Raw genomic sequence first — 55548 nt, 5'->3', positions numbered from 1 at the left:
GGGTCGTGTTCCCGATCCACGACTGCACGATCTCCGACGTCGCGTACCTCGTCTACTGGGGGCGCGTGGCCGAGATGGGCGGGGCCGAGCAGGCGCTGCTTCTCGGGCAGGACGGGACCACGAGCGCGTGAGATGAGCGCTGCGGCGCCCGAGTCGGGCCAGCAGGACCTCGGCGGGTGGCTGAACCAGCTGCGCGCCGGGGTCCTGGGTGCCAACGACGGCATCGTCTCGACCGCCGGGATTGTCATCGGGATGGCCGCCGCGACGAAGTCGGTCCCGGTCATCCTGGCCGCGGGGCTGGCCGGACTCGCCGCGGGAGCGCTGTCGATGGCGTCGGGCGAGTACGTGTCGGTGAGCACGCAGCGCGACACCGAGCGCGCACTCCTAGACGCCGAGCGCGAGCAACTCACGCGTGACCCCGAAGCCGCGCTCGCCGAGCTGACGCATGAGTACGTCGACAAGGGGCTGAGCGAGGATCTCGCCCGGCAGGTGGCGATCGAGCTGAGCGCGGGCGATGCGCTCGCCGCGCACGCCGATGCCGAGCTGCACCTCGACCCCGAGGCGCTGACCAACCCCTGGCATGCGGCGGTCGCCTCGATCGTCTCGTTCGCGATCGGTGGGATGCTCCCCCTGCTCGCGATCGTGCTGGTCCCGGTCACCGCGCGGATCCCGGTGACCTTCGGCGCCGTGATCGTCGCGCTCGTGCTGACCGGGTGGATCAGCGCGCGCATGGGTCACGCACCTCCCGCCCGCGCGACCCTCCGTACCGTGATCGGTGGGGCGCTGGCGATGGTGACGACGTACGCCCTCGGCTCGGTGTTCGACGTCTGACGGTCTGAGGCCCGACGTGCCACGACCAGGTCAGGACTCCAGCAGCAGCTCGGCGACGACGGCGTCGATCTCGTCGCGTATCCGCAGCTTGACGTCGCCTGCCGCGAACGAGGCATCGACCGCCGCACGCGCCAGATCGGCGAGGTCGGCGAGGCTCAGCCCGAACGCGTCGTGAGCGAGCTGGTACTCGTGCTCGAGCGTCGTGTCGAACATCCCGGGGTCGTCGCTGTTGAGCGTCACGAGGACGCCGGCGTCGCGCAGCGCCGGGAAGGGGTGCTCGTCGAGCGAGGCGACCGCGCCCGTGCACAGGTTCGAGGTCGGTGCGATCTCCAACGGGATCTGGCGCTCGACCAGCTCTGCGACCAGCGCCGGGTCGTCTGCGGCGCGGATGCCGTGCCCGATCCGTACGGCGCCGAGCGCGTCGAGAGCGTCCCGTACGGTCTGGGGTCCCGTGGTCTCCCCTGCGTGCGGGACGCTTTTGAGCCCAAGCGCCCGTGCACGCGCGAAGACCTCCGCGAACTGCGGCCGCTCGACACCGATCTCGGGACCGCCGAGCCCGAAGCCGACGGTGCCGTCGGGTGCGTGCCGCTCGACCCAGTCGATCGTCCGCTCCCCCGACGGCAGTCCGAGCTCTCCGGGGATGTCGAACACCCACGCGAGCTCGACGCCGCTCGTACGGGCCTGCGCACGGCCTCGCGTGAGGGCCTCGGCGAGCGCGTCGGGAGCGATCCCCATGAGGAGCTGGCTGTCAGGCGTCACCGTGAGCTCGGCGTAGCGGATGTTCTGCGCCGCCATGTCCGCACCGACGCCCGCGACGAGGTCCTCGACGTCCTGCGGCGTCGTGACGAGCTGGTTGGTCTGGATGTAGACCTCGATGAAGTGCGCGAAGTCACGAAACCGGTAGAACTCCTGAAGCGCCTCTTCGTCGACCGGCACCCCGACCTCGGGATGCCGACGTGCGAGCCCGAGGACGGTCTCCACGGACGCGGCGCCGAGGAGGTGGACATGCAGCTCCGCCTTCGGGAGCGCGTGGACGAAAGGATCGATGGGCCGTTCGCGTCCGGTCGCCGACACGACAGAGGGGTTGCTCATCGCGCCATTGAACCACCCCGTACGGTGGTGGCGGGTGTCTGTTCTCGGGTCAGGCACCTGCGTCACGTGACACGCGGAACACTCCGATATTCGACGATCTATCTCACATGTGAGATACGGTGGAGCACATGACTGACGACTACCTGACCCGGATCGGGAACCTCATTCGCGACGCGCGGAAGCATCGCGGCCTGACCCAGGCGGAGCTCGCTCAACTCTTGAAGACGAGCCAGAGTGCGGTCAACCGCATCGAGCAGGGCCAGCAGAACCTCACGCTGGAGATGCTGGCGCGCATCGGTGCCGCGCTCGACTCCGAGTTTGTGGCGCTAGGCACGTCAGGCCCTAGCCACCTGCGCGTCGTTGGCGAGACCAAGCTCTCCGGCTCCATCGATGTGAAGTCCTCCAAGAACGCCGGCGTCGCCCTCTTGTGTGCGGCGCTGCTCAACGAGGGCCGCACCACGCTGCGCAAGGTCGCCCGCATCGAGGAGGTCAACCGGCTCCTCGAGGTGCTGGAGTCGATCGGCTTCAAGACGACCTGGATCGGCGACGAGGGCGACCTCGAGCTGATCCCGCCGACGACCCTCGACTTGTCGTCGATCGATGCCGACGCTGCACGCCGTACGCGCAGCATCATCATGTTCCTCGGCCCGCTGATGCACCGCGAGCAGTCGTTCGATCTTCCCTATGCCGGTGGCTGCGACCTCGGCACGCGCACGGTTGAGCCGCACATGACCGCGCTGCGCCCGTTCGGGCTCGAGGTGAAGGCCACCGAGGGCAGCTATCACGCGACCGTCGACCCCTCGGTTTCCCCTGTACGACCGATCGTGCTCACCGAGCGCGGCGACACCGTCACCGAGAACGCGCTACTGGCCGCTGCGCGGCACGATGGCGAGACCGTCATCCGCAACGCCAGCCCCAACTACATGGTCCAGGACCTGTGCTTCTTCCTTGAGCGCCTCGGCGTCGAGATCGAGGGCATCGGGACGACCACGCTCCGTGTGAAGGGTCGCTCGCGCATCAACGTCGACGTCGAGTACGCGCCGAGCGAGGACCCGATCGAGGCCATGAGCCTGATCACCGCGGCGATCGTCACCGAGTCGAAGATCACCGTGCGTCGTGTGCCGATCGAGTTCATGGAGATCGAGCTCGCGCTGCTGGAGGAGATGGGCTTCACCTACGACCGTAGCGACGAGTATCTCGCCGAGAACGGCCACACCCGCCTCGTCGACATCACGACGTACCCGTCGGTGCTGCACGCGCCGATCGACAAGATCCACCCGATGCCGTTCCCCGGACTCAACATCGACAATCTGCCGTTCTTCGCGGTGATCGCGGCGACGGCCTCCGGGACGACGCTGCTGCACGACTGGGTCTATGAGAACCGCGCGATCTATCTGACCGAGCTCAACAAACTCGGTGCGAACGTCAAGCTCCTCGACCCGCACCGCGTCCTCATCGAGGGTCCGACGCGCTGGCGCGCCACCGAGCTCGTGTGCCCACCGGCACTGCGACCGGCCGTCGTGATCCTGATCGCGATGCTGGCGGCCAAGGGGACGTCGGTGCTGCGCAGCGTCTACGTGATCAACCGCGGGTACGAAGATCTCGCTGCGCGCCTCAACGCCCTGGGCGCCGAGATCGAGACCTTCCGCGACATCTGAGCGGCAGGGTCTCGGCCACCCCCTGCTGGTCGAGTGCCGGCGAGGAACGAGCCGGTGTATCGAGACCCCTATCCCCTACCGCGCCGAGGTGCTCGCCGAGCTCCTTGCGCGAGCGGATGCGCAGCTTCGCGTAGCTCGCCGACAGGTGCCACTCCACGGTCTTGATGCTGAGGAACAGCTGCTCGGCGATCTGGCGGTTGGTCGAGCCCGACGTGGCGAGCTCGCACACCGACAGTTCGGCAGTCGAGAGTCGGTCCACGCGTGACCCGCTCTCGCCGTCCGAGTCGGTCCGCGGCGCGAGGTCCTCGAGCTGTCGCGAGACACCGGCCGCGCCGATACGGTCCGCGATCCCTCGGGCCCGACCCGCGAGCGTCGCCGCCTCGGCCCGGCAGCGAGTGTCAGTGTTCCGAGAAGTGGCACTCCCCGTCGTACGGGGTGGGTGGCGGTACGTGCAGTCATGCTCATCCTCATCGGTCGGTGCTGATGCGTCGTCCAGCCTCACCCGATCTCGCCCCGTACGAGGTGTGCCAAGCACCCTGGTGCGTGAACCCTGGGGCGGCATACTGGCCCCGTGACCGACCCGGTGCCACCGTTCCGCGCTTCGCCGACCCCGCTGGCGTACGCGCACCGCGGGGGTGCGCACTACGCCCCTAACCGGGGCATCGAGAACTCCCTCGCCGCCTTCGAGAACGCGGTCCGGCTCGGCTATCGCTACCTCGAGACCGATGCGCGCACCTCGGCCGATGGCACCGTGTTCGCGTTCCACGACGCCTCGCTCGACCGGACGACCGACCGGGCTGGCGTCCTCGCCAGGCTTCCCGCCGACGAGGTGCTCAAGGCTCGCATCGGTGGGCGCGAGCCGGTCCCGCTGCTGAGCGACATGCTCGCGGCGTTCCCCAACGTGTACGTCAACATCGACGTCAAGGAGACCGCGGCGATCGCCCCGACCCTGCAGGCGATCACCGACGCCGGTGCTGAGGGGCGCGTCTGCCTCGCGTCGTTCTCCCACCGGCGCCTCGTGCGGATCCGGGCGCTGGCCCCTCACCTGACCACCTCGGCGTCGCCGCCGGAGATCGCGCGGGTGATGGCGCACCCGTGGCGGGTGCTCCCGCGGATTCGTGCGTCGGGTGTCGCCTGCGTGCAGGTCCCGACGCGGCGCGGCTGGCTGGAGATCGTGACGCCGCGGTTCGTCCGTGCCGCGCACGACCTCGGGCTGGCGGTCCACGTGTGGACCATCGACGACGCCGCAGAGATGGAGCGCCTCCTCGACCTCGGGGTGGACGGACTGATGAGCGACCGGATCGACGTCCTGCGCGACGTCCTGACCGCCCGCGGTCAGTGGACTGGAGGAGCCCCCGAATGACCGTCGCCAACTCCGCTGACGCTTCCGGCACCGCCCTGGGGCGCCGCCGAGAGCAGCGCGCCTGGTACTGGTACGACTGGGCCAACTCGGCCTACATCACGAGCGTCGGCACCGTGCTCATCGGTCCCTACCTCACCTCCGTCGCCGAGCGCGACGCGTGCGGACGGGTCGGGACGACCGACAACCCGTGCCACGCGAACATCGACCTGTTCGGGCTGGGACTGTCGGCGGGGTCGCTGGTCTTCTACGTCGTCACCTTCGCCACGCTGCTGTCCGCGCTGGTGCTGCCGATCGTCGGTGCCGTCGCCGACCGCGTCACGTCCAAGCGTCGACTGATGGCGAGGTTCGCTTGGACCGGCGCGGCGGCCGCGTGCGCGATGTTCTTCGTCGCGGGCAGCAATTGGGAGCTCGGGGCCGTGCTGCTCGTGGTGGCCAACCTCTGCATGGGCGCCTCGCTGACCGTCTACGACGCGATCCTCATCGACGTCGCCACACCCGACGAGCGAGACCGGGTGTCGTCGCGAGGGTGGGCCTTCGGCTACCTCGGCGGCGGCCTCCTGCTTCTCCTCAACCTTGGCCTCGTCCTCGGTGCGGGTGACGCGATCGGCACCGACACGGCGGTCCGGATCAGCCTGCTGTCGGCGGGCCTGTGGTGGGGCGGCTTCACCGTCGTCGCCTACCGAGGCTTGCGGGACCACCCGCCGACGGCGCTGCCGGACGGCGAGGAGCGCACGGAGGGTGCCCTCGTGCGCCGCAGCTTCGGCCAGCTGTGGAGCACGCTCAAGCACCTCAAGAACTACCCGCAGACGATGCTCTTCCTCGTCGCCTACCTCTTCTACAACGACGGCATCCAGACGGTCATCTACTCGGCGTCGATCTTCGGCCAGAAGGAGCTCGGCTTCTCCGCCGAGGTGCTCATCGCGACGATCCTCCTCGTCCAGTTCGTCGCGATCGCCGGTGCGCTGTCGTTCGGTGTGATCGCGCAGCGGGCGGGGGCGCGCCGGACGATCATGGGCGGCCTCGTCGTCTGGATGGTGATCGTCTCTTGCGGCTACGTGATGCCTGAGGGCGAGGTTGTGCCGTTCCTCGTTCTCGCGACCGGGATCGGTATCGTCATGGGCGGAACACAGGCGCTGTCGCGGTCGTTGTACTCCCAGATGATCCCGGCGGGACGAGAAGCCGAGTACTTCTCGCTCTACCAGGCCGCCGAGCGTGGGACGAGCTGGCTCGGTACCCTGGTCTTCGGTCTGGTGCACCAGCTCACCGGGTCGTATCGGCCGGCGATCTTCGCGCTGATCGCGTTCTTCGTCGTCGGATTCGTGCTTCTGGTGCGTCTGGACGCAAGACGTGCGATCACGGAGGCCGGGCGCGAGGTGCCCCAGTCCGTCTGAGAGCGGGCGTGTCGTACGACACGGTGGGCTCTCAGGGGAATCTCACGAGCCCCCGATACGTTGGACAGGGCGTACGGAAACGGACAGACGTGCCGTACGCATCAGACGTTTGATTGAGTCGGGAGGGCAGTGATGGCAGAACGCGCACTCCGGGGGGCGCGCCTCGGAACCCAGAGCTTCGAGGATGAGCGTGGCGTGGAGATGGCCCCGCGTCAAGAGGTTGAGTACGTCCTGCCCGACGGCCGTACGTTCACGGTCACGATGGCCGACGACGCCGAGCTGCCTGCTGAGTGGGAAGACCCGCGCAGCGGCAAGATGGGGCGTCTCGTCGACGGCAGCGAGCCGGAGCACAAGGAGGTCAAGGCCCCTCGTACGCACTGGGACATGCTGCTGGAGCGGCGTTCGATCCCCGAGCTCGAGGAGATCCTGACCGAGCGGCTCGAGCTGCTGCGGGCCGGCGAGATCGGTCCGGCTCACCTGCACCGCCCGGCCAAGGCCAAGACGAAGGCCAAGGCGCGCAAGCGCACCGCATGATCTAAGCGGTTCCACATTCTCGGGAACCTGTTCGAGATCCCCTGATCGCCTGGGTCGTACCGTCCCCCCGTGGTACGGCCCAGGCTTCTCTTTGCCCGCGAGTCACTCCGCGCGCACTCGCGAGAAGAACTCCCGGACGTCCTCGGCGAGCAGCTCGGGCACCTCCATCGCAGCGAAATGACCGCCGCTCTCGAATTCCGACCAGTGCCTGATGTCGTACAGCCGTTCGGCCAGCGGCCGCACCGACTGCGTGATGTCGTGGGCGAACACGGCCACGCCGAGCGGGACCGGGCACGGCGCGGCCTGTCGCGCGGTGTCTCGGTGCAGTCGTGCCGAGGAGGCCGCGGTGGCGGTCAGCCAGTACAGCGAGATGTTGGTGAGCATCCGCTCGTCGCTGACCGGCGAGCCGGGGTCCATCCACTGCGCGAAGCGCTCGGCGATCCAGGCCAGCTGAGCGACCGGCGAGTCCGTCAGCGCATAGCCGATCGTCTGCGGAGTGAGCGCCTGCAAGGCCTGGTACGGCGGGCGTGCCGCCATCAGCTGTCGAACCTTGTCCAGCCGGGCCTCGTCGGTTGCTGACAGTTCGACGTCCGGATCCGGCCGGGTCGGCAGGTAGTTCACGTGCACACCGACCACCTGCTCGGGGGCGACCGCGCTGAGCGCCATCGAGATGCCGGCCCCGAAGTCGCCCCCCTGCGCGCCGTAGCGGTCGTAGCCGAGACGGCACATCAGCTCGGCCCAGGCTCGCGCCACCCGGGCGGCGTCCCAGCCCCGCTCGTGGGTCGGACCGGAGAAGCCGTAGCCCGGGATGGAGGGGATCACCAGGTGGAAGTCGCGCGACAGCGGCTCGATCACGTCGAGAAACTCCAGGAACGAGCCGGGCCACCCGTGGGTGAGGATCAGCGCGAGCGCGTCCGGGTCGGCAGACCGTACGTGGACGAAGTGGATGTTCTGACTCTCGATCTCCGTGGTGAACTGCGGGAGCTCGTTGAGCGCGGCCTCGTGCGTACGCCAGTCGTAGCCGGTGCGCCAGAGCTCGGCCAGCTCCTTGAGCCGCGCCAGCGGGAACCCGTAGTCCCACCCGGCGTCGGCGACCTCGTTGGGCCAGCGCGTACGGGCGAGCCGGTCGTTCAGGTCGTCGAGGTCGGCCTGGGGGACGTCGATGCAGTACGGAGTGATCACGGATCCCAACCTACCCAATCGTTAGTCGCCCTAACGATCTGATTTAGACTCGCTCCATGGAGGATTCATCCCCGGAGAGGCCTGCGACGTGGAGGAGCCTGCCGAGCTGGCTGCTCTCCCAGACTGCGCACCATGCGCACCGGCTGCTGGCTGACGCGTTCTCGTCCGTCGGTGCCCGCGGCTACCACTACCGTGTGCTGGCGACGCTGGACGAGTTCGGCGCGGCCAGCCAGGCGACGCTGGGCCGCCGCACCGGCATCCACTTCAGCGACATGGTCGCCACCATCACCGAGCTCGCCGACGACGGGATGGTCGAGCGCGCGCCCGACCCCTCGGATCGACGGCGCAACGTCATCTCGCTGACCAGCTCTGGAGCACGACAGCTACGGCGCCTCGAGACGCAGCTGGCCGACACCCAGGAAGCGCTGCTCGCTCCGCTGTCACCGGATGAACGCGTGCGCTTCACGGCGCTTCTCGGCACGCTGCTGGACCACCACGACCGGCACGCACCGAGGGACTGAGCCGCGGGCGTCAGTCGTCGACGACCTCGCCCTGGACGACGGTGGGCGAGGTCGCATGCCCGCTCGTACGGCGCTGGAACTGCTCGCTCACGACCCACGTGCCCTGACGCTCGGCCCAGCGACGACTGCGCGTGCGCACCGCCTTGCGGACCGGCGGGAGCAGCAGCAGCGCGCCCGCGACCGCCGTGAGGTAACCAGGCACCGCGAACAGGAAGCCCACGAGCATCGTCAGACCGCGGCCGCTGCCTCCCTCGGGCGGAACGCCGTCGCGAGCGGCCAGACGCAGGTCCTGCCAGCCTCGGCGTCCGGTCTCGCGGATCACGACGATGCCCACGAGCGACAGCGCCATGAGCGAGATGATGGTGGCTCCGACGCCGATCCAGCTGCTCACCGCGACGGCGAGCGCGATCTCGATGACGGGCAGCAGCAAGAACGTCGCCGCGACTCCTCGACGTACCGTCATGTCCTCATCCCCTCCTCGCCCGCGACCTCGACCGCAGGTTCAGGCGTCCTGCTTCGAGCGTACGCGGCGCAGCCAATCTGTCCGGTCGCGCGCACCCCACGCCGTGATCCGCCAGAGCGCTTCGCGGACGATCGCGCCGTCCATCTTGGACTCACCGGCGACCCGCTCGACGAACGTGATCGGGACCTCGCGCACGTCGAACCCGCCGCGCACGGCCCGTCGCGCCAGATCCACCTGGAAGCAGTAGCCCTGTGAGGCGACTCCCCCGTCGAGGATCTCCTGCAGCGCGTCGGCCCGGAAGGCTCGATAGCCGCCCGTTGCGTCACGCAGGGGCAACCCCAAGGCCAGCCGCGTGTAGAGGTTGCCCCCGCGCGACAGCACCTCCCGGCGTACGGGCCAGTTGACGACGTCGCCGCCCGGCACCCACCGCGACCCGAGCACCAGATCGGCGCCGGCCTCGACGACGTCGAGCAGGCGGGAGAGCTCCTCGGGCTGGTGCGAGCCGTCCGCATCCATCTCCACCAGGATCTCGTACCCCCGCTCGAGACCCCAGGCGAAGCCGGCGAGGTACGCGGCGCCGAGGCCGTTCTTGGCCGTGCGGTGGAGGACCTGGACCTGCGGGTCGTCGGCGGCGATCTTGTCGGCGAGCTCGCCCGTACCGTCGGGCGACCCGTCGTCGACGACGAGCACGTCCACGTCGGGGGTGGCCTTGCGGACGCGTCCGACGAGCGGGACGACGTTGTCGGCCTCGTTGTACGTCGGGACGATCACGAGAGTCTTCACCGGCGTCGCACCTTCCGCCGCAGCATCCCCGCGGCCAGGACAGCGCCGATCACGAGGAGCGAGGCACGCTCGATCCACACGCCGAACCGTGTCCCCGTGGTGACTGAGGTCGCGACCTGGACCTCTTCGGAGAGGTACGCCGGCTCTTGCTCCGGCGCCGTCGCCTGCACGCTACCGTCCGGACCGATCACTCCGCTGATCCCGTTCGTCGACGGCACGGCCACGTATCGGCCGGACTCGATCGCCCGCAGGCGCGAGATCTGCCACTGCTGCTCCGGCTGCGGCGTGCCGGTGAACGTCGCGTTGTTGGTCTGCACGACGAGCATCTCCGCACCGTCGAGGACCGCGTCGCGGACGAGGCTGTCGAACACGACGTCGAAGCACGTCATCGTCCCGACCACGCCGTCGCCGATCCGCACCGCGCCCGACTCGTCGCCGGAGAGCATGTCGCGCGGGACCTCCTCCGCGAGCAGCGGCACGAGCCACTCCGAGAAGCCCCGCATCGGCACGTACTCGCCCCAGGGCACGAGGTGCTGCTTGACGTACTGGTCACCGGGCCCGGTCTCCGGGTCCCAGACGACGGAGGCGTTGTACGCGGTGCCGTCGCTGGGGCCGTCAAGGATGGCGCCGACGAGGATCGGCGCGCCGACATCGCGTGCGGCGCCGGCGATCATCTCGCCCGCGGCCACGTCCGTGATCGGGTCGATGTCAGAGGCGTTCTCGGGCCACAGCACCATGTCGGGCTGCGGCAGCTGGCCCGCGTGCACCCGCGCCGCATACTGCGAGGTCACGCGCACGTGGTTTTCGAGGACCTCGCGCTGCTCGCCGTACCACTGCGCGCCGGTGCCGGGGACGTCTCCCTGGATGACGGCGATCTGGAGCGAGCGCCCCTCCCCCGCGAGTCCGACGGGCAGCACCGCTCCCAGCGCGAACACCGCGGCGATCGAGACCGCACCGACGACGAGGCGGCGTACGCGGCCCGCGCCGGCGCTGCGGCGCGTGAAGGCCCACACGACGAGCGCGGCCGTGAGGAACACCGCGCCCGACAGCACAGAAACGCCGAGCCACCGCGCCAGCGGGGCGAGCGGGGTGTCGACGGCGGCGAAGGCCAGCCGCCCCCACGGGAACCCGCCGAACGGCAGGAGGCTGCGCAGCATCTCGGCGGCCATCCACGCGAGCGCGCCAAGCAGCGGCCACGCGCGGTGGCGTACGAGGACGGCGAACACCGCGCCGAACCCCGCGTAGAACAGTCCCTCGAACGCGGCCAGCGCGACATAGGCGCCCGGCACGTCGAAGACCAGGACCCAGTTGAGCAGCACGAGCAGGAAGGACGTACCGAAGACCCATCCGAGCCAGGCGCCGAGAGCCGGGGTCGCCCCGCGAAGGGCCACAACGAAGAGGACGAGACCGGGCCACACGAGCCAGGCCTGCTCGAGGGGCGCGAAGCCGCAGGAGACGATCAGCCCCGCGACCACGGCTGAACTGGTCCGTCGGAGCCAGGTCCGGTCGAGGGAAGAGAAGACGTGCGGCACGGCACCACGCTACCGAACGGCCGTCGCTGCCCGACCGGGAGAGCCCGAGAACGTGATCCGCCAGAGGCCTGACACCCTTCGGACCAGCTCGCGCTGTTGTCTAGTGGGCGCCAGGGCCTCTGGCGTTGGGCCTCTCCCCGTGATACTCGCCGGCATCCGAGAGGCGATCTCGTACGACAGTGCCGAACCTCGGCGCTGCTGTCAACCGTCAAGCCTACTGGAGGTGATCGCGTCATACGCGACACGGCCCGCGACGACTGTGCGTACGCACCGTGCTTCGCCTGCGAGCGCAGCCTCCAGCGGATCCGCCTCGGGCGGCACCTCCCAGAACGCAAGATGGGCAGGCGCCCCGACGTCGAGCGTGCCCGCTCCGTCGATGCGGGCGGCGTGCCAACCGCCGACAGTGTGCGCATGGAGCGCGGCGGGCACCGAGAGTCCGCGACCGCCCGAGCGTGGCTGCGTCGCCGCGCTGATCGCACTCCACGGCGCGAAGGGCGTGACTGGTGCATCGGACCCGAACGCCATCGGGACCCCGATCGCCGCCATCGCCGCGAACGGGTTCATCCGCCGAGCCCGGTCACGTCCGACTCGGGCTGCGTACATGCCGTCGTCACCGCCCCATGCGGCGTCGAACGCAGGCTGGACGCTGGCAGTGACCCCGAGCTGCGCGAGGAGCTCCAGATGGGCTCCTGAGGGCATCTCGAGGTGCTCTACGCGGTGCCGTGCCGAGCGGAGGCTGTCGGTGCCCAGGATGTCGCGCGCCTGCCGCAGCCCGGCGACCAGCGCCTCGCTCCCCCGGTCGCCGATCACGTGGAAGCCTGCCTGCAGGCCCCCGCGGGTGCAGGCGACGACGTGGGCGCAGACGGCGTCGGCGTCGAGGTAGAGGTGGCCGCTCGTTGTCGGGTCGTCGTCGTACGGCGCGTGCAGCGCCGCCGTATGAGAGCCGAGTGAGCCGTCGACGTTCAGGTCGCCGGCGAGGCCTGTCACGCCGTGCTCGCGCGCGGCTTCGAAGGCGCCGGCCTCACCCCAGTACGTGACCACGTGCGGGAGCACACGCTCGGCGCTGAGCGCGCGGATGCTCGCCAGGTCGTCCAGCGGGACGATGTGAGGCGCGGCCTGCTCATGGACCGAGACGATGCCGGCGGCCGCCGCGGCCCGAAGTGCCGTCGCGATCGACGCCTTGCGGTCCCCGAGATCGGGAACCGTCTCGAGGTAGCCGCGTACGAGGTGGTGGGCGTCGCGCTCGATCCTGCCGTCGCCCTGCCATCCGTCGAGGCCGCGGAGCGCAGGCACCCGAGTCACGAGCGCTGCTGACACGACGGCTGAGTGTGCGTCGACGCGCGCGAGATAGACCGCGCGCCCCTCCGCGGCGCGGTCGAGGTCCGCCCCGGTCAGCGACCCGTCGTGCCAGTCGCTGTCGTCCCAGCCGTGCCCGTGGACGACCAGGTCGTCGACGCGTGAGACGTGGGCGGCGAGCCGCTGCAGCGCCTCCACACGCGACCGCGAGCCGGCGAGGTCGAGGCCCCGCATCGCATGGCCGGTCATCTCCAGGTGCACGTGCGCGTCGACGAAGCCGGGAGTCACCAGGACCCCCGGCATCATCACGACCTCGTCGGCACCGTCGGCCCACGCCGCGGATTCCGCATCGGGCCCGCCCCAGGCGAGCGCGCCGTCCTCGACGGCGAGCGCAACCAGGTGCGGGAGACCTCCGACCCGCAGACCACGATGGAGCACCCGCCCGGGAGTCGCCGACATCACCGCACCTCGGAGGCACCGGGCCCGGTCGGAGTGTCGCCGTGCAGGGTCAGGTCGTGCTCGTCGGGGCGCAGGTCCAGCCAGAAGTAGACGTTGTCCCAGCGCTGGTCGCCGATCGCCACGAAGTCGGGGATGCGGCCGTACTCGCGAAAGCCCAGCCGCTCGTACAGCGCCATCGCCGCGTGGTTGTTGCCGCGTACGTCGAGCGTCAGGATCTCGATGCCGGCCTTGCGTGCGTAGTCGATCAGCTCGGTGACGAGCCGCTGGCCGAGCCCGCCCCCGCGCGCGTCGGACGAGACGGCGACGCGGCCGATGTCGGCGTGCGGCTGCTCGGTTTCGCCGATCCGGCGAGACCAGTAGGCGAAGCCGACGACCCGTCCCTCGGGGTCCTCGGCCACCGCCAGGCAGGCGTCGTCGAGGTCGCTCTCGTGGACGAGATCACCGAGAAGGTCGCCGACGTCGGACCGGCTCGGTGGCTCGAGCCAGCCGAGTGCTGCCCCCTCCTCCACCAGTCGCGTGATGAGTGCGTGCAGCGAGTCGAGCAGCTCTGGCTCGGGCTCGACGACACGTCGGACGGTGTAGGTGGCCACATCGGCCATGCAGGGTCAGCCTCCGATCGGGCGGTTCTCGTACGGGGTCGAGAGGACGATGGTCGTCCGTGTCGAGACGTTCGCGGCCGCCCGGATCTCCGCGAGCAACGTCTCTAGGTCACTTGTGGTGCCGACCCGCACCATGAGCACGTAGCTCTCCTCGCCAGCCACCGAGTAGCAGGACTCGATCGCGTCGAGGTGACGCAGTCGCTCTGGCGAGTCGTCAGGCTGGCTCGGATCGATCGGCCGGATCGAGATGAATGCCGTCAGCGCGAGGCCGACCGCGTCGTGGTCGAGCCGTGCCTGGTAGCCGGTGATGACACCCCGCGCCTCCAGGCGCTTGACACGCTGGTGGACCGCGCTCGTGGACAGTCCCGTGGCGCGGCCAAGGTCGGTGAAAGACATCCGGCCGTCGACAGACAGCAGCCGGACGATCTGCGCGTCGGTCTCCTCCACGCTGGACAGGATATACACGTCGCCCTCCGGCCGAGGGGCCCGCTCACCTCCAGAGATGGACGACACCGAGATGCTCAGTCGATCACGACGAGGTCGCGAGACGTCAGGTTGAGGCGCTCGAGACCGTCGTCGGTGGTGACCACGATGTCTTCGATGCGTGCGCCGTACTTGCCTTCGAGGTAGATGCCCGGCTCGATCGAGAACGCCATCCCCGGCTCGAGGACGAGGTCGTTGCCCGTCACGATGTAGGGCTCCTCGTGCGTCTCCAGACCGATCCCGTGCCCTGTCCGGTGGAGGAACGCCTTGCCGAACCCCGCGGCGTCGATGAGGTCGCGCCCGACCGTGTCGACGGACCCGGCGGTGACGCCCGGCCGTGCGTGCGCGCACTGCGCCTCCTGGGCGCGCTGGAGCACCTCGTAGAAGGCGACGAGCTCGGCCGGTGCCGTCCCGCCCGCGACGTACGTGCGGGTCGAGTCCGAGCAGTAGCCCGACGGCATCGTGCCGCCGATATCGATGACGACCGGGTCACCGGCCTCGATCACGCGGTCGCTGACCTCGGCGTGCGGCGACGCGCCGTTCGGGCCCGAACCGACGATGACGAAGTCGACCGACTCGTGACCCTCGGCGAGGATCGCCTCGGCGAGGTCGCGGCCGACCTCGCGCTCGGTACGCCCAGGACGCAGCCACTCCCCTACACGGCTGTGGACTCGGTCGATCGCCGCACCGGCCTCGCGCAGCGCGTCGACCTCGGTGGCCGTCTTGCGCAGCCGCAGCCCGCGCAGCACCGGGCTGGCCAGCACCTGCTCGGCACCGGGGAGGGCGGAGCGGAACGCGAACACCCGCTCGGCCCACATGTGATCGTCGACTGCGACACGGCGCGCCCCCTCGAGCGGCGCGGCCGCTGCCGCGAATGGGTCCTCGGTCTCGCCCCATCCGTGCAGGACGATGTCGTGGCTGTCCACGCCGGCCTCCAGCGCCATCGCCAGCTCCAGGCGGGGCAGCACGAGCACCGGATCGCCCTCGACCGGAAGGACGAGGCAGGTGAGCCGCTCGAGGGGCATCGCCGCGAATCCGGTGAGGTAGCGGAGGTCCGCTCCCGGGGTCACGAGGAGGGCGTCGACGCCGGCCGCAGCGGCGGCCGTACGGGCGGCATCGAGCCGGCGGGTGATGTCGGTGCTCATGACGTCGACACTACCCGCGCCGTCGCGGGCGCAGTCAGGGTGCTGTGAGGGCGGCGACCGCGCGTTCGGCAGGCCGGCCGAGGCCCCACGCCTCGGCGAGCTCGGCCATCTCACGGACCTGTTCGGTCGAGACCGGACGGAGGGTCAGGTCGACGTCGAGCGGGAGGTCGCGGGCGACCTCGACGACGCGGGGAGCGACCGCGAGGTAGTCGGCCGCGGCGAGCAGGTTGGTCCGGGCGCGGGGTGCGACCTTGGCATGACGATCGGCCGCGGCGGCAAGGATGCCGTCGAGATCCGCGTACGAGGTGAGCAGCGAGGCGGCGGTCTTCTCGCCGATCCCCGCCACCCCCGGCAGGCCGTCGGACGGGTCGCCGCGCAGCACCGCGAAGTCGGCGTACTGCGTCGGCTCGATGCCGTACCGGTCGTGGATCCACCCGGCGTCGACATACTCGAGCTTGCTCATGCCCTTCGCCGGATAGAGCACGCGGACGCCGCGGGCGTCGTCGACGAGCTGGAAGAGGTCACGGTCGCCGGTGACGATGTCGACCGGACCGTCCCACGTCGTGGCGAGCGTGCCGATCACGTCGTCGGCCTCGTAGCCGTCAGCACCCACGATCGGGATGCCGAGGATCTGCAGTGCACGGGCGATGACCGGGACCTGGACGTCGAGCAGGCCGGGCGTCTCCTCGACGTCGGGGCCGGTCTCGGTCACCTGCTCGACCCGGTGCTCCTTGTACGACGGGATCAGCTCGACCCGCCAGGCCGGACGCCAGTCGTTGTCCCAGCAGGCCGCCATCGCGGCCGGCCGGGTGGTGTCGACGAGGGTCGCCACGAAGTCGAGCATCCCGCGGACGGCGTTGACGGGCGTGCCGTCGGGCGCCTTGAGGCTGTCCGGCATCCCGAAGAACGCGCGGAAGTAGAGCGAGGCGGAGTCGAGCAGCAGCAGCTTCTGTCCGGGCATACCCGCACGGTAACGGCCGGAGGTGACACCCCGCTCACGCCGCGGGTCCCTCTCCGACGCTCCCGGGTCGGTCTCTGCGCGCCCCGGGTCCCTCTCCGACGCTCCCGGGTCGGTCTCTGCGCGCCCCGGGTCCCTCTCCGACGCTCCCGGGTCACCATCTGGCACGCCTCGTACGCTGAGACGATGATCGCAGCGTTCAGCATCAGCCCCTCGACCGCCGACGACACCGGCGGGGTCGCCGAGGCAGTCGCGCGCGCCGTCGAAGTGGTCCGCGAAAGCGGATTGCCGCACGAGACAAACGCCATGTTCACCAACGTCGAGGGTGATTGGGACGACGTCATGGACGTCGTGAAGCGTGCCGTCGAAGCGGTCGCCGCAGTCTCGCCCCGCGTGTCGCTCGTCCTCAAGGCGGATATCCGTCCGGGGCACACGGGTCAGCTCGCCGCGAAGGTGCAGCGGATCGAAGAGATCCTCGGAGACTGACCCGGCGCCGGCAGCCAGTGACCCGCGGGCTATTCGGAGACGGAGGTGTACGAGACGACGCCGCGGCGCAGGAGGTCGGCGGCGGCGCGTGCCTTCGACCGCAGCCCCTTGTCCGTCGCCGCGGCCGCGACCTGCTCGATCACGTCGAGCAGCTGCTTGACCGCCCGTACGAAGTCGCCTGCGGCGATGTCGTTGGACTCCAGCACCTCGTCGAGGTCATGGCCCGAGGCCCACTGCCACGCCGTCCACGCGAAGCCGAAGTCGGGCCGCCGCAGGAACGACAGCCGGTGCGAGCGCTCGACCTGCTCCAGCTCGGCCCACGTACGGCTCATCTCGTCGGCCACGATCGCCGACCGTCCACGCGGGAACTGCGGAGGACCGTCGCCCTCGGGATTGCGTGACTCGTACGTCAGTCCGCTCAGCACCGCGGCGAGCTCGGCGGGCTCCAGCTCGTCCCACATACCGCGGCGCAGGCACTCCCCCGCCAGCAGGTCGAGCTCGGAGTAGAGCCGCTGCAGCCTCTGACCGTCAGGTGTGACGGTGTCGCCGTCGAGGTAGCCGAGCTCGTCCAGCACCTCGCACACCCGGTCGAACTGGCGGGCGACGGTGTTGGTGCGCTGCTCGATGCGGCGCCGCTGGTTGCTCGTGTCGCGCTCCAGCCGGAACCAGCGCTCGGCCCAGCGTGCGTGCTCCTCGCGGTCGGGGCACTGGTGGCACGGGTGGTTCTTGAGCTCCGTGCGCAGCTCGTCGATCTGCGGGTCGTGGACCGGCGCGCCCTTGCTCCGGCGCGAGTTCGGGAGGTCGAGGTCACGGGTCTTGTATCGCAGCGTCGACGAGAGGTCGCGGCGCTGCTGGGGGTTGCGGGCGTTGAACGACTTCGGCACCCGGATCCGCGTCGTGGCCTCGATCGGCGTCGGGAAGTCGACCAGACCGAGGCGCCGCGCGTGCCGGTCGGCGGTGAGCACGAACGGGCGCGGTGCGCTGCGGTCCTGGCTGGTTCCCGGATCGAGGATGACCGCCCAGCCGGCCCAGCGACCTGCGGGCACGGCGATGACGTCGCCCGGCCGCAGACGTGAGAGCGAGGCCGCGACGTCGTCGGCGTGCGCAGAGCGACGCTTGCGGGACGCGGCCTGCTCGAGATCCTTCACGCGCCGGCGCAGCGACGCGTACTCCATGAAGTCGCCCTGCGAGCACGCCGCCGCCTCCGCGTACCCGGCGAGCGCCTCGTCGGCCTTGTGCACCTGCCGCGCGAGGCCGACGACCTGACGGTCGGCCTGGAACTGCGCGAACGACTGCTCCAGCATCTGGCGTGCCGTCGCGCGGCCGACCTGGTGGACGAGGTTGACGGCCATGTTGTACGAGGGGTGGAACGACGACCGGAGCGGATACGTACGGGTCGACGCGAGGCCCGCGACGTGCTTCGGGTCGAGGCCTGGCTGCCAGAGGACGACGCCGTGTCCTTCGACGTCGATGCCACGACGTCCGGCCCGGCCGGTGAGCTGGGTGTACTCCCCTGCGGTGACCTCGGCGTGCGTCTCGCCGTTCCACTTCGTGAGCTTCTCGATGACGACCGAGCGCGCCGGCATGTTGATCCCGAGGGCCAGCGTCTCGGTCGCGAACACCGCCTTGACGAGCCCCGCGCTGAACAGGTGCTCGACGATCTCCTTGAACGTCGGGAGCATCCCCGCGTGGTGCGCCGCGACGCCACGGGCCAGCCCCTCGACGAACGCCGGGTAGCCGAGGACGCCGAGGTCGGCGCTCGGCAGCGACGCCGTCGCCTCCTCCACGTACGCCCGGATCTCGCGCTCCTCTGCGGGAGTCGTCAGCCGCAGGTGGGACGCGAGGCACTGCTCGACCGCGGCCTGGCACCCCGCACGGCTGAAGATGAACGTGATCGCCGGCAGCAGCCCGGCCGCGTCGAGCCGGTCGAGGACCTCGACCCTGTTGGGCGTGAAGTGGCGCGAGCGATGGCGGTGGGCCCCGTACGACTGCCCGCGCTTGCCGCGCTTGCCTGGGCCGCCACCCGCGCGTCCGACCTGGCGCATGCGCCACTCGTCGCGAGCGATGCGCTCGAGCTCGCCGTTGACCCGCCCGCCGGCGGCGGGATCCTCCTCGAACAGGTCGTACAGGCGCCTGCCGACGAGGACGTGCTGATAGAGCGGCACCGGGCGGCGCTCGGAGACGACGGTGACGGTGTCGCCGCGGACCTCCGAGAGCCAGTCGCCGAACTCCTCGGCATTGGAGACGGTCGCCGAGAGCGAGACCACCTGCACCGACTCCGGCAGGTGGATGATGACCTCCTCCCAGACCGCGCCGCGGAACCGGTCGGCGAGGTAGTGGACCTCGTCCATCACCACGTAGCCCAGGCCCGCGAGCGTGCGGGACCCCGCGTACAGCATGTTGCGCAGCACCTCGGTCGTCATGATGACGATCGGCGCCTCGCCGTTGATCGTGTTGTCCCCGGTCAGGAGCCCGACGCGGTCGGCGCCGTAGCGCTCCGCGAGATCGTGGAACTTCTGGTTGGACAACGCCTTGATCGGCGTCGTGTAGAAGCACTTGCGCCCGGTCGCGAGCGCGAGGTGGACGGCGAACTCACCGACGAGGGTCTTGCCGGAGCCTGTCGGCGCGGCAACGAGCACGCCGTGCCCCGCCTCCAACGCCTCGCACGACTCGATCTGGAAGTCGTCGAGGCTGAAGTCGTACAGTCCGGCGAACTCGGCGAGGAGAGGATTGGCCTGCGCGGCCCGGAACTGGGAATAGCGCTCCGCCGGTGAGGTCATGCCTCCAGCCTACGGGGCCGGGTGCGAGCCACCCGTCTCGTCGTCGTCCAGGTCGCTCGGCCTGTCGTCGTCGAGGTTGCGTTCGACGACGATCTCCGACATCTCGTCGTCCGAGACTGCCAGGCCCTCGGCTGCGGCACGCTTGGCGCGTCGACGGTCGACGAGATGCGCGATCACCTCGGCGATGAGGAACAGCACGGTCATCGGGAGCGCAAGGAACAGCATCGTGATCGGATCGGTCGACGGCGTCGCCACCGCGGCGAAGACGAAGGTGCCGACGATGATCCATGCCCGAGCGCTCGCGAGCTGCTTTGCGCTCACCGCGCCCATCGCGTTGAGCAGGATCACGAACAGCGGGATCTCGAACGCCACTGCGAACACCAGCAGGATCCGCAGCACGAAGCTGAGGTAGTCCGACAGCGAGTTCAGGTTGGCGACGCCGTCCGGCGTGAACGAGATCAGGAGCTCGATGCCCTTTGGCAGCACGTAGTAGCCGGTGATGAAGCCGACGATGAACAACGGCCCCGCGATCGCGCAGAAGAGTGCCGTCCAGCGGCGCTCACTTCGGTGCAGCGCGGGAACGATGAAGCCCCAGATCTGGTAGAGCCAGACGGGGCTCGAGATGACCAGCCCGGCGACCAACGAGATCTTCATCGCGAAGGTGAATGGCTCGGCGATGCCGGGGAACGTCAGCTTGGCGTCGACTGGGTGGCCGCTGTCGCGGAGGTTCTCGATCGCCCGCTCCCACGGTCCCGTGAGCAGCTCGAGCAGCTGGTCGTAGAAGAACGCCGCGAGCACCGTGCCCGCGACGATCGCGAGGACGGCCTTGAGGAGACGGTCACGCAGCTCGCGCAGGTGTTCCGCTAAGGGCATCGTGCCATCAGGGGACGTGGCCGGCGCCGGCCGCTTCCCCCTCGAGATAAGGGCCACGGGTCAGGTCAGGGCGTGTCGGGGTGCTTGTCGTACGTGGTCGGCTGCACCACGTCGGACGGCAGCGTGGCGGGCTTCTCCTCGACGGCCTTCACCGTCGTGGCAGTCGTCTTGTCGTCCTCGTCGTCGTCGATGAGCCCCTTGGTCTCCGACTTGAAGATCCGCAGGGCACGGCCCGACCCCCGAGCGAGCTCGGGGAGCTTCTTCGCACCGAACAGCAGGACCAGGACAGCCAGGATGAGAACGATCTCCATCGGGCCGATCTGCTTGAACATAGTGACCTCAGTTTCTCAGTGCGGGCTGAGCCTTCATTCGGCATCGTACGCCGCAAGTGAAGCACGAGTCTCGCTGACTATCTGCTCGGCGAGACGTGTGGGCTCCACCACACGGATATTACCTCCGGCGCGAAGGACGAAGCGCTTGAGCCACGCCTCGTCACCCGTGACGACCTTGATCCGGACCCAACCGTCCTCGTCGGTGCCGAGCTCAGTGTGGTCGACATACTCCCGAACCCACAAGGCGTTGGGGTGCAACGCGACCACGGCCTCGTACGCGTCGTCGTGCGGCTGGAACAGTCGGGTGGCGTAGTCGCGGGGCTCGACCCCCTCGTGCTCCGCCACGGCGTCGTCAAGGATCTCGATGCGCTCGACGCGGTCCAGGCGGAAGAGCCGCACGTCGTGCGCGCGGTAGCACCAACCCTCGAGGTAGAGGCGTCCCTCCGCGGTGATCAGCCGCAATGGGTCGACGTCACGGTCGGTCAGCTCGTCGCGTGACTCGACGCGGTACTGGAGGTGGAGTCGGCGTCCCTGGCGCAGCGCCTCAGCGACCCGCTCGTGGACCTGCGACTCGGCGTCCTCGACGAGAACCTCGGCCGCGCCCGCGCCGAGGTCGGCGTCGCCGGTCGCCGCGGTCAGCTTGGCGAGCGCGGACTCCAGCGCCGCCAGATCGCGTCCGGCGACGGTCTCCTTGAGGGCGCGCAGCGCCGTGATCAGCGACGCGGCCTCGTAGCCGTTGAGGCGCAGCGGCCGCTTCAGAAAGTCGGCGTTGTCGATGTAGACGACACCGTCGGCGTTGAGCGCGTCCATGTCCACATCGATCATCTCGCCGGACACCGCCTCGGGCAGTCCGCAGAACCACAGCACGTTGAGGTCCTTGACGATCTGAGCCTTGGGGACCCCGAACAGCTCGGCGACCTCGGTGACGGGAACCCCGTCGTTCGTGCGCAGATAGGGGACGAGTGCGAGCATCCGCTCGATCTGCTTCGCGGACGGGCTCACCGGCTCGACACCTCCAGGACGCGGGCGAGGCGGTCACGGACCTCGGTGCGCAGCTCGGGAGGAGACACGGCGACGGCGTCGGGCCCGTACGAGGCGATGTCGGAGGCCAGCTCGCCGGCCGAGCCGTACGGCACCTCGATCACGTCCCAGCCCTCGTCGCCGGGCTCCTGGGTCGTGGCGCGGCGCCGCAGCCCGAGGCCACGGCCCTTGCGTACGCGTACGACCGCGTCGGACGTGGGCGGGGCGGGAAACAGCGAGGCGGCGATCTCGCGGACGTCCGCGTCGTCCGGCACGTCGAACTCCATCGACGCGCCGGCGGCCTCGACGTCTCCGACGACCCTGCTGAGACGGAAGAGGCGCTGGTCGGCGCGGTCGCGGTCGTAGCCGACGAGATACCAGCGGCCGTGCCACGACACGACGCGCCACGGCTCGACGACCCGCTGGGCGCGTGCGCCATCGGCGCGTTCGTACAGGAAGGTGACGGGGGTACGGGTGACGACCGCGTCCCAGACCGCCTCGAAGGCGGGCTCGCTCGCGGCGAGGCGGGGCTCGACACCGGAGAGCGCGTCGGGATCGACGGGGACGCCTGCGGCGACGAGCTTGCGGAGGGCGACGGCGGTCGCGTCACCGAGGCGCGCGCTCTGCCAGACCCGTGCGGCGACGCCGATCACGGCAGCCTCCGCGGGCTCGAGGTCGATCGGCGGGAGCTCGAAGTCCTCTCGACGGATCCGGTAGCCCGGCTCGACGCCGTGGTAGGACTCGGTCTCCCCCACCTCGATGCGGATGCCGATGGTCCGCAGTGCGTCTTTGTCCCGCTCGAACATCCGGTCGAACGCGGCGTCGGACTGGCCGCGGTAGGGCTCGATGACCTCACGGATGCGGGACTTGGGGAGAGAGGTCGGCGTCACCAGGAGCGCGATGAGGAGGTTCATCAGCCGCTCGGTCGTGCGTGGTGCCACCGGATACTCCTCGTCGGGTCGGACCAGCAGGTCAGCCAACAAACTACATCGTCGGAGAACTACCGTGCCGGACCCGACGAGGAGGACGGGCGCGCGCCGTTACGGCGTGGGCGTGGCCGCCGGTGCGGCCTTCTTCACGAGATCGACCACGAACACGAGCGTGTCGCCGCCGTTGATGCCGCCGTCCGGACGACCGGCTGCACCGTACGCATCGGTGTAAGGGATCGTGATGAGAACGCGGTCACCGATCTTCTTGCCGACGAGGCCGGTGATGAAGCCCGGGATCATCTGGCCCTCCTTGAGCTCGAAGTCGACGGTGCCGCCGGACTTGTACGAGCTGTCGAAGGTCTTGCCGTCACGGCCGTTGACGCCCACGTAGCGGACGGAGACCGAGTCGCCCGCCTTGACGGTCTCAGCCTTCTTGCCCTTGGCGGGCGTGAGGACCTTCGACTCGGTCTTGGCGACGACCAGCGGCGTCTTCTTCAGGGTGATCTTGGGCTCTGCGTCGCCCTTGCCCGAGACGCTGACGTCGGCGATCGTGCCCGTCACCTTGGGTGCCTCCCACTTGGAGAGGACGTCGGCGACGACCAGGAGCGTGTCGTCGGCGTTCTCGCCCTCGGTCTGCCCGAGGTCCTTGCCGGTGAGACCGATCAGGACGCGGGTGCCGTAGGGCTTGCCGACGAGCGCGGGGGCAAGGATGGTGTCCTGGGTGGAGTCGAGCGTGGTGGCGCTGTCGCCTTCGGTCTCGAACGTGCCGCCCATCTCCTTGCCGTCCTTGGCCTGGATGATGACGTACTTCATCGTGGCGTTGTCGCCCTCGGCAACCTTCGGGCCGTCGCCCTCGGTGATGACGCGGCTGGTCATCTCGTCGACCTCGACGCCCTTGGCGTCCTTCACCTCAGGCGCCTCACCGACCTTGCCGGTCACGGTGACGTCATCGAAGGTGCCCGCGTCGGATTCGTCGTCTCCGCCACCACAGGCGGCGGCAGTGAAGACGAGGAGCGGGGCGATCATCAGGGCTGCTAGGCGGCGCACGCGGCGGTACCAATCACTCGGAGTCAGGGCAACGACTGCAACGGTAGCCGACGAACCTCAGAAAACCATGAGGAGTCTGAACGGCTCTCTCACATGCCGTCGATGAGCTTCTGGACGCGCTCGTCGTGCGACCGGAACGGGTCCTTGCAAAGGACGGTGCGCTGGGCCTGGTCGTTGAGCTTGAGATGCACCCAGTCGACGGTGAAATCGCGCCGTCGCTCCTGTGCACGCTTGATGAATTCGCCGCGCAGGCGGGCCCGCGTGGTCTGCGGGGGCTTGGACTTCGCCTCGAAGATCGCCAGGTCGTCGGTCACCCGAGCCACCGCCCCTTGACGCTCGAGCAGGTAGTAGAGACCGCGGTCGCGCAGGATGTCGTGGTATGCGAGGTCCATCTGCGCGATGCGCGGGTGGCTCCACGTGAGGTTGTTCTTCTCGCGGTAGCGGTCGAGCAACCGATACTTGATGACCCAGTCGATCTCGCGCTCGACCAGCGACAGGTCCTCGGACTCGACGGCCTTGAGCGTGCGCTCCCACAGCTCCAGCGCCCGTACGGAGACCGCGTTGTCAGGGTCGAACCGGTCGACGAAGGCGCGCGCCTTGGTGAGGTACTCGGACTGGATCTCCAGCGCGGAGAGCTCGCGTCCATTGGCGAGCGCGACCTTGCGGCGCCCCGTCACGTCGTGGGAGATCTCACGGATGGCGCGGATCGGGTTGTCGAGGGTCATGTCGCGCATCGGGATGCCGGCCTCGATCATCTGCAGGACGAGGTGCGTCGTCGCGACCTTGAGCAGCATCGTCGTCTCGCTCATGTTCGAGTCGCCGACGATGACGTGCAGACGGCGGTAGCGCTCGGCGTCCGCGTGCGGCTCGTCGCGGGTGTTGATGATCGGGCGCGAGCGCGTCGTCGCTGACGAGACGCCCTCCCAGATGTGCTCGGCGCGCTGCGAGACGGAGAACATCGCCCCCCGCGGAGTCTGCTGGACCTTGCCTGCGCCGCAGATGATCTGGCGCGACACCAGGAACGGGATCAGGATGTCGGCGATCCGGCTGAACTCGCCGTCGCGAGAGACGAGGTAGTTCTCGTGGCACCCGTACGAGTTGCCGGCGGAGTCGGTGTTGTTCTTGAAGAGATAGATGTCGCCGAGGATGCCGTCCTCGCGCAGCCGCGTCTGGGCGTCAAGCAGAAGCCCTTCGAGGACCCGCTCCCCCGCCTTGTCGTGGGTCACGAGCTCGACGATGTCGTCGCACTCCGGGGTGGCGTACTCCGGGTGGCTGCCGACGTCCAGATAGAGCCGGGCGCCGTTACGCAGGAAGACGTTGCTGCTGCGCCCCCAGGACACGACCCGGCGGAACAGATAGCGCGCCACCTCGTCCGGCGACAGGCGTCGCTGTCCCCGGAACGTGCACGTCACGCCGTACTCGTTCTCGATCCCGAAGATCCGTCGGTCCACGTCACCACCCTATGCCTGAAGTGCGCGGGCCACTGGGACCTGCGCAGCGCCGCATCGATGAGTTATTCGTTCGAGAAGTGTCGTACCCCTGTGCGAGGGTGTTGGTATTCCTAACAGGAATAGTTCGATGAGGCAACGACCGGGTGAGGGACATGGACAGCGGGATCGCGATCGAGACGCAAGAGCTCGTCAAGACGTTCGGAGACAAGCGCGCGGTGGACGGGATCGACCTGCGCGTGCCTGAGGGCGGTGTCTACGGGTTCCTTGGACCCAACGGCGCGGGCAAGACCACGACGATCCAGATCCTGGCGACGCTGCTCAAACCTGACGGCGGCTCTGCAAAGGTCTTCGGGCACGACGTGGCGCGTGACCCTGACTCCGTACGAAGCCTGGTGAGCCTGACCGGCCAGTACTCCTCGGTCGACGAGGACCTCACCGGCCGCGAGAACCTCCAGCTCCTCGGACGCGTGCTCGGGTTCTCTCGCGAGCAGGCGCGCGGGCGGTGCGACGACCTCCTCGAGGCGTTCGGCCTGACCGACGCCGCCACCAAGCAGGTCAAGCGCTACTCCGGTGGCATGCGGCGGCGTCTCGACATCGCGGCGAGCATCGTCGTCACGCCCCAGCTGCTGTTCCTCGACGAGCCGACGACGGGCCTCGATCCGCGCAGCCGCAACCAGGTCTGGGACATCGTCCGCGCCCTGACCGCGCGCGGCACGACGGTCTTGCTCACCACCCAGTACCTCGACGAGGCTGACCAGCTCGCGGAGCGGATCGCCGTCATCGACACCGGCCGCATCATCGCCGAGGGCACGAGCAGCCAGCTCAAGGCGTCGGTCGGGTCCGGTGCCCTCCACGTCCACCTGCACGACCCGGCCGACCGCACCCGTGCGATCGACATCCTTACCCGTGCGTTCGGCGACGAGGTGTTCCCCGGCAGCGATCCCGCGGACGTCACGGGTCGCGTCGACGACCGGTCCAAGGTGCCGGCGGCGCTCGCGACGCTGGCTGCCGACGGCGTCGAGCTCGCCGGCTTCAGCTACGGCCAGCCGACCCTCGACGAGGTCTTCCTCGCCCTGACGGGCCACACCGCCGAAGACGCCGAGGTCTCCGTGGAGGCCGCCGACACAGAAGGAGCGGTGGCATGACCACCACGACCACCGACACCCCGATCGTCGCCGAGAAGCTCGACGCGGTCCTCGCCTCCGGGCCGCGCCCGCCGCGCGCCAACGCCGTGACGACGACATTGGCGTTCGGCTGGCGCGCCATCCTCCGGATCAAGCACGTCCCCGAGCAACTCTTCGACGTGACGCTGTTCCCGATCATCTCGGTGCTGATGTTCACGTACCTGTTCGGCGGAGCCATCGCAGGTTCGACGAGCGCCTATCTCCAGTTCCTCCTGCCAGGCATCCTGGTCCAGACCGTCGTCATGATCACGATGTACACGGGCGTCGCGCTCAACACCGACATCGAGAAGGGCGTCTTCGACCGCATCCGTACGCTGCCGATCTGGCGGCCGTCGGCGCTCGTCGGTGCACTCCTCGGCGACGCCGTCCGCTACACCCTGGCCTCGCTCTTCGTCGTCACGCTCGGTCTGATCCTCGGCTACCGGCCGGACGGCGGCGTCATCGGCGTCCTGCTGGGCGTCGTGGTGCTGATGGTGTTCTGCTTCGCGTTCAGCTGGCTCTGGACATGGGTCGGGCTGCTTGCGCGCAGCCCGCAGTCGGTCATGGGCATCAGCATGATGGTGCTGTTCCCGTTGGCGTTCCTGAGCCCTGTCTTCGTCGATCCCAAGACGATGCCCGAGTGGCTGCAGGCGTTCGTCGAGGTCAACCCCATCTCGCACGCCGTGTACGCCGTTCGTGGTCTCATGTCCGGCGACTCCGTCGGCGACGAGGTCGTGTGGACGTTCATCGCGGCCGCGGTGATGATCGCGATCTTCGCGCCGCTGACCATGCGGGCGTACGGGCGCCGTCGCTGACGTGGTGCGTACGCCTCGAGGTCAGCCTGCGACGAGCCCGGCTTCGACCTGCGCGTTCGAGATCCGCTTGAACTTGCGGGGCTGGCTGCGGGTACGGTCGAGCACCGCGACCTCGAGCTGGTCAGCGGTGATGGTCCGCGGCGCGGTGTCCTCGTGGCCGAGCGCCTTGGCCGCCAGCACGATCGCACCGTCGAGGTCGAGCCCCGCCGTGTAGTGGTCCTTGAGATAGCCCTCGGCCGACTCCGCCTGCCCACCCATCACGGCGTGGCCCTGGATGTCCGCCACCGAGCCGTCGTAGGTCAGCCGGTAGATCTGATCCAGCTCGGGAGTCGTCCCGACCTCGGCGACGAACAGCTCCACCTCGTACGGCTTCTCGCCGCCGGAGGAGAAGATCGTGCCGAGCGTCTGGGCGTACGCGTTGGCGAGGCCTCGGCCGGTGACGTCGCTGCGGTCGTACGAGTAGCCACGCAGGTCGGCGAGGCGGACGCCGGCGATCCGCAGGTTCTCGAACTCGTTGTAGCGTCCGACGGCGGCGAACCCGATCCGGTCGTAGATCTCGCTGATCTTGTGCAACGCGTTGGACTGGTTTTCGGCGACGAAGAGCACGCCGTCGGCGTACTGGACGACCACGACGCTGCGGCCGCGGGCGATGCCCTTGCGCGCGAAGTCCGCGCGGTCCTTCATCAGCTGCTCGGGCGAGACGTAGAACCCTGCGCTCACGGGATTCCTCTCTGGTTCAGGGACGACGACGGGTGCGGATCAGGAGGGCTACTCGACCGGGGCCGAGGGGCCGTCGGGCCGTGTCATGCGCCCACCGATGACCCGGTCGGCGATCGCGGCCGTCGTGTCGTCCTCATACGCGTGGTAGCCGTCGGCGGTGATGACGGCGACCATCGGGAAGATCCGACGGGTGAGGTCGGGCCCACCGGTCGCGGAATCGTCGTCGGCGGCGTCGTACAACGCCTGGATGCAGGCCGTCACCGCCTCGGTCTCGCTGAGATCGGGACGGTAGAGCTTCTTGAGGGCTCCGCGCGCGAACATCGAACCGGACCCGACCGAGTGGAACGAACGTTCCTCGTTGCGGTTGCCGGTCACGTCGAACACGAAGATGCGGCCGACCTCGGCGTCGAGGTCGTACGCGGCGAACAGCGGCACCACGGCCAGGCCCTGCATCGCCATCGCGAGGTTGTTACGGATGAGCGTCGCCAGGCGGTTGGCCTTGCCATCGGTCGAGAGCGGGATGCCCTCGATCTTCTCGTAATGCTCGAGCTCGAGCTGGAACAGGCGCGTCATCTCGACGGCGATGCCCGCGGTGCCGGCGATGCCGACCGCGGAGAACTCGTCTGCAGGGAAGACCTTCTGGATGTCACGCTGCGCGATGACGTTGCCCATCGTCGCGCGCCGGTCCCCCGCCATCACGACGCCGCCCGGGAAGGTCGCGGCAACGATCGTCGTCGCGTGGGTGATCTGCTGGGTCACCGTCGCTTCTCCGAGCCGCGCGGACGGCAGCAGCTCGGGCTGGTGCCGCGCGAGAAACTCGGTGAACGAGGAGGAACCGGAGGTCAGGAAGGCCTCAGGCAGCATCACTGTCCGCCCTTCTGCACGAAGCTGCGCACGAACTCCTCGGCGTTCTCCTCGAGCACGTCGTCGATCTCGTCGAGGATGGAGTCGATGTCGTCGTCGAGCTTCTCCTTGCGCTCGGCGACGTCCTCCGCGGGCGCGACCTCGACGTCCTCTTCGGACTCGGTGCTCTTGCGTGTGGTCTTGTGCTGCTGTCCGCCGTCGCGTGCCATCACAACCTCCTCGAGTCGGCTGTCGTGCCGTGGTCTCGACCCTATACCGCAGGGGTGACGAGGGGGGTGCGACTTCGCGGGAGACGAACGTCTAGCGCCGGGTGAGCGCGTTGAACAGGTCCTGAGCGGTCTCGCACTCCTCCAGCAGGCGCCCGACGTGCTCGCGCGTGCCTCGAAGCGGCTCCATGGTCGGGATCCGCTGCAGCGTGTCGCGTCCGGGGAGGTCGAAGATCACCGAGTCCCACGACGCTGCGGCGACGGCGTCGGGGTAGCGCGACAGGCAGCTGCCGCGGAAGTAGGCACGGGTGTCCTCGGGCGGCTCGGTGACAGCGCGTTCGATCTCCGCGTCGGACAGCAGGCGCTTCATGCGCCCCGACCGTACGAGGCGGTGGTAGAGGCCCTTCTCCGGGCGCAGGTCGGCGTACTGGAGATCCACGAGGTGCAGCTTGGCGTGGTCCCAGTCGAGGCCGTCGCGCTCGCGGTAGGACTCCAGTAGCGCCAGCTTGGCGACCCAGTCGAGCTCCTCACGCAGCCCCATCGGGTCACTGCCGAGGCGCGTCAGCACCGACTCCCAGCGGTCGAGCACGTCCTTGGTCTGGCCGGCACCGAGGTCGACGGCGTCGTCGGCCTGTTCGACGAACGCGACCGCCTTCTCGAGGTACGCCCACTGCAGGTCGAGCGCGGTGACCGTACGACCGTCGGCGAGGTTGACGGTGGTGCGCAGCGAGGGATCGTGGGAGATGGCGTAGAGGGCGTTGATCGGCTGGGCGAGCTCGAGACCGCTGCCGAGGAACCCCGCCTCGATCATCGCGAGGACGAGCGAGGTCGTGCCGAGCTTGAGGTAGGCGGAGATCTCGGAGAGGTTGGCATCGCCGATGATGACGTGCAGGCGGCGATACTTCGACGGGTCGGCGTGCGGCTCGTCGCGGGTGTTGATGATGGGCCGCTTGAGCGTCGTCTCCAGGCCGACGCCGACCTCGAAGTAGTCGGCACGCTGGCTGATCTGGAAGCCGCTCTCGGACCCGTCCTGCTGCCGTCCGACCCGACCGGCGCCGCACACCACCTGGCGGGAGACGAAGAACGGCGTCAGATGCTCGACGATCGCGCCGAACGGCACGTCGCGACGCATCAGGTAGTTCTCGTGGGCCCCGTACGAGGCACCCTTGTTGTCGACGTTGTTCTTGTAGAGCAGCAGCCCGGGTGATCCTGGCATCCGCGACGCGAGCTCGGCGCCGCGCTGCATGACGAGCTCGCCGGCCTTCTCCCAGAGGACGACGTCGCGCGGCGTCGTGCACTCGGGCGTCGAATACTCAGGGTGTGCGTGGTCGACGTACAGGCGCGCGCCGTTGGTGAGGATGACGTTGGCGAGCCCGAGGTCCTCGTCGGTGAGCTGGGTCGGGTCGGCGCGGTCGCGGCTGAGGTCGAACCCGCGCGCGTCGCGGAGCGGGTTCTCCTCCTCGAAGTCCCAGCGGGCGCGACGGGTCAGCCCGTGAGCGCTGGCGTACGCGTTCACGACCTGCGTCGACGCCACCATCTGGTTGGCCGTGGGCTGCCCCTTCACCGAGATGCCGTACTCGACCTCGGATCCCATCACCCGTCGCACCGTCATATCGCCAGCCTAGCCACCGGGGACCCCTGGCCTGGGATCACGCGCTGTCATGATGGCCGCCATGGACGAGATCGTGGCCTTGTACGACACCGACGGCCTGCCCTGCGGGAGTGCTCCGCGCGCGCTCGTGCGGCGGGACAATCTGCACCACGCGGCGACGGCGGTGGTCGTGCTCGACCCCGACGAGCGGGTGTACGTGCACCGGCGTACGACGACGAAGGACGTCTATCCGGGGATGTACGACGTGTGCGCCGGTGGCGTCCTGCTGGCCGGCGAGGGCCCGTACGAGGGGGCCGTACGCGAGGTCGCCGAGGAGCTCGGCGTGTCCGGCGTGCCGCTGGTACCGATCTTCACCGGCGCGTACGAGGACGCACACACGTCGTACGAGGCGTTCGGCTATCTCGTGGACAACTGGAGCGGCGAGGTGCGCTGGCAGCCCGAGGAGGTCGCATGGGGCGGCTGGATGGCGCTGGAGGAAGTCGTCGCGCGGTTGGACGACCCCGACTGGCCGCTCGTCCCCGACTCGCGCGCCCTCGTGGGCCCGTGGCTGCGCGCGAGGGCACAGTCCCCGGGACGTCATACATTCTGAGGGTGCGGAGCCCCGGAACGTATGACGTCCCGGGCGTGCGTTAGTCGTCCTCGGTGCGGTAGCCGAGGTTGGGCGAGAGCCACTTCTCGGCCTCGGCCACCGTCCAGCCCTTGCGCTCGGCGTAGTCCTCGACCTGGTCGCGGCCGATCCGTCCCAGCACGAAGTACTGCGAGTCGGGATGGGAGAAGTACAGCCCGCTGACGGCAGCACCGGGCCACATCGCCATGCTCTCGGTCAGCTCGATGCCGGTGTTGCGCTCGACGTCGAGGAGCTCCCAGATCGCCCGCTTCTCGGTGTGCTCCGGGCACGCAGGGTAGCCGGGAGCGGGACGGATGCCGGCGTAGCTCTCCTTGATCAGCGCCTCGTTCGTGAGGGACTCGTCGGGCGCGTAGCCCCAGAACTCCTTGCGAACGCGCTCGTGCAGCCGCTCGGCGAACGCCTCGGCCAGCCGGTCGGCCAGCGACTCGAGCAGGATCGCGCTGTAGTCGTCGAGGTTCTTCTTGAACTCGGCGATCTTGTCCGCGGCGCCCAGGCCCGCCGTGACGGCGAAGGCACCGACGTAGTCGCGCAGTCCGGACTCCTTGGGTGCGACGAAGTCGGCGAGGGACTTGCGTGCGGACCCGTTGCGGCCCTCGCCCTGCTGACGCAGCTGGTGCAGCGTCGTGAGCACCTCGGTCCGCGACTCGTCGGTGTAGACCTCGATGTCGTCGCCGGGGACCTGGCTTGCAGGGAACAGCCCGAACACGCCGTTGGCGCGGATCCATTTCTCCGCGATGAGCTGGTCGAGCATCGCCTGCGCGTCCTCGTAGAGCCTGCGGGCGGCCTCCCCCGTCGACGGGTTGTGGAGGATGTCCGGGAAGCGGCCGCGCATCTCCCACGCGTTGAAGAAGGGCTGCCAGTCGATGTACTCGCGCAGCTCCTCCAGCGAATAGTCGGTCAGCGTCCGGACGAGCTGGACGCGCCCGTCGTGACGGTGGTCGCAGCCGGGCCCGGAGCACAGGTCGCGCGCCTGCTGGACGATCATGTGCGGGCGCGGCGGGAGGTAGCCGCTCCACTCGATCGGCGTCGCCTGTGCACGCGCCTCCTCGAGCCGCAGCAGCGGGCGACCGGTCTGCCGTGCGGCGTGACGCTCGCGCAGCGACGCATAATCGGCGTCGGTTTCGGCCAGCAACCCGGGACGTTGTGCGTCGGACAGCAGCGCCGCCACGACAGGGACGGAACGCGAGGCATCCTTCACCCAGAGGACGGGACCGTGGTACTTCTGGTCGACCTTGACCGCCGTGTGCGCGCGTGAGGTCGTCGCGCCTCCGATGAGCAGCGGGATCTCGAAGCCCTGACGCTCCATCTCGCTCGCCAGGTTCACCATCTCATCGAGCGACGGCGTGATGAGACCGGAAAGCCCGATGACGTCGGCGTTCTCGGCCTTGGCGGCGTCGAGGATCTTCTGGGCGGGCACCATGACGCCGAGATCGACGACGTCGTAGTTGTTGCACTGCAGGACGACGCCGACGATGTTCTTGCCGATGTCGTGGACGTCGCCCTTCACGGTCGCCATCACGACCTTGCCGTTGGTGCGCTCGGCGTCGCCCGGCTGCTTCTCGGCCTCGATGTACGGGATGAGGTGCGCGACCGCCTTCTTCATGACGCGCGCCGACTTCACGACCTGCGGGAGGAACATCTTGCCCTCGCCGAACAGGTCACCGACGACGTTCATGCCGTCCATCAGCGGGCCCTCGATGACCTCGATCGGACGTCCGCCACGGGCCGCGATCTCCTGGCGCAGCTGCTCGGTGTCGGACTCGGCGTACGCGTCGATGCCCTTCACAAGGGCATGGGTGATCCGCTCGGACACCGGGAGCGCGCGCCACTCCTCGTTGGCGACCTCCTTGGCCGCACCGTCCTTCGCGAAGTCGCCCGCGATCTCGAGCAGGCGCTCGGTCGCATCCGGCCGACGGTTGAGGACGACGTCCTCGATGCGCTCGCGCAGCACGTCGGGCACCTCCGCATAGACCTCCAGCGCCCCCGCGTTCACGATGCCCATGTCCATCCCGGCGCTGATCGCGTGGTAGAGGAACACGGCGTGAATCGCCTCGCGCACGGCGTTGTTGCCGCGGAACGAGAACGACACGTTGGAGACGCCCCCAGAGACGAGCGCGTACGGGAGGTGCTCCTTGATCCAGCGGGTGGCCTCGATGAAGTCCACGCCGTACTCGGCGTGCTCCTCGATGCCCGTCGCGACCGCGAACACGTTCGGGTCGAAGATGATGTCCTCGGCGGGGAAGCCGACCTCGTCCACGAGGAGCTTGTAGGCCCGCTCGCAGATCTCCTTGCGGCGCTCGAGGTTGTCGGCCTGGCCGTCCTCGTCGAACGCCATCACCACGATGGCAGCGCCGTAACGGCGGCACAGACGCGCGTGCGCGACGAACGCCTCCTCGCCCTCCTTCATGGAGAGGGAGTTGACGATCGGCTTGCCCTGCACGCACTTGAGCCCGGCCTCGATGACCTCCCACTTGGAGGAGTCGACCATCACCGGGACGCGGCTGATGTCGGGCTCGGACGCGATGAGGTTCAAGAACCGCACCATCGCCTCGACGCCGTCGATCATGCCCTCGTCCATGTTGACGTCGATGACCTGCGCGCCGTTCTCGACCTGCTGGCGGGCGACCGTGAGGGCAGAGCCGTAGTCACCGGCCTTGATGAGGTTGCGGAAGCGGGCCGAGCCGGTGATGTTGGTGCGCTCGCCGACGTTGACGAAGAGCGTGTCCTCGACGACGGTCACCGGCTCCAGACCCGCCAGCCGCAGCGCCGGGGTGGTCTCCGGCGGGACGCGTGGCGCCTTGTGCGAGACCTCGCGTGCGATCGCCGCGATGTGCGCGGGTGTGGTCCCGCAGCAGCCGCCGACGAGGTTCACGAAGCCGGCCTCGGCGAACTCGGCGAGGATCGCCGCCGTCTCGTCGGGCGCCTCGTCGTACTCGCCGAAGGCGTTGGGGAGGCCAGCGTTCGGGTAACAGCTGACAAAGGTGTCCGCGACGCGGGCGATCTCGGCGATGTACGGCCGCATCTCCTTGGCGCCGAGCGCGCAGTTGAGTCCGATGAGCAGCGGCTGGGCGTGGCGGACCGAGTTCCAGAAGGCCTCGGTCACCTGGCCTGACAGAGTGCGTCCGGACGCGTCGGTGATCGTGCCCGAGATGATGACCGGCCAGCGGCGCCCGTGGTCGGCGAACACCGACTCGACGGCGAAGATGGCCGCCTTGGCGTTGAGCGTGTCGAAGATGGTCTCGATGACGAGGAGGTCGGCACCGCCGTCGAGCAGACCGCGGGTCGCCGTCGCGTAGGCGGCCACGAGCGCGTCGTACGTGACGTTGCGTGCGCCCGGGTCGTTCACGTCGGGCGAGATGGAGGCCGTGCGCGAGGTCGGGCCGAGCGCCCCGGCGACGTAGCGGGGCCGTCCGCTCGCGGCGGCGACTTCGTCGGCGACCTCACGAGCGAGGCGCGCCGAGGCGTGGTTGAGCTCGTACGAGAGGTCCTCCATGCCGTAGTCGCTCAGCGAGATCGCGGTGGCATTGAAGGTGTTGGTCTCGACGATGTCGGCACCCGCGTCGAGGTACTCACGGTGGATCTCGGCGATGAGCGCCGGCTGGGTCAGCGACAGCAAGTCGTTGTTGCCCTGGACGTCGCGGGGCCAGTCCTTGAAGCGTTCGCCCCGATAGCCGGCCTCGTCAGGACGGTCGCGCTGGATCGCGGTGCCCATCGCGCCGTCGAGCACGAGGATGCGCGACCGGAGCGCTTCACTCAGCTCGGCGGTCGCATCAGGGCGGAGGTTCGCAGTGGCCGACACCCGTTCGAGGATAGTCGAGGTCCGACCACCGGACATAGGGTCCACGATGTGGACGACGCTGTCGGTGTTCATGAGCCGCCGAGGGCCTTGCCGAGGAAGAGCGACTGAGGATCGTCCGCGTAGTAGCCGAACGGCGCGACCTCGGAGTAGCCGGCCGACCGGTAGAGCGCGATCGCCTCCGGCTGCGGCTGGCCGGTCTCCAGCACCATCGTCGTCGCCCCGGCGGCCCGCGCGGTCTCCTCGAGCCAGGCGAGGACGCGCCGCGCGTATCCCTGACCACGTACGGCCTCACGGACGTACATCCGACGCACCTCGGCACGCCAGTCCCCGAGCATCCGCCAGCCGCCCGTGGCGACGGGCTGGCCGGAGCCGTCGTACGCCACGGCGAACAACCCGCCGGGAGCGTGGAACTCCGCAGGGTCGCTCGGGCTGACGTCATGGATGCCGTAGCGCTCGGCGTAGAGCGCCTGCACCTCGTCGATGAGGAACGTCGCATCCGCGTGGTCGTAGGGCACGACGCGGATGTCGAGTGCAGGAGTGGTGGGCGTCGTCACGGACACATTGTGCGACGTCGCCCACCCCCTGCGCTCAGAGATATTGACCCGTGTTGGCGACCGTGTCGATCGAGCGGCCCGGCTCGCTGCCCTGCTTGCCGGAGATGAGGGTACGGATGAAGACGATCCGCTCGCCCTTCTTGCCGGAGATCCGCGCCCAGTCGTCCGGGTTGGTCGTGTTCGGGAGATCCTCGTTCTCCTTGAACTCGTCGAGGCATGCCTGCAGGAAGTGCTGGACGCGCAGCCCCCGCTGGCGCAGCTCGAGGAAGTCCTTGATGGCCATCTTCTTGGCGCGGTCGACGATGTTCTGGATCATCGCGCCCGAGTTGAAGTCCTTGAAGTAGAGGATCTCCTTGTCACCGTTGGCGTAGGTCACCTCGAGGAAGCGGTTCTCCTCGGACTCGGCGTACATCCGCTCGACGGTGCGCTGGATCATGCCGTTGACGCATGCCGTCCGGTCGCCGCTGAACTCCTTGAGGTCGTCCTCGTGGAGCGGGAGGTTGGCCGTGAGGTACTTGGAGAAGATGTCGCGTGCCGACTCCGCGTCGGGACGCTCGATCTTGATCTTCACGTCGAGCCGACCGGGTCGCAGGATCGCCGGGTCGATCATGTCCTCACGGTTGGAGGCGCCGATCACCAGGACGTTCTCGAGGCCCTCGACGCCGTCGATCTCGCTCAGCAGCTGCGGGACGATCGTGTTCTCGACGTCGGACGACACCCCCGACCCGCGGGTGCGGAACAACGAGTCCATCTCGTCGAAGAAGACGATCACCGGCGTGCCCTCAGACGCCTTCTCGCGCGCACGCTGGAAGACCAGTCGGATGTGGCGCTCGGTCTCGCCGACGTACTTGTTGAGCAGCTCGGGGCCCTTGATGTTGAGGAAGTAGGAGCGGCCCTCCTCCCCCGTCTTCGCCGAGACCTTCTTGGCGAGCGAGCTCGCGACCGCCTTGGCGATCAGGGTCTTACCGCAGCCCGGCGGACCGTACAGGAGCACGCCCTTGGGCGGCTTCAGCTCGTGCTCGATGAAGAGCTCGGGATAGAGGTACGGGAGCTCGACGGCGTCGCGGATCGACTCGATCTGACCTTGGAGGCCGCCGATGCTCGAGTAGTCGATGTCGGGCACCTCCTCCAGGACCAGCTCCTCGACCTCGGACTTCGGCACGCGCTCGTAGACGTAGCCGGCGCGCGAGTCGAGCAGCAGCGAGTCGCCGGCGCGGAGCTTCTCGTCGCTCAGGGAGTCGGCGATGCGGGCGATCCGCTCCTCGTCGGCGTTGCCGATCACGAGGACGCGGTCGCCGTCGGCGAGCAGCTCCTTGAGCATCACGACCTCGCCGACCTGCTCGTACGCGAGAGCGGCGACGACGTTGAGCGCCTCGTTGAGGATGACCTCCTGGCCCTTCTGGAGGTCCTCGACCTCGACCGACGGGCTCACGTTGACCCGCAACTTGCGGCCTCCGGTGAACACGTCGACGGTGTCGTCGTCGTTGTGCTGGATGAACGTGCCGAAGCCCGTCGGAGGCTGCGCGAGTCGGTCGACCTCCTCCTTGAGGGAGAGGATCTGATCGCGAGCCTCGCGCAGGGTGTCGCCGAGGCGGGCGTTCTGAGCCGTCACCGCAGCGAGCCGAGCCTCGGTCTCAGCAAGCCTCGAGTCCATCGACGAGTCCAGGCGGCCGGTCGCGAGGCGCCGACGGAGATGCTCGACCTCCGCGCGGAGGTAGTCGATCTCCGCCTGCTGCTGGAGCACGGTCTGCTCGGTCTCAGGCGGACGCCGGTCGCTGTGGTCGAACTCGCTCATGTCGTACCTCCCGCGAAGGCCACGACACCGTCAGCCCCGGACACCGCCCGGGGTCGACCCATGGCGCGGCGTGCTGGCTCCTCGTGAGTCGACACTACCCGCACGGAGTGGCGATCCGCTCGCGTCGGCGCGCGGTTGATCAGAAAGAGATCCGAACGATGTGATTCAGGTCACTCGGGCAGGTCGACGGGGCGAGGTCCGGCGTAGTCGGGCCCGTACGCGCCCGGGGCGGGTCGCCGCTTCTTGGCGAGCGCACGCTGGCCGTGCGCCATCCGACGGGCGGTGACCAGGAACGCGGTGTGCCCGTTCATCGAGTGCTCCGGACGCACCGCCAGACCCTCCAGGTGCCAGCCGCGCTGCATGGTCTCCCAGGCAGAAGGCTCGGCGAACTCGCCGTGCGCGCGGATCGTCTCGACGACGCGCGACATCTGTGTCGTCGTCGCGACGTAGCAGCACAGGATGCCGCCGGGAGCGAGCAGCCGGCCCGCGAGCGCGACGTACTCCCAGGGGTCGACCATGTCGAGGATCATGCGGTCGACCTCGAGGTCGGTCTCGGCGAGGCTCTCGCCGAGCTCGCCGACCGTGAGGCGCCACGCCGGGTGGGGGCCACCGAAGAACTGCTCGACGTTGCGGGTCGCGATCTCGGCGAAGTCCTCGCGCTGCTCGAAGGACAGGACGAGACCGTCCTCACCCACCGCGCGCAGCAGGAACGTCGTGAGCGCACCCGAGCCGGCGCCGGCCTCGAGCACCCGCGCACCGGGGAAGATGTCCGCGAACGTGACGATCTGCGTCGCGTCCTTCGGGTAGATCACCGCCGCGCCGCGGGGCATCGAGGTGGTGTACTCGTGCATCAGCGGCCGGAACACGAGGTACTGGCCGCCGAGCGACGACGTGACGACAATCCCCTCCGGCTGCCCGATCAGGTCGTCGTGGGCGATCTCCCCGAACTTCGTGAAGAACTTCTTGCCCACCTCGAGCTGGATGTTGTGGCGACGACCCTTGGCATCGGTGAGGCGAACCCACTCACCGGCCGCCATCGGACCGCGGTGCACCCCCGAGAGGCGCTCATCCATGCGTGTGCCTTCCTGCGTCTCGTTGCTTGCCCCCGTCGCGGACCCGCGCCGCGAAGGCGTGGTCGACGTCGCCGGTGACGAGGACCCCGTACAGGCTCTCGCCGTCGACGACCAGGTACTCGCTCGACGGCGTCTGCTGCAGCGCGCGGATCAACGGCTCACCGGCCAGGTCCACGGGCAGCGTGAGGCCCGGGGAGAGCGTACGCGCCAGTGCTCCGACGTCGACCCACGGGCGTCGCGCCTCGGGTGTGGCGAGGACGGCGCGCTCGTCGACGACGCCGTCGATCGTGCCTGTCGGGCCGTGCACCACGATCGCGCCCGCCCCGGCCTGACGCGCCTGCTCGATGGCTTGAGCGACCGGCATGCTGCGGGGGACGTCGACCGCCCGACGGGCGAGCCCGCGCGCGGTGAGTGACGGGAGTCCACGCTTGAGCCGAGCGGCGAGCATGGCCTGGGTCGCGCCCGTCCAGAGGAACATCGCGATCACGAAGGCGATGACGTAGTCGAGGATCGTCATGTCCCAGCCGAGCACCTCGCGTGCGAGGAACGGGAAGGCGAGCGCGAGGATCGCGATCGCGCGACCGCCGTAGCCGGCCGCGACCGTGCCCGCGTACGGGTTGCCCGTCGCCTTCCAGACGATCGCGCGGAACACCCGTCCGCCGTCGAGCGGCAGCCCCGGCAGAAGGTTGAGGACGCCGACCACGAGGTTGGCCAGTGCAAGCGCACGGAACGCGAACAGCAGCAGGCCGGAGTCGGGCAGCAGCAACGAGGCGCCCCAGGCGGCGGCGCCGACGGCGAGCGAGGTGAGTGGGCCGACGACGGCGATCCAGAACTCGCGACCAGGGGTGTCGGGCTCCCCCTCGATCTCGGTCACCCCGCCGAGGAAGTTGAGGGTCACCGAGCGCACGTCGTAGCCGAACCGTTTGGCCACCAGCGCGTGGGAGATCTCGTGCAGGAGGACAGAGAGGTAGAGGAGCACCGCGAAGGCCAGGCCGGCGACGTACGTGAGAGCACCGAGGCCCGGGGCGATCGCCTCGATCGTGGGGGCGAGCACGAAGGCGATAAGAACCGCGACGAGCAGCCAGGAGGAGCGCACGAGAACGTCGATCCCCCCGATCTCGCCGATGCGGAAGGTCCCGGGCGGACGGTTCGGCGTGGGGGGTGTGGACGACGCGGTCACGTGTTCCACCGTATCGGGTCGTGGCACAGCCGGACTGTCGGTCGGCTCGCCTAGGCTGACGGGCATGAGGGCACAGACGGCCGAGCGCACGGTGGTGGACGGGGTCGACGTGGTCGGGTCGCTGTCCCCGAGCCGGGCATCCGACTTCATGACGTGCCCGCTCCTCTACCGGTTCCGGGTCGTCGACCGTCTCCCGCAGGAGCCGACGGTCGAGGCGGTGCGCGGGACCCTCGTCCACGCCGTCCTCGAGGACCTGTTCGACGCGCCGGCCGCCGAGCGGACGCTGGAGCGTGCGCGGTCGCTCGTGGGCCCCGCATGGGACCGTCTGCGCGAGGTCGAGCCCGAGGTGGCCGGTCTCTTCGACGACGGGACGGCACTCGCCGCATGGCTGGAGAGCGCGGGCGAGCTGCTCAGCTCCTACTTCACCCTCGAGGACCCGCGGCGTCTCGAGCCGGCCGAGCGTGAGAAGTACGTCGAGACGGTCATCGACGGCGGGCTGCTGCTGAGAGGGTACGTCGACCGGGTGGACGTGGCTCCGACCGGCGAGGTGCGCGTCGTCGACTACAAGACCGGCCGTGCACCTCGTGAGGTGTTCGAGGCCAAGGCGATGTTCCAGATGAAGTTCTATGCGCTGGTCATGTGGCGGACGACAGGGACGATCCCGGCGCTGCTCCAGCTGATGTATCTCGGCAACGAGGAGATCCTCCGCTACTCCCCCGACGAGCACGACCTGCTTGCGACCGAGCGCAAGCTCCGCGCGCTGTGGGCGGCGATCGAGCGTGCGGCGACGACCGGCGAGTGGCGCCCCCGCAAGAGCGTGCTGTGCGGCTGGTGCGACCACAAGGCGCTGTGTCCGGAGTGGGGCGGCACCCCGCCCCCGCTGCCGGAGCGCGAGACGCTGCCGCTCGAGCCCGCGGTGCACTCTCCCGCAGAGAGCGTCGCCGACGCCGACTGACGGCGAGCCGCTCTCCCGGCACTCGCGAGCGCATTGCAAAGAAACCTTTGCAAAGAAACCTTTGCAGTCGTACGGTGATCTCCATGGCCACCGAACCGCACCAGGTCGTCCTCGACACTGCGGCCCTCAAGGCGCTGGCGCACCCGCTCCGTGTCCAGCTCCTCGGCGCCCTGCGCCGTCACGGCCCGTCGACGGCGACGCTCCTCGGCCAGCGACTGGGCGTCACGTCGGGCGCCGCGAGCTATCACCTCCGCCAGCTCGCCGGCGCGGGCCTGGTCGCGGAAGACACGGCGCGAGGCAACGCGCGCGATCGGTGGTGGCGCGCGGAGCACCGCATGAGTGTCCTGGACGAGGAGGACATGGACGACGTCTCTCCCGACGACGTCGACACCTATCTCCACTCGATCGCCGCGAGCTACTCGATGCTGCTCCAGCAGACGGTCAACGAACGTGCGACCATGCCCGAGCCGTGGCGCAAGGCGATGGACCTGAGCGACTACCTGCTCCGTCTGACTCCTGACGAAGCACGGACGCTGGATGCGCGGGTGCACGCGCTCGTGAGGGAGTACCGGTACGACGTCCCCGGTGGCAGGCATCCCGAAGGCGCCGAGCGGGTCGCCGTCGTGGTGCAGGTGCTCCCCCAGCTCGAGCGCGGCCCCGAGGACGACACGCCATGAGTCGTACGAGGCCGCTCGCCGGTCTGCTCGTCGCGATGGCGGTCGCCCACACCGGTACGCGCGTCTCCGCGATCGCGTTCCCGTGGTTCGTCCTGGCCACCACCGGGAGCGCGACCGCGACCGGGCTCGTCGCGTTCTTCGAGCTCGCCCCGTACGTCCTGGTCAAGGCACTGGCCGGGCCGTGGATCGACCGCGTTGGTGGGCGCGTGGTCTCCTGGTCGACCGATCTCGTCAGCGCAGCCGCAGCAGCCACGATCCCCGTCCTGTACGCCCTCGACGCCCTGCCTCTCGAGGCGTTCCTCGCCCTGGTCGCCGTCGTCGGTGCGGCTCGCGGCCCGGGCGACCTCGCCAAGGAGGTCATGGTTCCCGAGGCCGCCGAGCGTGCGGACATCCCGCTCGTACGGGCCACCGGACTGTCCGGGACCATCGAACGCCTGGCCTCGACGCTCGGCCCTGCGGCTGGGGCGGGCCTCATCGCTCTCGCAGGTCCGATCGCGGGCGTCGCGGTCAACGCGGTCTGCTTCGTTCTCGGCTCCCTCGTCGTGGGCTTCGCGCTCCCTCGTGGCATGGGCGGCCCCGCGCCGTCGACGGCCCGAACGACCGAGGATGGCGAGAACGAGGCGGCGCCGTACCTGCGACGCCTCGCCGAGGGAGCCGCCTTCCTCCGTCGCGACCCCCTCCTCCTGGCGGTGGTCGTCATGGTCGCGATCACCAACCTGCTCGACATCGCGTTCACGGCCGTCCTCCTCCCGGTCTGGGCGCACGACTCGGGCCACGGTGCTCCGGCGATGGGCCTCATCCTGACTGTCATGAGCGCGGGCGCGGTCGTCGGCAGCCTGCTCGCCTCCGCGCTCGCCCACCGGATGAGGCGCCGCCCGGTCTTCTTCCTCGGTTTCCTCGTCGCGGGGGCACCGCGCTTCCTGGTGCTCCTGCTCGACGTGCCGATGCCCGCGATCCTCGTCGTCTTCGTCGTCGCAGGCCTGGGCTCGGGCTTCCTCAACCCGATCCTCAGCGCGGTCTTCTTCGAGCGCGTTCCTCCGCACCTTTACGGGCGGGTCGGTTCGCTGACCGACGCGGCGGCCTGGGCGGGGATGCCCCTCGGTGGTGTGCTCGCCGGGGTGGCGGTGACGGCCGTCGGGCTCGCTCCCGTCCTTCTCGTGAGCGGGATCGCCTACGCGCTGACGACGAGCCTCACCGGCTTGCGCCCGGAGTGGCGTGCCATGGACGAGCGCCCGGTCGGCGCGACGGAGGGTCAGCCGGAGCGGAGCGCGGCAGCGTAGGCCGTGACCGAGGCGATGCACATCAGCGCCCGCACGTGGTTGCCACGCGTCCACGGCGGCGAGAACGACGCCCATGCTGTGGCCGCGGCCGGCGGCGTGGAGGCGTCCACCGCATCGAGCGCGTTGTTGCGCGGGATGTGGAACGCCGCGGTGAGGGCGATCGAGGCGAGGTAGGCGGCGGACCCACCGAGCGCCCACCACCGGCCGTCACCGTCGCCGAGGAACGCCACCAGCGCGACCACGAGCGCGACCACCGCCGTACCGGAGAACGCGAGCTGGAAAGCCGGGCGTACGGCGAAGCGGTTGGTCTCCTGCATGAAGCCGACGGACTCGGTCGGAGGTCGTCGCTCGAGCGAGGGCATCACCATCACGGAGAAGGCGACGTAGACGCCGGACATGATGCCCGCACCGATCAGCGCGACGTACGTGCACACCACCGTGAGAGTTGTCACGCCCCGACGCTATCGTCCTCGCGGGTCCGAGCCGGTCAGGAGCAGTCCGAGGTCGTACGGCGTGAGGCCGTCGAGGGTCGCGACGTGCGTGCGTCGCTCCCCCGCATCGACCGGGACGAGGTTGGGGACCACGAGCACATGACAGCCCGCGGCCGACGCCGAGCGGGTGCCTGTGTTGGAGTCCTCGATCGCCACGCATCGCGACGGGTCGACCCCCAGTGCCGCCGCGGCGGCGAGGTAAGGCTCGGGGTGCGGCTTGCCGCGCGAGACCGTGTCCCCGGTGACCACGGCACTGAATGTGCTGCCGGTGAACCGCGCGACCAGCGGCTCTGCGACGGCGGTGTACGACATCGTGACCAGCGCCTGCGGGACTCCCGCCTCGGTGAGCGCGGCGATCATCTCCCGAGCACCTGGACGCCAGGCGATGTCGCCGTCGCGCATGTACGAGGCGACCTCGCTCACGAGTGCGTCGACGATCTCCTCGGGGCGCAGCACGAGGTCCATCCGACGCCGGATCTCGCGCGCGGCCTCGAGCAGGTCGCTGCCGACGAGGGCGAGTCCGTCCTCTTCGGACCACGACGCGCCGTGGCGGGCAGCGAGTGCGAACTCCGCCTCGAGCCACACGGGCTCGGTGTCGACGATCGTCCCGTCGAGGTCCCACAGGACGGCGTCGGGCAGGGTCGTACGGCGGGTGTCGACGTTGGTCGTCATCGGCTCTCTTCGGCTCGAAGGGTGGGTGAAAAGACTGCAGGGCTAGGAGTCGGTGTCGCGCGAGCGCCGCTTGAGGTAGCGCTCGAACTCGCGCGCGATCGCGTCGCCCGAGGCCTCGGGCAGCTCGGAGGTGTCGCGCGCCTCCTCGAGCGACTCCACGTACGCGGCGATGTCGGCGTCGGAGCTCGCGAGGTCTTCGACACCGCGCTCCCACGCCCGCGCCATCTCGCGTAGGTCACCGATCGGCAGGCTGATCTCGAGCACGTCCTCGAGATAGCCCAGCAGCGCCAGCGTCGCCTTGGGACTCGGGGGCTGCGCCACGTAGTGCGGGACGGCGGCCCACAGCGAGACCGTCGGAAGCTCCGCCGCGACGCAGGCCAGCGTAAAGACGCCGTTGATGCCGGTGGGCCCCTCGTACGAGGAGTCGTCGAGGCTCAGGCGGGCGTCGAGCTCGGGGTCGTTGGTGGTCCCCGTCACCGGCACCGGCCGCGTGTGCGGTGTGTCGGCGAGCAGCGCGCCGAGCGTGACGACCGCATGGCTCGCCAGCCGGTCGGCGATGGCGACGAGCTCGTCGCAGAACGAGATCCAGCGCATGTTCGGCTCGACGCCACGCACGAGCACCACGTCGCGGTCGGAGCCCACCGGCCGCGCCACGTACACGCGGGTCGTGGGCCAGGTGATCGTCCGGTGCCCGTCGTCGTCAGTCCCGATCTGCGGGCGGTTGACCTGGAAGTCGTAGTAGTCGTCCGGGTCGATCTCCGCGATGAGGTCGGCGTCCCACCACTCCACCAGGTGGTCGATCACGGAGCTGGCGGCGTCCGCAGCATCGTTCCAACCCTCGAACGCGACGACGAACCACGGGTCGACAACGGTGGGGAACTCGGTCTGCTCGCTCACCCCTTCACTCTATGCCGAGGAGCGGACGCGTTGCGGAGGTGTAGGTCAGACGACGCCGAGCAGCGCATCGACGGCCGCGCCGACCGTACGGCCTGCCCCCGGGACGCCGTCGCCAGCCACCGCGAGCGCAGCATCGACCCACGCGTCGACGGCCGCGATCGCCCGCGGCGCATCGAGATCGTGGGCCAGGGCGTCACGGATCGCGCTGACGACCGGAGCAGCCTCGGACCCGCCCGTAGCGAAGGCCTCGCGCCACCGACCGAGACGCTTGGCGGCGTCCACGATCTCGCTGTCCGCCCACTCCCAGCCCGTGCGGTAGTGGTGCCCGAGCACCGCGAGCCGGATCGCCATCGGGTCATGGCCGTCGGCGCGCAGGCGCGACACGAGCACGAGGTTGCCGAGCGACTTGGACATCTTCTCGCCGGCGTACGCCACCATCGCCTGGTGGACGTACGCCCGCGCGAACCGCTGCTCGGTGGCGACCTGCGCCTCAGAAGCCGACATCTCGTGGTGCGGGAAGATCAGGTCGGTCCCGCCGCCCTGGACGTCGAAATCGTGCCCCAGCGTCTCGAGCGCGATCGACGAGCACTCCACGTGCCATCCGGGACGTCCGCGCCCGAACGGGCTCTCCCATGAGGGCTCGCCCGGACGCTCCGCCTGCCACAGGAGGCAGTCGAGCGGATCGCGCTTGCCGGGCCGGTCCGGGTCTCCCCCACGCTCGCTGAACAGCCGCAACATGGTCTCGCTGTCATAGCCGGAGACCTCGCCGAAGCTGGCATCGGCGTGCACGGAGAAGTAGACGTCGCCCTCGACCTCGTATGTCACACCGCGGTCGCGCAGGCGCTCGATCAGCGCGATCGCCAGGTCGATCGACTCGACGGCTCCGATGTAGTGGTCCGGGGCGAGGATCCGCAGCGCGGACATGTCCTCGCGGAAGAGCTCGATCTCGCGCTCGGCGAGGTCGGTCCACTCGATGCCGGTCGCCGTCGCGCGCTCCAGCAGCGGGTCGTCGACGTCGGTGATGTTCTGGGTGTAGACGACCTCGAGACCGCGGTCGCGCCAGGCGCGCTGCAGGAGGTCGAACGTCAGGTAGGTCGCGGCGTGGCCGAGATGAGTGGCGTCGTACGGGGTGATGCCGCACACGTACATGCGGGCACGGCCCTGCGGGTCGACGAGCACCGGGGAGCCGCTCGCGGTGTCGTGGACCTGGACAGCCGATCCGGGGCCGAGGCCGAGCTCGGAGAGGTCGGGGACTTCGGGGGACGTCCAGGCGCGCATGCCACGAGGGTATAAGGCGGTCCCTACACCGGCGGCCACGGGATCGTCGGCCAGCGGTCGCCCGGCGTGGGCATGCGGCCGGTCGTGAGCAGGAGGTCCAGCCGCTCGGAGAGGGCAGCGATCTCATCGGCGCTGATCAGGTCGGAGAGGGCGGCGCGCAGCGGTCCCGACGTGACCTTCTCGGACAGCGACTCGAGCCGCTGGCGATCGTCGTCGTCCAACGCCTCACCCGCCCAGCCCCACAGCACCGTACGGAGCTTGTCCTCGACGTGGAAGGTCAGCCCGTGGTCGCAGCCCAGCACCGTCTCGTCGACCGGCAGCAGGTGTCCGCCCTTGCGGTCCGCGTTGTTGACGACCGCGTCGAACAGCGCGATCGTCCGCAGCGGTGGGGTGTCGCGGTGCAGCAGCGTCACCTCGCGGTCGCGAGCGTCGACCGCGTCCACCACGGAGAACCAGCCCTCCGGATCGTCTCCGGCGGGCACGACGGCGATCTGGGCGAGCGCTGGGTCGATGTCGACCCACAACTGCACCATGCCCGGTCCGAACGGACCGTCGGCGATCACCGTCGGTGGGACGACATGCCAGCCGGCGGCTTCGGAGACGAGGTAGGCGGCGCGCTCACGACCGGCGAGTGTGCCGTCGGGGAAGTCCCACAGCGGCCGCTCCCCCCGTACGGGCTTGTAGACGCACGCGAGCGAGCGCGAGCCGTCGGACACCTGCCCGTAGAAGGTGCCGTTGGAGGCCTCGACGAGCCGGCCCGTGACCTCGAGCGTGCCTCGGCCGAGCAGTTCCGAGACACCGTGGCCTGCCGCGTAGCGTCGCGACGCTGCGAACTCAGTCACGGGCGACCCGGCGGAAGCCGTTGGCGCGCGGGCAGAGATGGCCGTCGGCCTCGACCACTCCCCCGCAGAACGGGCACGTGGGCCGTCCGGCCGCGACCACGCTGCGGGCACGCTCGGCGAACTCGAGCGCGACCGCTGGCGGCATCGTCACGACGAGCACGTCACTGGCCTCGCTCTCGTCGTCGTCGGTCATCGCGAACGCCTCGACGACGACCTCGCCGGTGTCGGGCTCCCACGCCAAGGTCATCGCGCCCACGCGGAACTCCTCCTCGATCGGCTGCTCGAGGGGGTCCAGGTCGACCGCTCGCCCAAGCCCTCCGCCGGCTGCCGCCTCCACCTCCACCAGGAGCGCCTCCAGGCGTTCGGCGAGCACCTCGACCTGCTGCTTCTCCAGGCCGACCGACGTGACGCGGCCGCCGTCGCTAGCCTGCAGGAAGAACGTCCGGTCGCCAGGAACCCCGACCGTGCCGGCGACGAATCGACGCGGGCGTTCGTACCTGTGGATCAGCATGACACCGAGCCTAGACAGGGCCTCGGAGCGCGGCGACTCCTGTCCCCGCTCACGCGCCACCACCGACCGGAGCGTCGCCGGTGGCCGCCTTCGAGTCGCCCGCCGGGGGTACGAGGCCGCTGAGATCCGAGCCGAGGTCGTTGACGTGGTGGACGGTCGGTCGCTGCGTCCCGTACGTGATCGCGCTGACCGACCCGGGGCTCACGGCGATCCGTTGGAAGAGGTCGAGGTGGGTGCCGAGGGCGTCGGCGACGATGGCCTTGATCACGTCGCCGTGGCTGACTGCGACCCACACCGCCCGGCCGCCGTGGCGCCGCGCCACCCGCCGGTCGATGCGCCGGGCCGTCTCGACCGCGCGTGCCGCCATCGTCGTCATCGCCTCGCCACCTGGAAAGACCACGGCGCTCGGTTGCTGCTGGACGCTCGCCCACAACGGCTGCTTTGCGAGGTCGGTGATCGCCCGCCCGGTCCACCTGCCGTAGTCGCACTCCACGAGCCCCGCGTCGCGGCGTACGGGGACCGTGTCGGGCTGTGCCTCGGCGATCGTGCGCGCCGTCTGCATCGTGCGCATCAGCGGGCTGCTCACGATGAGCGAGAGGGGCACCGCCGCGAGGCGCTCGGCGACGCGTGCGGCCTGAGTGCGGCCGGTCGGGTCCAGGCCGATGCCGCGCGTCCGGCCCGCGAGAATGCCCTGGGCGTTGGCATCGGTCCGCCCGTGACGGACGAGGATCAAGGTCGGCACGCCCCGAGCGTAGTCCGGCCGCGAGCCGTGCGAGGGGCAACAATGAAGGCGTGATCTTGGACTGCGCCGCCTACCACGACGGCACCTCGCTCCCCGCCGGCCTCCAGATCGACGACCTCGCCGACGCGATGGCGGCACGCACAGGTCCCGCTGACTTCGTGTGGCTGTTCATGCAGGATCCGACGTACGAGGAGTTCGGCCAGCTCCAGAAGGTCTTCGGGCTGCACCCGCTCGCGGTCGAGGACGCCGTCACAGCGCACCAGCGCCCCAAGGTCGACGTGTACCCCGAATCGGCGTTCCTCGTCCTGCGCGCGCTGCGCTACGTCCAGGCGAGCAAGCGTGTCGAGGCGAGCGAGATCTCGCTCTTCCTCGGGGACCGGTACGTCATCGTCGTCCGCCACGGCGACTGGCCCAAGCTCGAGGGCGTCCGTGCGCGCGCGGAGAAGGAGCAGGCGCTCGCCCAGTACGGGGCGATCGCTGCGGCGTACCACGTCATCGACGCCGTCGTGGATGAGTACGAGGTGATCGCGGAGTCGCTGTCCGCCGATGTCGAGGACGTGGAGGCCGCGGTGTTCTCCGACGACGTGTCGGGCGCGGACACCACCCAGATCTATCTCCTCAAGCGCGAGCTGCTCGAGTTCCGCCGTTCGGTCGTGCCGATCCACGCGCCGCTGCAGGAAGTCCTGAGGCGGCGGGCGACGATCTCGGTGCCGAAGGGGATGCTCCCGTACTTCCGCGACGTCGCCGACCACCTCGCTCATGCACGCGGAACGATGGAGTCGCTCGACGGACTGCTGGACAACGTGATGCAAGCGCGCGCGACGCAGATCTCCGTCCAGCAGAACGACGACATGCGCAAGCTCGCTGCGTACGCCGCGATGATCGCGGCACCGACCCTCATCGCGGGGGTCTACGGGATGAACTTCCGCGACATGCCCGAGCTGGACTGGCGGTTCGGCTACCCGCTCACGCTGCTCGCGATGGTCGCGATGGTGGCCTTGCTGTGGCGCGCCTTCAAACGCTCCGGATGGCTGTAGCGTCGTCGGATGGCACGAATCGATCCTGATGCTTCCGTCGCGTCCAGCGCGGTCGTCACCGGTGACGTCACTGTCGGCCCCGGATCGCGGGTCCTCCACGGCGCCGTGCTCAATGGCGACCTGGGCCCGATCGTGATCGGGGCAGACGTGGTGGTGATGGAGAACGCGCTCGTCCGCGGTCGCGCCGATCATCCGGCGACCATCGGCGACGCCGTCCTCGTGGGCCCGCACACACACCTGAACGGGACAACGGTCGAGGATGAGGTGTTCCTCGCGACCGGCGCCTCGCTGCTTCCGGGGTCGTGAACTCCGACCTGGCGCCCGGCACCGTCGTACCGATCGGGTGGATCGCCGCCGGGCGTCCGGCGGAGCTGTTCTCACCCGATCGGCACGACAAGCTCTGGGCGGTGCAGGAGACGCTCGACTTCCCCGGGACCGTCTACGGCGTGCCTCGTGGGACGAGGATGCGCGAGATCATGCGCCGGCAGTCGGAGGCCTACCGGCGGTGACCCCTCACCATGGGACGAAGCCGTCGCGGCCGAAGAACGCCCCTGTCGGGCCCTGCGGGTCGACCATGGCCGCCCGTACGCTCGCGGCCGCGCCTTCCTCGACGGTCTGAGTGCCCCTGTGGCCATTGAGGTCGGTCGCGGTGTAGCCGGGGTCGACGGCGTTGACACGGAACTCCGGGAGCGCCTTGGCGTACATGGTCGTGATCAGGTTGAGGGCGGCCTTGGACGACGGGTAGACGAGCCCGACGAGCGTGGACTCAAGCCGGCTCGGGTCCGACGTGACGGCGAAGGAGCCCACACCGCTCGACACGTTCACGACGCGGGGGTGCTCGGAGGCTCGCAGCATCGGAAGGAAGGCGTGCGTGACCCGGACGGGGCCGAGGACGTTCACGCCGAAGACGGGGATGAAGTCTGCGGGCACCGTGTCCGCCGGACCGGCCCACGAACCGCCGATCCCGGCGTTGTTGACGAGCACGTCGAGGCCGGTTCCCGCGTCCTCGACGGTCGCGACGGCCGTGGCCACCGAGGCGTCGTCGGTCACGTCGATCACGACCGGGCGGACGTCGAGGCCCTCGCTCTGGAGCGGCTCCGCGGCCTTCCTCCCGAGCTCCGCGTCACGCGAGCCGAGCCAGACCGTCCATCCGAGTCCAGCGAGACGGCGCACGGTCTCGAGCCCGATCCCCTTGTTCGCCCCGGTGACCAGGGCGGTGGTGGTGGTTGTCGCTGTCGTTGTCATGCCACGAGCCTGGTCGCCGCCGCGGCCTCGTACCAGGATCACTTCGTCCTGGTACGGGTCGTACCAGGCTGTGCCGTGGTGACGCTCCCCGCTGCGTGCCATGGTGAGGACGTGGATCGTCATGAGCTCGGCCGCCTGCTTGTCCGCGCACGCCGCAGGGTCTCCCCCGCCGATGTCGGCATGCCCGCGGGGCCACGTCGCCGGGTGGCGGGCCTGCGCCGCGAGGAGGTCGCGATCCTGGCGGGTGTCAGCGTCGACTACGTGACGCGGATCGAGCAGGGGCGCGGCGCGCACCCGTCACCATCGGTCCTCGCCTCCCTCGCACGGGCATTGCGGATGAGCGACGACGAGCGCCGGGAGATGTTCGACCTGGCCGGCGCTCCTTCGCCGCGCGACGGACACGTACCGATGCTGGTCCGTGCGAGCATCCTCCGGCTGCTCGAGCGCCTCGAGGACCAGCCCGCTGTCGTGCTGAGCGCCAAGGGAGACGTGCTCGCCTGGAACCCGCTCGCGGCGGCCCTGCTCGGCGACTTCTCCGTGCAGCCGCTGACGCAGCGCAACATCGTGCGCCAGCGGTTCTCTGGGGAACCGGGCCGTGTCTCGGTCCCAGAGGAGGAGGCGCAACGGACCGCGGCCCAGTCGGTGACCAGCCTGCGCGCGGCCTCGGCGAAGTATCCCGACGATCCCGACCTGCGCCGGCTCGTGGCCGAGCTCCGCGCGCACAGCACCGAGTTCGCCCGGCTGTGGGATGACGCTCCGTCACAGGTGTGGCGCAGCCACCGCAAGACCATCACGCACCCGACCGTCGGCGCGGTCACGCTCGATTGCGACGCGTTGGAGCTCCCCGAGACGGACCAGACGGTGATCGTCTACTCCGCTGCGCCAGGCTCACGCGACGCCGATCTGCTGCAGCTGGTCAAGGTCGTCGGCACCCAGAGCCTGGGTGCCGACGCACGATGACTATCCGACCGACGTCCCGGCCGTGATCACGCCCGTCGCGAGCAGCGCCAGCACGAGGCCACCGAGCCCGATCCGGTAGATCACGAACGGCGTGTAGGAGTGCTTGCTGACGTACTGCAGGAGCCAGTGGATCACCGAGATGCCGACCACGAACGAGACGACCGTCGCGAGGATCGTCGGGCCCACGCCGTACGCGTTGTCGCCGCCGGGGATCTCCGGCAGCTGGAACAGGCCCGCTCCGACGACCGCCGGGATCGCGAGCAGGAACGCGTAGCGCGTCGCGGCGGCACGGTCGTAGCCGAGGGCGCGGCCCATGCTGATCGTCGCGCCGGACCTCGAGACGCCCGGGATCAACGCCATCGCCTGAGCGAATCCGAAGAGCACCGCGTGCTTGCCGGTCAGCTGCTCGATCGTGCGGTCCTGGCGACCCAGCTTGTCGCAGATGCCGAGCACGACGCCCATGACGATGAGCATCGTCGCGATCACCCAGAGGTTGCGGAAGTCGTTCTCGATGACGTCTTTGAGCGTGATGCCGAGGATGACGATCGGCAGGGAGCCGACGATCACGAACCAGCCCATCCGCCACTCGAGCGTGTCGCGGGCGTCGCTGTTGAACAGACCTCGCAGCCAGCCTCCGGCGATGTTCCAGATGTCGCGCCAGAAGTAGAGGACGACCGCGATCTCCGTTCCGATCTGGACGACCGCGGTGAAGGCCGCGCCAGGATCCTCCCAGCCGAAGAACTTGGGGAAGATCGCGAGGTGGCCCGATGACGAGATCGGGAGGAACTCGGTGAGGCCCTGGAGAAGGCCGAGGACGAGCGCTTGGAGCAGGTCGTTCACTCGCCGAGGCCCGAGGTCTCGAGAGCGTCAGCGACCGTACGGAGCACGTGGGCGCGCTCGTCGTGCGTGGAGCCGAAGGTAGAGATCGCCAGCGTCGTGACACCGGCATCGGCGTACGAGTGGAGGCGCTCGGCGATGCGCTCCTTGGGTCCGATGAGGGCCGTCTGGTCGACGAGCTCGAACGGCACCGCCGCAGCGGCCTCGCCCTGCTTCCTGTCGAGGTAGAGGTCCTGGATCTTCTGGGCGGCGTCCTCGAAGCCCATCCGGCGGGCGAGCGCGTTGTAGAAGTTCTGCTTGCGGCTGCCCATGCCGCCGACGTACAGCGCCGTGTAGGCGCGCACCATCTGGGCGCACTCCTCCAGGTCGTCGCCGATCACGACCGGCACGGTCGGGACGACGTCGAAGCCCTCCATCGTCTTGCCGACCTTCTCGCGCCCGATGCGGAGGTGGTCGGTCGACACGGAGGCCTGCTCGGGGTTGAAGAAGATGGCGAGCCAGCCGTCGGCGATCTCACCGGCGAGCTCGAGGTTCTTGGGGCCGACCGCGGCGAGGTAGATCGGGATGTCGGTGCGGTACGGGTGGAGCATGATCTTGAGCGGCTTGCCCGGGCCGTCGGGCAGCGGCAGCGTGAAGTGCTCGCCGGCGTAGTTCAGCGGCTCCTCGCGGGCGAGGATCGTGCGCACGATCTCGACGTACTCACGCGTGCGCGCCAGCGGCTTGTCGAACTTCACGCCGTGCCAGCCCTCAGACACCTGGGGCCCAGAGACGCCCAGCCCGAGGCGCACGCGTCCCTCGGAGAGACGGTCGAGCGTGGCGGCCGTCATCGCCGTCATCGCGGGCGTACGAGCGGGGATCTGCAGGATCGCGGTGCCGAGCTCGAGGGTCGACGTCTTGGCGCCGATCCACGACAGAAGGGTCGGCACGTCGGACCCGTACGCCTCCGCCGCCCACGCCGACGAGTAGCCCAGCGTCTCGGCATACACCGCCGTCTCCACCCGTTCGGCGACGTCCGGGCCGGCGACGTACCCGACGTTGACTCCCAGCTTCATGACCTGCTCCTGATCGATCGGGACCGCGATGCGCAGGGCGAGCCTAGCGTGGCCGGTGCGCCCGTCTCGACTAGCCTTCCGACAAGGCTGACAGGGGCCTTGACCGAGGAGTGACATGCAGGAACGGTTCGTCGGACGCAGCGGCCTGTCCGTCTCCCGCGTAGGGCTCGGCACGGCCTCCTGGGGGCGCGACACCGACGAGCACGAGGCCGCCGACATCTTGCGGACGTACCTCGACGCCGGTGGCACGCTGATCGACACGGCGGCCTCGTACGGGGCGGGTGCCAGCGAGGAGCTCATCGGCGCACTGGTCGCCGAGCTGCGGCGCGACGACGTGGTCGTGGTGTCCAAGGCCGGCTCGGGTGTCCCGCACGGACGGCCCGGCACGTCACGCGGCGCGATGCTCGCCACGCTGGACGACTCGCTCGCGCGCCTGCGCACGGACCACCTTGACCTGTGGCTGGTGCAGGGGTGGGATCCGCGGGTGCCCGTGGACGAGACGCTCGCCGCGCTGGAGCACGCGGTCACCACCGGCCGTACCCGCTATGTCGGCGTCTCCAACTACACCGGCTGGCAGACGGCGTACGCGCACACGCGGCAGGCGATGCGCGACCTCGGTGCGCCGATGATCGCGACGGAGGTCGAGTACTCCCTTCTCGCACGCCAGCCCGAGCGCGACGTCGTTCCCGCGGCGGAGGAGCTGGGGTTCGGCGTGCTTGCGTGGTCGGCACTGGGGCGTGGCGTCCTGACCGGCAAGTACCGCTACGGGATCCCCGCGGACTCGCGGGCGGCCTCCGACCATCTGTCCGGGTTCGTCGAGCCGTACCTCGACCCGGACTCGCGGCAGGTGGTCGAGGCGGTGTGCCGCGCCGCCGAGGGACTCCAGCTGAGCCCGATCGAGGTCGCGCTCGCGTGGGTCCGAGATCGCCCAGGTGTGGCGAGTGCCCTCATCGGGCCCCGGACAGCGGCACAATTGAAGGCAGCGCTCTCGGTCGAGGAGGTCGTGCTCCCCACCGAGATCGCCGAAGCACTCGACGACGTGTCGGCGGAGGCGGGATAACGGAGGCTGTGTTGTCCGAGTACGAGTTCCAGCGGTTCTGGTTGCCGCGTACGGAGTCGCGCCAGGCGGTGCGGCGGCTGCTCACGGACGCGGCCGAGCATCATGGCTGGGAGATCGACCGGCTGCGGTTGTTCCCCGACGGACGGCGCCGGGTGATCCTGCGCAGGCGCATCATCCGCGTCCGCAGCACGCTGTAGCCCGCGCGAGCCGCGAGGCCTATCGAGCCCCCTACGCCAGGTCGAGCAGCCGGTGGAACACCCGCGCGCCGAACTCGAGCGCATCAGTCGGGACCCGCTCGTCGACACCGTGGAACAGCGCCGTGAAGTCCAGATCTGCAGGGAGCCGCAGAGGCGTGAACCCGTACGAGCGGATGCCGAGGCGGTCCCAGGCCTTGGCGTCGGTCCCACCCGACATCAGGTACGGGGCGATGTGGGCCTCGGGATCCTCGGCGTGCAGCGAGACCGTCATGGCATCGACGAGGTCGCCGCTGAACGGGTACTCCAGGGCTGGCTGCAGCGTCAGCGGGTCCACCGTCACCGCGTCGCCGGCCAACCCGCGCACCTCGGCGAGGAACGCGTCCTGCTGGCCTGGCAGGAAGCGCCCATCGACGTGCGCGTGCGCCTCGCCAGGGATCACATTCACCTTGTAGCCGGCGTCGAGCATGGTCGGGTTGGAGATGTTGCGCATCCCTGCGCGGATCATCCGTGCGGTGAGCCCGAACTCGGCGAGCAGTTCCTCGGTCGACGCGCCCGCGGCGCCGGTGAGCTCACGGACCTTGTCGAGGAGGATCTGCATCGACGGCCCGGGCTCGTACGGCCACTCGTGGTCGCCGATCGCAACGACCGCACGCGCGATGGCCGTGACGGCGTTGTTGTCGCGCACCATCGAGCCGTGACCTGCGGTTCCCTGGGCCGACAGGCGCATCCAGGCCAGCCCCTTCTCGCCCGACTCGAGCAGATAGAGCCGCTTGCCGCCGATGTCGGTCGAGAACCCGCCGACCTCGCCGATCGCCTCCGTGCAGTCGGCGACGAGATCCCGGTGGTGGTCGACGATCTTGTGGGCGCCGTGGATCGACCCGGCCTCCTCGTCGGCGGTGAACGCGAGCACGAGCGTCCGACGCGGGGCGAGCCCGGCGCGTCGACGGGCCCGGACGACCGACAGGACCATCGCGTCGAAGTCCTTCATGTCGACCGCGCCACGCCCGTACAGATAGCCGTCGACGATCTCTCCCCCGAACGGGTCGTACGACCAGTCGCCCGCCTGTGCCGGCACGACGTCGAGGTGGCCGTGGACGAGCAGTGGCGGCAACGAGAGATCGGTGCCCTCCCAGCGGGCGATCACGTTCGTACGGCCGGGCGTCACCTCGACGATGGTGGACTCGAGCCCGACCTCGGC

58 protein-coding genes (2 of these 58 running past the window's edge) are annotated in these 55548 nt (G+C 69.6%); 20 read left to right on the top strand and 38 right to left on the bottom strand.

Annotation, left to right across the window (positions count from 1 at the left end; translation table 11 throughout):
• On the top strand, positions 1-131 hold the 3' end of the coding sequence (locus ACFSDF_RS19505) for an MBL fold metallo-hydrolase (protein ID WP_377158792.1). Its footprint begins 517 nt before the window's first position; 131 of the gene's 648 nt are visible here — the last part of the coding sequence; its start codon lies beyond the left edge, outside the window; the stop codon is at positions 129-131.
• A gap of 1 nt (position 132) precedes the next feature.
• Positions 133-831, top strand: a complete 699-nt coding sequence (locus ACFSDF_RS19500; RefSeq protein WP_167250946.1) for a VIT1/CCC1 transporter family protein — start codon at positions 133-135, stop codon at positions 829-831.
• Positions 832-861: 30 nt separating this feature from the next.
• Here ACFSDF_RS19500 and add read toward each other — a convergent pair whose 3' ends face one another.
• The gene (gene add / locus ACFSDF_RS19495) at positions 862-1923 is read right to left on the bottom strand and encodes an adenosine deaminase (protein WP_167002733.1); all 1062 of its coding nucleotides are present in this window, start codon (positions 1921-1923) and stop codon (positions 862-864) included.
• 128 nt (positions 1924-2051) lie between these two features.
• Between add and ACFSDF_RS19490 the strand changes: the two genes are divergently transcribed.
• Positions 2052-3581, top strand: coding sequence for a UDP-N-acetylglucosamine 1-carboxyvinyltransferase (locus tag ACFSDF_RS19490; protein WP_167002734.1), 1530 nt, complete (start codon positions 2052-2054; stop codon positions 3579-3581).
• Here the strand turns inward: ACFSDF_RS19490 and ACFSDF_RS19485 are convergent.
• Positions 3538-4143: a helix-turn-helix transcriptional regulator gene (locus ACFSDF_RS19485; RefSeq protein ID WP_377158789.1), complete on the bottom strand. Its 606-nt coding sequence runs from the start codon at positions 4141-4143 to the stop codon at positions 3538-3540. The two genes, ACFSDF_RS19490 and ACFSDF_RS19485, sit on opposite strands and share 44 nt — an antisense overlap.
• 9 nt (positions 4144-4152) lie before the next feature.
• On the opposite strand from ACFSDF_RS19485, the gene ACFSDF_RS19480 reads away from it, so the two are divergent.
• The 3 genes from ACFSDF_RS19480 (at position 4153) to ACFSDF_RS19470 (ending at position 6869) form a co-directional block, all read left to right on the top strand.
• Entirely contained in the window at positions 4153-4944 is a 792-nt protein-coding gene (locus ACFSDF_RS19480; RefSeq protein ID WP_377158787.1) for a glycerophosphodiester phosphodiesterase, read from the top strand.
• Positions 4941-6335, top strand: coding sequence for an MFS transporter (locus ACFSDF_RS19475; RefSeq protein ID WP_377158785.1), 1395 nt, complete (start codon positions 4941-4943; stop codon positions 6333-6335). Before ACFSDF_RS19480 ends, ACFSDF_RS19475 begins: the two co-directional genes overlap by 4 nt.
• A 132-nt stretch (positions 6336-6467) precedes the next feature.
• Positions 6468-6869 (top strand): RNA polymerase-binding protein RbpA, encoded by a 402-nt coding sequence (locus tag ACFSDF_RS19470; protein WP_167002742.1) that lies wholly within the window; start codon positions 6468-6470, stop codon positions 6867-6869.
• Positions 6870-6971: 102 nt separating this feature from the next.
• Here the strand turns inward: ACFSDF_RS19470 and ACFSDF_RS19465 are convergent, their stop codons facing one another.
• Positions 6972-8051 (bottom strand): epoxide hydrolase family protein, encoded by a 1080-nt coding sequence (locus ACFSDF_RS19465; protein WP_377158783.1) that lies wholly within the window; start codon positions 8049-8051, stop codon positions 6972-6974.
• Positions 8052-8107: 56 nt separating this feature from the next.
• Here ACFSDF_RS19465 and ACFSDF_RS19460 point away from each other — a divergent pair, with 56 nt between their 5' ends.
• On the top strand, positions 8108-8572 hold the full coding sequence (locus tag ACFSDF_RS19460) for a MarR family winged helix-turn-helix transcriptional regulator (RefSeq protein WP_167002746.1): 465 nt from the start codon (positions 8108-8110) through the stop codon (positions 8570-8572).
• 10 nt (positions 8573-8582) lie between these two features.
• Here the strand turns inward: ACFSDF_RS19460 and ACFSDF_RS19455 are convergent, their stop codons facing one another.
• From ACFSDF_RS19455 to ACFSDF_RS19420, 8 genes are all read right to left on the bottom strand, one after another.
• Positions 8583-9035 carry an FxsA family protein gene (locus ACFSDF_RS19455; RefSeq protein WP_167002748.1) on the bottom strand — a complete coding sequence of 151 codons (453 nt, stop codon included), beginning with the start codon at positions 9033-9035 and terminating at the stop codon, positions 8583-8585.
• A 39-nt stretch (positions 9036-9074) separates the two neighbouring features.
• The gene (locus tag ACFSDF_RS19450; RefSeq protein ID WP_377158781.1) at positions 9075-9818 is read right to left on the bottom strand and encodes a polyprenol monophosphomannose synthase; all 744 of its coding nucleotides are present in this window, start codon (positions 9816-9818) and stop codon (positions 9075-9077) included.
• Positions 9815-11350, bottom strand: a complete 1536-nt coding sequence (gene lnt / locus ACFSDF_RS19445; RefSeq protein WP_377158779.1) for an apolipoprotein N-acyltransferase — start codon at positions 11348-11350, stop codon at positions 9815-9817. The genes ACFSDF_RS19450 and lnt overlap by 4 nt, the downstream gene beginning before the upstream one ends.
• 201 nt (positions 11351-11551) lie before the next feature.
• Positions 11552-13105, bottom strand: coding sequence for an amidohydrolase (locus ACFSDF_RS19440; RefSeq protein ID WP_377158777.1), 1554 nt, complete (start codon positions 13103-13105; stop codon positions 11552-11554).
• Positions 13105-13704, bottom strand: a complete 600-nt coding sequence (locus tag ACFSDF_RS19435) for a GNAT family N-acetyltransferase (protein WP_167002756.1) — start codon at positions 13702-13704, stop codon at positions 13105-13107. The genes ACFSDF_RS19440 and ACFSDF_RS19435 overlap by 1 nt, the downstream gene beginning before the upstream one ends.
• Positions 13705-13710: 6 nt before the next feature.
• Positions 13711-14151, bottom strand: a complete 441-nt coding sequence (locus tag ACFSDF_RS19430) for an Lrp/AsnC family transcriptional regulator (protein ID WP_208322326.1) — start codon at positions 14149-14151, stop codon at positions 13711-13713.
• Positions 14152-14225: 74 nt separating this feature from the next.
• On the bottom strand, positions 14226-15332 hold the full coding sequence (locus ACFSDF_RS19425; protein WP_377158774.1) for a M24 family metallopeptidase: 1107 nt from the start codon (positions 15330-15332) through the stop codon (positions 14226-14228).
• Between the two features lie 34 nt (positions 15333-15366).
• Positions 15367-16293 (bottom strand): 5'-3' exonuclease, encoded by a 927-nt coding sequence (locus tag ACFSDF_RS19420; protein WP_377158772.1) that lies wholly within the window; start codon positions 16291-16293, stop codon positions 15367-15369.
• 183 nt (positions 16294-16476) lie between these two features.
• On the opposite strand from ACFSDF_RS19420, the gene ACFSDF_RS19415 reads away from it, so the two are divergent.
• Entirely contained in the window at positions 16477-16776 is a 300-nt protein-coding gene (locus ACFSDF_RS19415; protein WP_167002762.1) for a thiamine-binding protein, read from the top strand.
• Positions 16777-16805: 29 nt separating this feature from the next.
• On the opposite strand, the gene ACFSDF_RS19410 is transcribed toward ACFSDF_RS19415, so the two are convergent.
• From ACFSDF_RS19410 to pafA, 7 genes are all read right to left on the bottom strand, one after another.
• The gene (locus ACFSDF_RS19410) at positions 16806-19556 is read right to left on the bottom strand and encodes a DEAD/DEAH box helicase (protein ID WP_167002764.1); all 2751 of its coding nucleotides are present in this window, start codon (positions 19554-19556) and stop codon (positions 16806-16808) included.
• Positions 19557-19565: 9 nt separating this feature from the next.
• A complete protein-coding gene (gene tatC, locus ACFSDF_RS19405; protein WP_167002766.1) occupies positions 19566-20429 on the bottom strand; it encodes a twin-arginine translocase subunit TatC in 864 nt (287 codons plus the stop codon).
• 65 nt (positions 20430-20494) lie between these two features.
• On the bottom strand, positions 20495-20761 hold the full coding sequence (gene tatA / locus ACFSDF_RS19400) for a Sec-independent protein translocase subunit TatA (RefSeq protein ID WP_377158769.1): 267 nt from the start codon (positions 20759-20761) through the stop codon (positions 20495-20497).
• Positions 20762-20794: 33 nt separating this feature from the next.
• Complete coding sequence (locus tag ACFSDF_RS19395; protein WP_167002770.1) at positions 20795-21763, bottom strand: helix-turn-helix transcriptional regulator; 969 nt, start codon at positions 21761-21763, stop codon at positions 20795-20797.
• The gene (locus ACFSDF_RS19390; protein ID WP_167002772.1) at positions 21760-22722 is read right to left on the bottom strand and encodes a helix-turn-helix transcriptional regulator; all 963 of its coding nucleotides are present in this window, start codon (positions 22720-22722) and stop codon (positions 21760-21762) included. The genes ACFSDF_RS19395 and ACFSDF_RS19390 overlap by 4 nt, the downstream gene beginning before the upstream one ends.
• Positions 22723-22821: 99 nt before the next feature.
• The gene (locus ACFSDF_RS19385) at positions 22822-23736 is read right to left on the bottom strand and encodes an FKBP-type peptidyl-prolyl cis-trans isomerase (protein ID WP_167002774.1); all 915 of its coding nucleotides are present in this window, start codon (positions 23734-23736) and stop codon (positions 22822-22824) included.
• A gap of 110 nt (positions 23737-23846) precedes the next feature.
• Positions 23847-25208 carry a Pup--protein ligase gene (pafA, locus tag ACFSDF_RS19380; protein ID WP_377158766.1) on the bottom strand — a complete coding sequence of 454 codons (1362 nt, stop codon included), beginning with the start codon at positions 25206-25208 and terminating at the stop codon, positions 23847-23849.
• Between the two features lie 152 nt (positions 25209-25360).
• On the opposite strand from pafA, the gene ACFSDF_RS19375 reads away from it, so the two are divergent.
• Entirely contained in the window at positions 25361-26353 is a 993-nt protein-coding gene (locus tag ACFSDF_RS19375; RefSeq protein ID WP_377158764.1) for an ATP-binding cassette domain-containing protein, read from the top strand.
• A complete protein-coding gene (locus ACFSDF_RS19370) occupies positions 26350-27186 on the top strand; it encodes an ABC transporter permease (protein ID WP_167002778.1) in 837 nt (278 codons plus the stop codon). Before ACFSDF_RS19375 ends, ACFSDF_RS19370 begins: the two co-directional genes overlap by 4 nt.
• A 21-nt stretch (positions 27187-27207) precedes the next feature.
• On the opposite strand, the gene prcA is transcribed toward ACFSDF_RS19370, so the two are convergent.
• The 4 genes from prcA to dop all read right to left on the bottom strand — a co-directional run bounded on the left by prcA (position 27208) and on the right by dop (position 30588).
• On the bottom strand, positions 27208-27906 hold the full coding sequence (prcA, locus tag ACFSDF_RS19365; protein WP_377158761.1) for a proteasome subunit alpha: 699 nt from the start codon (positions 27904-27906) through the stop codon (positions 27208-27210).
• A gap of 48 nt (positions 27907-27954) precedes the next feature.
• Positions 27955-28770 carry a proteasome subunit beta gene (gene prcB, locus ACFSDF_RS19360; protein WP_167002782.1) on the bottom strand — a complete coding sequence of 272 codons (816 nt, stop codon included), beginning with the start codon at positions 28768-28770 and terminating at the stop codon, positions 27955-27957.
• Positions 28770-28979: a ubiquitin-like protein Pup gene (locus tag ACFSDF_RS19355; protein WP_208322327.1), complete on the bottom strand. Its 210-nt coding sequence runs from the start codon at positions 28977-28979 to the stop codon at positions 28770-28772. Before ACFSDF_RS19355 ends, prcB begins: the two co-directional genes overlap by 1 nt.
• 91 nt (positions 28980-29070) lie before the next feature.
• Positions 29071-30588 carry a depupylase/deamidase Dop gene (gene dop, locus ACFSDF_RS19350; RefSeq protein WP_167002784.1) on the bottom strand — a complete coding sequence of 506 codons (1518 nt, stop codon included), beginning with the start codon at positions 30586-30588 and terminating at the stop codon, positions 29071-29073.
• A 61-nt stretch (positions 30589-30649) separates the two neighbouring features.
• Here dop and ACFSDF_RS19345 point away from each other — a divergent pair, with 61 nt between their 5' ends.
• Positions 30650-31177: an NUDIX hydrolase gene (locus ACFSDF_RS19345; RefSeq protein WP_377158758.1), complete on the top strand. Its 528-nt coding sequence runs from the start codon at positions 30650-30652 to the stop codon at positions 31175-31177.
• A gap of 40 nt (positions 31178-31217) precedes the next feature.
• Here the strand turns inward: ACFSDF_RS19345 and metH are convergent, their stop codons facing one another.
• From metH to ACFSDF_RS19320, 5 genes are all read right to left on the bottom strand, one after another.
• Positions 31218-34928, bottom strand: a complete 3711-nt coding sequence (metH, locus tag ACFSDF_RS19340; RefSeq protein WP_377159080.1) for a methionine synthase — start codon at positions 34926-34928, stop codon at positions 31218-31220.
• Positions 34929-35083: 155 nt separating this feature from the next.
• Positions 35084-35569, bottom strand: a complete 486-nt coding sequence (locus tag ACFSDF_RS19335; RefSeq protein ID WP_208322329.1) for a GNAT family N-acetyltransferase — start codon at positions 35567-35569, stop codon at positions 35084-35086.
• 34 nt (positions 35570-35603) lie between these two features.
• Positions 35604-37364 (bottom strand): proteasome ATPase, encoded by a 1761-nt coding sequence (gene arc, locus ACFSDF_RS19330; RefSeq protein ID WP_167002789.1) that lies wholly within the window; start codon positions 37362-37364, stop codon positions 35604-35606.
• A gap of 170 nt (positions 37365-37534) precedes the next feature.
• Entirely contained in the window at positions 37535-38437 is a 903-nt protein-coding gene (locus ACFSDF_RS19325) for a tRNA (adenine-N1)-methyltransferase (protein ID WP_167002791.1), read from the bottom strand.
• A complete protein-coding gene (locus ACFSDF_RS19320; protein ID WP_377158755.1) occupies positions 38430-39617 on the bottom strand; it encodes a site-2 protease family protein in 1188 nt (395 codons plus the stop codon). The genes ACFSDF_RS19325 and ACFSDF_RS19320 overlap by 8 nt, the downstream gene beginning before the upstream one ends.
• Before the next feature lie 64 nt (positions 39618-39681).
• Here ACFSDF_RS19320 and ACFSDF_RS19315 point away from each other — a divergent pair, with 64 nt between their 5' ends.
• The 3 genes from ACFSDF_RS19315 to ACFSDF_RS19305 all read left to right on the top strand — a co-directional run bounded on the left by ACFSDF_RS19315 (position 39682) and on the right by ACFSDF_RS19305 (position 42529).
• Complete coding sequence (locus ACFSDF_RS19315; protein ID WP_167002795.1) at positions 39682-40572, top strand: RecB family exonuclease; 891 nt, start codon at positions 39682-39684, stop codon at positions 40570-40572.
• Between the two features lie 83 nt (positions 40573-40655).
• On the top strand, positions 40656-41249 hold the full coding sequence (locus tag ACFSDF_RS19310; protein WP_167250922.1) for a winged helix-turn-helix domain-containing protein: 594 nt from the start codon (positions 40656-40658) through the stop codon (positions 41247-41249).
• On the top strand, positions 41246-42529 hold the full coding sequence (locus ACFSDF_RS19305; RefSeq protein ID WP_167002799.1) for an MFS transporter: 1284 nt from the start codon (positions 41246-41248) through the stop codon (positions 42527-42529). Before ACFSDF_RS19310 ends, ACFSDF_RS19305 begins: the two co-directional genes overlap by 4 nt.
• Here the strand turns inward: ACFSDF_RS19305 and ACFSDF_RS19300 are convergent.
• From ACFSDF_RS19300 to ACFSDF_RS19270, 7 genes are read right to left on the bottom strand one after another with little or no spacing between them, the layout of a single operon-like run.
• Entirely contained in the window at positions 42502-42981 is a 480-nt protein-coding gene (locus tag ACFSDF_RS19300) for an anthrone oxygenase family protein (protein ID WP_167002801.1), read from the bottom strand. The genes ACFSDF_RS19305 and ACFSDF_RS19300 overlap by 28 nt on opposite strands.
• A gap of 9 nt (positions 42982-42990) precedes the next feature.
• Positions 42991-43692 carry an HAD family hydrolase gene (locus tag ACFSDF_RS19295; protein ID WP_167002803.1) on the bottom strand — a complete coding sequence of 234 codons (702 nt, stop codon included), beginning with the start codon at positions 43690-43692 and terminating at the stop codon, positions 42991-42993.
• A gap of 42 nt (positions 43693-43734) precedes the next feature.
• Positions 43735-44589 carry a PAC2 family protein gene (locus tag ACFSDF_RS19290; protein WP_167002805.1) on the bottom strand — a complete coding sequence of 285 codons (855 nt, stop codon included), beginning with the start codon at positions 44587-44589 and terminating at the stop codon, positions 43735-43737.
• A 45-nt stretch (positions 44590-44634) separates the two neighbouring features.
• Positions 44635-45867: a cysteine--1-D-myo-inosityl 2-amino-2-deoxy-alpha-D-glucopyranoside ligase gene (gene mshC / locus ACFSDF_RS19285; protein ID WP_167002807.1), complete on the bottom strand. Its 1233-nt coding sequence runs from the start codon at positions 45865-45867 to the stop codon at positions 44635-44637.
• 23 nt (positions 45868-45890) lie between these two features.
• Positions 45891-46709 carry an SCO1664 family protein gene (locus ACFSDF_RS19280; protein ID WP_167002809.1) on the bottom strand — a complete coding sequence of 273 codons (819 nt, stop codon included), beginning with the start codon at positions 46707-46709 and terminating at the stop codon, positions 45891-45893.
• Positions 46702-47220, bottom strand: a complete 519-nt coding sequence (locus ACFSDF_RS19275) for a DUF3090 family protein (protein WP_167002811.1) — start codon at positions 47218-47220, stop codon at positions 46702-46704. The genes ACFSDF_RS19280 and ACFSDF_RS19275 overlap by 8 nt, the downstream gene beginning before the upstream one ends.
• A 49-nt stretch (positions 47221-47269) precedes the next feature.
• Positions 47270-47962, bottom strand: a complete 693-nt coding sequence (locus tag ACFSDF_RS19270; RefSeq protein WP_182397085.1) for an MSMEG_4193 family putative phosphomutase — start codon at positions 47960-47962, stop codon at positions 47270-47272.
• A gap of 50 nt (positions 47963-48012) precedes the next feature.
• Here ACFSDF_RS19270 and ACFSDF_RS19265 point away from each other — a divergent pair, with 50 nt between their 5' ends.
• The 3 genes from ACFSDF_RS19265 to ACFSDF_RS19255 are packed head-to-tail and all read left to right on the top strand — an operon-like array spanning position 48013 to position 49508.
• Positions 48013-48999 (top strand): magnesium and cobalt transport protein CorA, encoded by a 987-nt coding sequence (locus tag ACFSDF_RS19265; protein ID WP_377158749.1) that lies wholly within the window; start codon positions 48013-48015, stop codon positions 48997-48999.
• A 9-nt stretch (positions 49000-49008) separates the two neighbouring features.
• Positions 49009-49305: a gamma carbonic anhydrase family protein gene (locus ACFSDF_RS19260; protein WP_243842934.1), complete on the top strand. Its 297-nt coding sequence runs from the start codon at positions 49009-49011 to the stop codon at positions 49303-49305.
• Complete coding sequence (locus tag ACFSDF_RS19255) at positions 49302-49508, top strand: hypothetical protein (RefSeq protein WP_243842935.1); 207 nt, start codon at positions 49302-49304, stop codon at positions 49506-49508. Before ACFSDF_RS19260 ends, ACFSDF_RS19255 begins: the two co-directional genes overlap by 4 nt.
• A gap of 4 nt (positions 49509-49512) precedes the next feature.
• On the opposite strand, the gene ACFSDF_RS19250 is transcribed toward ACFSDF_RS19255, so the two are convergent.
• Complete coding sequence (locus tag ACFSDF_RS19250; protein ID WP_243842936.1) at positions 49513-50367, bottom strand: SDR family oxidoreductase; 855 nt, start codon at positions 50365-50367, stop codon at positions 49513-49515.
• Here ACFSDF_RS19250 and ACFSDF_RS19245 point away from each other — a divergent pair.
• Positions 50356-51204, top strand: coding sequence for a helix-turn-helix transcriptional regulator (locus ACFSDF_RS19245; protein WP_377158746.1), 849 nt, complete (start codon positions 50356-50358; stop codon positions 51202-51204). The genes ACFSDF_RS19250 and ACFSDF_RS19245 overlap by 12 nt on opposite strands.
• Here ACFSDF_RS19245 and ACFSDF_RS19240 read toward each other — a convergent pair whose 3' ends face one another.
• Both ACFSDF_RS19240 and ACFSDF_RS19235 read right to left on the bottom strand, forming a co-directional pair.
• Positions 51205-52044, bottom strand: coding sequence for an undecaprenyl-diphosphate phosphatase (locus ACFSDF_RS19240; RefSeq protein ID WP_167250914.1), 840 nt, complete (start codon positions 52042-52044; stop codon positions 51205-51207).
• Positions 52041-53093 (bottom strand): LLM class F420-dependent oxidoreductase, encoded by a 1053-nt coding sequence (locus ACFSDF_RS19235; RefSeq protein ID WP_377158744.1) that lies wholly within the window; start codon positions 53091-53093, stop codon positions 52041-52043. The genes ACFSDF_RS19240 and ACFSDF_RS19235 overlap by 4 nt, the downstream gene beginning before the upstream one ends.
• A gap of 115 nt (positions 53094-53208) precedes the next feature.
• Between ACFSDF_RS19235 and ACFSDF_RS19230 the strand changes: the two genes are divergently transcribed.
• Both ACFSDF_RS19230 and ACFSDF_RS19225 read left to right on the top strand, forming a co-directional pair.
• The gene (locus tag ACFSDF_RS19230; RefSeq protein ID WP_167250910.1) at positions 53209-54153 is read left to right on the top strand and encodes an aldo/keto reductase; all 945 of its coding nucleotides are present in this window, start codon (positions 53209-53211) and stop codon (positions 54151-54153) included.
• A gap of 11 nt (positions 54154-54164) precedes the next feature.
• A complete protein-coding gene (locus ACFSDF_RS19225) occupies positions 54165-54350 on the top strand; it encodes a DUF5703 family protein (RefSeq protein WP_167002825.1) in 186 nt (61 codons plus the stop codon).
• A gap of 31 nt (positions 54351-54381) precedes the next feature.
• Here ACFSDF_RS19225 and ACFSDF_RS19220 read toward each other — a convergent pair whose 3' ends face one another.
• Positions 54382-55548 carry the 3' portion of a M20/M25/M40 family metallo-hydrolase gene (locus ACFSDF_RS19220; protein ID WP_377158741.1) on the bottom strand. 156 nt of this gene lie beyond the right edge of the window, so 1167 of the gene's 1323 nt are visible here — the last part of the coding sequence; the start codon falls outside the window, past its right edge; the stop codon is at positions 54382-54384.

The organism is Mumia zhuanghuii (assembly GCF_042681565.1).
Taxonomy (GTDB): Bacteria; Actinomycetota; Actinomycetes; order Propionibacteriales; family Nocardioidaceae; genus Mumia.
This window is presented reverse-complemented; position numbering and strand designations above follow the sequence as displayed.

Bases quoted from the DNA above. Each gene is read 5' to 3' on its own strand.
- ACFSDF_RS19500 (WP_167250946.1), top strand. From the start codon at position 133: ATGAGCGCTGCGGCGCCCGAGTCGGGCCAGCAGGACCTCGGCGGGTGG.
- add (WP_167002733.1), bottom strand. From the start codon at position 1,923: ATGAGCAACCCCTCTGTCGTGTCGGCGACCGGACGCGAACGGCCCATC.
- ACFSDF_RS19490 (WP_167002734.1), top strand. From the start codon at position 2,052: ATGACTGACGACTACCTGACCCGGATCGGGAACCTCATTCGCGACGCG.
- ACFSDF_RS19485 (WP_377158789.1), bottom strand. From the start codon at position 4,143: ATGCCGCCCCAGGGTTCACGCACCAGGGTGCTTGGCACACCTCGTACG.
- ACFSDF_RS19475 (WP_377158785.1), top strand. From the start codon at position 4,941: ATGACCGTCGCCAACTCCGCTGACGCTTCCGGCACCGCCCTGGGGCGC.
- ACFSDF_RS19470 (WP_167002742.1), top strand. From the start codon at position 6,468: ATGGCAGAACGCGCACTCCGGGGGGCGCGCCTCGGAACCCAGAGCTTC.
- ACFSDF_RS19460 (WP_167002746.1), top strand. From the start codon at position 8,108: ATGGAGGATTCATCCCCGGAGAGGCCTGCGACGTGGAGGAGCCTGCCG.
- ACFSDF_RS19455 (WP_167002748.1), bottom strand. From the start codon at position 9,035: ATGACGGTACGTCGAGGAGTCGCGGCGACGTTCTTGCTGCTGCCCGTC.
- ACFSDF_RS19440 (WP_377158777.1), bottom strand. From the start codon at position 13,105: ATGTCGGCGACTCCCGGGCGGGTGCTCCATCGTGGTCTGCGGGTCGGA.
- ACFSDF_RS19435 (WP_167002756.1), bottom strand. From the start codon at position 13,704: ATGGCCGATGTGGCCACCTACACCGTCCGACGTGTCGTCGAGCCCGAG.
- ACFSDF_RS19425 (WP_377158774.1), bottom strand. From the start codon at position 15,332: ATGAGCACCGACATCACCCGCCGGCTCGATGCCGCCCGTACGGCCGCC.
- ACFSDF_RS19420 (WP_377158772.1), bottom strand. From the start codon at position 16,293: ATGCCCGGACAGAAGCTGCTGCTGCTCGACTCCGCCTCGCTCTACTTC.
- ACFSDF_RS19415 (WP_167002762.1), top strand. From the start codon at position 16,477: ATGATCGCAGCGTTCAGCATCAGCCCCTCGACCGCCGACGACACCGGC.
- ACFSDF_RS19410 (WP_167002764.1), bottom strand. From the start codon at position 19,556: ATGACCTCACCGGCGGAGCGCTATTCCCAGTTCCGGGCCGCGCAGGCC.
- tatC (WP_167002766.1), bottom strand. From the start codon at position 20,429: ATGCCCTTAGCGGAACACCTGCGCGAGCTGCGTGACCGTCTCCTCAAG.
- tatA (WP_377158769.1), bottom strand. From the start codon at position 20,761: ATGTTCAAGCAGATCGGCCCGATGGAGATCGTTCTCATCCTGGCTGTC.
- ACFSDF_RS19385 (WP_167002774.1), bottom strand. From the start codon at position 23,736: ATGATCGCCCCGCTCCTCGTCTTCACTGCCGCCGCCTGTGGTGGCGGA.
- ACFSDF_RS19375 (WP_377158764.1), top strand. From the start codon at position 25,361: ATGGACAGCGGGATCGCGATCGAGACGCAAGAGCTCGTCAAGACGTTC.
- ACFSDF_RS19370 (WP_167002778.1), top strand. From the start codon at position 26,350: ATGACCACCACGACCACCGACACCCCGATCGTCGCCGAGAAGCTCGAC.
- prcB (WP_167002782.1), bottom strand. From the start codon at position 28,770: ATGCTGCCTGAGGCCTTCCTGACCTCCGGTTCCTCCTCGTTCACCGAG.
- ACFSDF_RS19355 (WP_208322327.1), bottom strand. From the start codon at position 28,979: ATGGCACGCGACGGCGGACAGCAGCACAAGACCACACGCAAGAGCACC.
- dop (WP_167002784.1), bottom strand. From the start codon at position 30,588: ATGACGGTGCGACGGGTGATGGGATCCGAGGTCGAGTACGGCATCTCG.
- ACFSDF_RS19345 (WP_377158758.1), top strand. From the start codon at position 30,650: ATGGACGAGATCGTGGCCTTGTACGACACCGACGGCCTGCCCTGCGGG.
- metH (WP_377159080.1), bottom strand. From the start codon at position 34,928: ATGGGCACCGCGATCCAGCGCGACCGTCCTGACGAGGCCGGCTATCGG.
- arc (WP_167002789.1), bottom strand. From the start codon at position 37,364: ATGAGCGAGTTCGACCACAGCGACCGGCGTCCGCCTGAGACCGAGCAG.
- ACFSDF_RS19325 (WP_167002791.1), bottom strand. From the start codon at position 38,437: ATGGATGAGCGCCTCTCGGGGGTGCACCGCGGTCCGATGGCGGCCGGT.
- ACFSDF_RS19315 (WP_167002795.1), top strand. From the start codon at position 39,682: ATGAGGGCACAGACGGCCGAGCGCACGGTGGTGGACGGGGTCGACGTG.
- ACFSDF_RS19310 (WP_167250922.1), top strand. From the start codon at position 40,656: ATGGCCACCGAACCGCACCAGGTCGTCCTCGACACTGCGGCCCTCAAG.
- ACFSDF_RS19305 (WP_167002799.1), top strand. From the start codon at position 41,246: ATGAGTCGTACGAGGCCGCTCGCCGGTCTGCTCGTCGCGATGGCGGTC.
- ACFSDF_RS19295 (WP_167002803.1), bottom strand. From the start codon at position 43,692: ATGACGACCAACGTCGACACCCGCCGTACGACCCTGCCCGACGCCGTC.
- mshC (WP_167002807.1), bottom strand. From the start codon at position 45,867: ATGCGCGCCTGGACGTCCCCCGAAGTCCCCGACCTCTCCGAGCTCGGC.
- ACFSDF_RS19275 (WP_167002811.1), bottom strand. From the start codon at position 47,220: ATGCTGATCCACAGGTACGAACGCCCGCGTCGATTCGTCGCCGGCACG.
- ACFSDF_RS19260 (WP_243842934.1), top strand. From the start codon at position 49,009: ATGGCACGAATCGATCCTGATGCTTCCGTCGCGTCCAGCGCGGTCGTC.
- ACFSDF_RS19250 (WP_243842936.1), bottom strand. From the start codon at position 50,367: ATGACGATCCACGTCCTCACCATGGCACGCAGCGGGGAGCGTCACCAC.
- ACFSDF_RS19235 (WP_377158744.1), bottom strand. From the start codon at position 53,093: ATGAAGCTGGGAGTCAACGTCGGGTACGTCGCCGGCCCGGACGTCGCC.
- ACFSDF_RS19230 (WP_167250910.1), top strand. From the start codon at position 53,209: ATGCAGGAACGGTTCGTCGGACGCAGCGGCCTGTCCGTCTCCCGCGTA.